The 56,612-nt window shown below is 67.5% G+C and carries 53 protein-coding genes and 1 pseudogene (1 of these 54 running past the window's edge); 27 read left to right on the top strand and 27 right to left on the bottom strand.

All coding sequences use genetic code 11. From position 1 onward, the window contains the following. Window positions 1–513: the 3' portion of an AAA family ATPase gene (locus U3653_RS23180; protein WP_195078852.1), read on the top strand. 297 nt of this gene lie to the left of the window's left edge; 513 of the gene's 810 nt are visible here — the last part of the coding sequence; its start codon lies off the left edge, out of view; its stop codon occupies window positions 511–513. A 106-nt stretch (window positions 514–619) separates the two neighbouring features. On the opposite strand, the gene U3653_RS23175 is transcribed toward U3653_RS23180, so the two are convergent. Then, the gene (locus U3653_RS23175; RefSeq protein WP_195078895.1) at window positions 620–796 is read right to left on the bottom strand and encodes a hypothetical protein; all 177 of its coding nucleotides are present in this window, start codon (window positions 794–796) and stop codon (window positions 620–622) included. A gap of 248 nt (window positions 797–1,044) precedes the next feature. Here U3653_RS23175 and U3653_RS23170 point away from each other — a divergent pair, with 248 nt between their 5' ends. Further along, the gene (locus tag U3653_RS23170) at window positions 1,045–1,533 is read left to right on the top strand and encodes a hypothetical protein (protein WP_195078894.1); all 489 of its coding nucleotides are present in this window, start codon (window positions 1,045–1,047) and stop codon (window positions 1,531–1,533) included. Between the two features lie 5 nt (window positions 1,534–1,538). On the opposite strand, the gene U3653_RS23165 is transcribed toward U3653_RS23170, so the two are convergent. From U3653_RS23165 to U3653_RS23155, 3 genes are all read right to left on the bottom strand, one after another. Continuing rightward, a complete protein-coding gene (locus U3653_RS23165; protein ID WP_323124752.1) occupies window positions 1,539–2,198 on the bottom strand; it encodes a hypothetical protein in 660 nt (219 codons plus the stop codon). A gap of 981 nt (window positions 2,199–3,179) precedes the next feature. Beyond that, window positions 3,180–3,353 (bottom strand): hypothetical protein, encoded by a 174-nt coding sequence (locus tag U3653_RS23160; protein WP_195078893.1) that lies wholly within the window; start codon window positions 3,351–3,353, stop codon window positions 3,180–3,182. A 351-nt stretch (window positions 3,354–3,704) separates the two neighbouring features. Beyond that, on the bottom strand, window positions 3,705–4,013 hold the full coding sequence (locus U3653_RS23155; RefSeq protein WP_323124751.1) for a recombinase family protein: 309 nt from the start codon (window positions 4,011–4,013) through the stop codon (window positions 3,705–3,707). A gap of 67 nt (window positions 4,014–4,080) precedes the next feature. Here U3653_RS23155 and U3653_RS23150 point away from each other — a divergent pair, with 67 nt between their 5' ends. Further along, window positions 4,081–5,331: a lycopene cyclase family protein gene (locus U3653_RS23150; protein ID WP_195078892.1), complete on the top strand. Its 1,251-nt coding sequence runs from the start codon at window positions 4,081–4,083 to the stop codon at window positions 5,329–5,331. A 45-nt stretch (window positions 5,332–5,376) separates the two neighbouring features. On the opposite strand, the pseudogene U3653_RS23145 reads toward U3653_RS23150, so the two are convergent. After that, window positions 5,377–5,747 (bottom strand): annotated as a pseudogene (locus U3653_RS23145) (Tn3 family transposase); the annotation flags it as partial. Window positions 5,748–5,827: 80 nt separating this feature from the next. Then, window positions 5,828–6,838: a tyrosine-type recombinase/integrase gene (locus tag U3653_RS23140; protein ID WP_195078891.1), complete on the bottom strand. Its 1,011-nt coding sequence runs from the start codon at window positions 6,836–6,838 to the stop codon at window positions 5,828–5,830. Window positions 6,839–7,217: 379 nt separating this feature from the next. Between U3653_RS23140 and U3653_RS23135 the strand changes: the two genes are divergently transcribed. Both U3653_RS23135 and U3653_RS23130 read left to right on the top strand, forming a co-directional pair. After that, window positions 7,218–7,985: a polyprenyl synthetase family protein gene (locus tag U3653_RS23135; RefSeq protein WP_195078890.1), complete on the top strand. Its 768-nt coding sequence runs from the start codon at window positions 7,218–7,220 to the stop codon at window positions 7,983–7,985. A gap of 9 nt (window positions 7,986–7,994) precedes the next feature. Beyond that, on the top strand, window positions 7,995–9,218 hold the full coding sequence (locus U3653_RS23130; RefSeq protein ID WP_323124750.1) for a lycopene cyclase family protein: 1,224 nt from the start codon (window positions 7,995–7,997) through the stop codon (window positions 9,216–9,218). 38 nt (window positions 9,219–9,256) lie between these two features. Here U3653_RS23130 and U3653_RS23125 read toward each other — a convergent pair whose 3' ends face one another. The 4 genes from U3653_RS23125 to U3653_RS23110 form a co-directional block, all read right to left on the bottom strand. Next, window positions 9,257–10,519 carry an IS110 family RNA-guided transposase gene (locus U3653_RS23125; protein WP_195078968.1) on the bottom strand — a complete coding sequence of 421 codons (1,263 nt, stop codon included), beginning with the start codon at window positions 10,517–10,519 and terminating at the stop codon, window positions 9,257–9,259. Between the two features lie 495 nt (window positions 10,520–11,014). Further along, window positions 11,015–14,032: a Tn3 family transposase gene (locus U3653_RS23120; protein ID WP_195078889.1), complete on the bottom strand. Its 3,018-nt coding sequence runs from the start codon at window positions 14,030–14,032 to the stop codon at window positions 11,015–11,017. 371 nt (window positions 14,033–14,403) lie between these two features. Then, on the bottom strand, window positions 14,404–14,607 hold the full coding sequence (locus tag U3653_RS23115; RefSeq protein ID WP_195078888.1) for a hypothetical protein: 204 nt from the start codon (window positions 14,605–14,607) through the stop codon (window positions 14,404–14,406). A 58-nt stretch (window positions 14,608–14,665) separates the two neighbouring features. Next, window positions 14,666–14,977 (bottom strand): hypothetical protein, encoded by a 312-nt coding sequence (locus U3653_RS23110; protein ID WP_195078887.1) that lies wholly within the window; start codon window positions 14,975–14,977, stop codon window positions 14,666–14,668. Between the two features lie 624 nt (window positions 14,978–15,601). Between U3653_RS23110 and U3653_RS23105 the strand changes: the two genes are divergently transcribed. The 3 genes from U3653_RS23105 to U3653_RS23095 all read left to right on the top strand — a co-directional run bounded on the left by U3653_RS23105 (window position 15,602) and on the right by U3653_RS23095 (window position 16,739). Then, on the top strand, window positions 15,602–15,793 hold the full coding sequence (locus U3653_RS23105; protein WP_195078886.1) for a DUF6011 domain-containing protein: 192 nt from the start codon (window positions 15,602–15,604) through the stop codon (window positions 15,791–15,793). A 110-nt stretch (window positions 15,794–15,903) separates the two neighbouring features. After that, window positions 15,904–16,410, top strand: a complete 507-nt coding sequence (locus tag U3653_RS23100; RefSeq protein WP_324722465.1) for a hypothetical protein — start codon at window positions 15,904–15,906, stop codon at window positions 16,408–16,410. A 173-nt stretch (window positions 16,411–16,583) separates the two neighbouring features. Next, entirely contained in the window at window positions 16,584–16,739 is a 156-nt protein-coding gene (locus tag U3653_RS23095) for a hypothetical protein (RefSeq protein WP_195078884.1), read from the top strand. An 84-nt stretch (window positions 16,740–16,823) separates the two neighbouring features. On the opposite strand, the gene U3653_RS23090 is transcribed toward U3653_RS23095, so the two are convergent. From U3653_RS23090 to U3653_RS23080, 3 genes are all read right to left on the bottom strand, one after another. Beyond that, a complete protein-coding gene (locus tag U3653_RS23090) occupies window positions 16,824–17,177 on the bottom strand; it encodes a hypothetical protein (protein WP_323124749.1) in 354 nt (117 codons plus the stop codon). Beyond that, window positions 17,165–18,022, bottom strand: a complete 858-nt coding sequence (locus U3653_RS23085; RefSeq protein WP_195078883.1) for a DUF5131 family protein — start codon at window positions 18,020–18,022, stop codon at window positions 17,165–17,167. Before U3653_RS23085 ends, U3653_RS23090 begins: the two co-directional genes overlap by 13 nt. 95 nt (window positions 18,023–18,117) lie before the next feature. After that, complete coding sequence (locus U3653_RS23080) at window positions 18,118–19,956, bottom strand: DNA cytosine methyltransferase (protein WP_195078882.1); 1,839 nt, start codon at window positions 19,954–19,956, stop codon at window positions 18,118–18,120. 141 nt (window positions 19,957–20,097) lie between these two features. On the opposite strand from U3653_RS23080, the gene U3653_RS23075 reads away from it, so the two are divergent. Continuing rightward, window positions 20,098–20,427, top strand: a complete 330-nt coding sequence (locus U3653_RS23075; RefSeq protein ID WP_195078881.1) for a hypothetical protein — start codon at window positions 20,098–20,100, stop codon at window positions 20,425–20,427. A 73-nt stretch (window positions 20,428–20,500) separates the two neighbouring features. Here U3653_RS23075 and U3653_RS23070 read toward each other — a convergent pair whose 3' ends face one another. After that, window positions 20,501–20,746 carry a hypothetical protein gene (locus U3653_RS23070; RefSeq protein WP_195078880.1) on the bottom strand — a complete coding sequence of 82 codons (246 nt, stop codon included), beginning with the start codon at window positions 20,744–20,746 and terminating at the stop codon, window positions 20,501–20,503. 232 nt (window positions 20,747–20,978) lie between these two features. Between U3653_RS23070 and mobF the strand changes: the two genes are divergently transcribed. Continuing rightward, window positions 20,979–25,769: a MobF family relaxase gene (mobF, locus tag U3653_RS23065; RefSeq protein WP_323124748.1), complete on the top strand. Its 4,791-nt coding sequence runs from the start codon at window positions 20,979–20,981 to the stop codon at window positions 25,767–25,769. Window positions 25,770–26,267: 498 nt separating this feature from the next. Here mobF and U3653_RS23060 read toward each other — a convergent pair whose 3' ends face one another. Further along, entirely contained in the window at window positions 26,268–28,115 is a 1,848-nt protein-coding gene (locus U3653_RS23060; RefSeq protein WP_195078878.1) for a relaxase/mobilization nuclease domain-containing protein, read from the bottom strand. A gap of 7 nt (window positions 28,116–28,122) precedes the next feature. Then, complete coding sequence (locus U3653_RS23055) at window positions 28,123–28,515, bottom strand: plasmid mobilization protein (RefSeq protein ID WP_323124747.1); 393 nt, start codon at window positions 28,513–28,515, stop codon at window positions 28,123–28,125. A gap of 289 nt (window positions 28,516–28,804) precedes the next feature. Here U3653_RS23055 and U3653_RS23050 point away from each other — a divergent pair, with 289 nt between their 5' ends. Continuing rightward, entirely contained in the window at window positions 28,805–29,038 is a 234-nt protein-coding gene (locus U3653_RS23050) for a hypothetical protein (RefSeq protein WP_195078876.1), read from the top strand. A 73-nt stretch (window positions 29,039–29,111) separates the two neighbouring features. Here U3653_RS23050 and U3653_RS23045 read toward each other — a convergent pair whose 3' ends face one another. Both U3653_RS23045 and U3653_RS23040 read right to left on the bottom strand, forming a co-directional pair. After that, window positions 29,112–31,046 (bottom strand): hypothetical protein, encoded by a 1,935-nt coding sequence (locus tag U3653_RS23045; protein WP_195078875.1) that lies wholly within the window; start codon window positions 31,044–31,046, stop codon window positions 29,112–29,114. A gap of 59 nt (window positions 31,047–31,105) precedes the next feature. Beyond that, window positions 31,106–32,182, bottom strand: a complete 1,077-nt coding sequence (locus U3653_RS23040; RefSeq protein ID WP_324722462.1) for a coiled-coil domain-containing protein — start codon at window positions 32,180–32,182, stop codon at window positions 31,106–31,108. A gap of 793 nt (window positions 32,183–32,975) precedes the next feature. Between U3653_RS23040 and U3653_RS23035 the strand changes: the two genes are divergently transcribed. Then, a complete protein-coding gene (locus U3653_RS23035) occupies window positions 32,976–33,695 on the top strand; it encodes a ParA family protein (RefSeq protein ID WP_195078873.1) in 720 nt (239 codons plus the stop codon). Next, the gene (locus tag U3653_RS23030) at window positions 33,695–34,666 is read left to right on the top strand and encodes a ParB/RepB/Spo0J family partition protein (protein ID WP_195078872.1); all 972 of its coding nucleotides are present in this window, start codon (window positions 33,695–33,697) and stop codon (window positions 34,664–34,666) included. Before U3653_RS23035 ends, U3653_RS23030 begins: the two co-directional genes overlap by 1 nt. Before the next feature lie 74 nt (window positions 34,667–34,740). On the opposite strand, the gene U3653_RS23025 is transcribed toward U3653_RS23030, so the two are convergent. The 5 genes from U3653_RS23025 to U3653_RS23005 all read right to left on the bottom strand — a co-directional run bounded on the left by U3653_RS23025 (window position 34,741) and on the right by U3653_RS23005 (window position 39,523). Further along, the gene (locus tag U3653_RS23025; RefSeq protein ID WP_195078871.1) at window positions 34,741–35,193 is read right to left on the bottom strand and encodes a hypothetical protein; all 453 of its coding nucleotides are present in this window, start codon (window positions 35,191–35,193) and stop codon (window positions 34,741–34,743) included. A gap of 24 nt (window positions 35,194–35,217) precedes the next feature. After that, window positions 35,218–37,002, bottom strand: a complete 1,785-nt coding sequence (locus U3653_RS23020) for a hypothetical protein (RefSeq protein ID WP_323124746.1) — start codon at window positions 37,000–37,002, stop codon at window positions 35,218–35,220. A gap of 313 nt (window positions 37,003–37,315) precedes the next feature. Beyond that, window positions 37,316–37,522: a hypothetical protein gene (locus tag U3653_RS23015; RefSeq protein WP_195078870.1), complete on the bottom strand. Its 207-nt coding sequence runs from the start codon at window positions 37,520–37,522 to the stop codon at window positions 37,316–37,318. Between the two features lie 182 nt (window positions 37,523–37,704). After that, window positions 37,705–38,664: a glycosyltransferase family 2 protein gene (locus U3653_RS23010; RefSeq protein ID WP_323124745.1), complete on the bottom strand. Its 960-nt coding sequence runs from the start codon at window positions 38,662–38,664 to the stop codon at window positions 37,705–37,707. Window positions 38,665–38,677: 13 nt separating this feature from the next. Further along, a complete protein-coding gene (locus U3653_RS23005) occupies window positions 38,678–39,523 on the bottom strand; it encodes a GntR family transcriptional regulator (RefSeq protein ID WP_195036217.1) in 846 nt (281 codons plus the stop codon). 137 nt (window positions 39,524–39,660) lie between these two features. Between U3653_RS23005 and U3653_RS23000 the strand changes: the two genes are divergently transcribed. The 9 genes from U3653_RS23000 to U3653_RS22960 all read left to right on the top strand — a co-directional run bounded on the left by U3653_RS23000 (window position 39,661) and on the right by U3653_RS22960 (window position 48,997). Further along, window positions 39,661–39,891 (top strand): helix-turn-helix domain-containing protein, encoded by a 231-nt coding sequence (locus U3653_RS23000; protein WP_195078868.1) that lies wholly within the window; start codon window positions 39,661–39,663, stop codon window positions 39,889–39,891. A 65-nt stretch (window positions 39,892–39,956) separates the two neighbouring features. Then, entirely contained in the window at window positions 39,957–40,199 is a 243-nt protein-coding gene (locus U3653_RS22995) for a hypothetical protein (protein ID WP_323124744.1), read from the top strand. Continuing rightward, on the top strand, window positions 40,199–40,456 hold the full coding sequence (locus tag U3653_RS22990; RefSeq protein WP_195078866.1) for a hypothetical protein: 258 nt from the start codon (window positions 40,199–40,201) through the stop codon (window positions 40,454–40,456). Before U3653_RS22995 ends, U3653_RS22990 begins: the two co-directional genes overlap by 1 nt. After that, on the top strand, window positions 40,453–40,779 hold the full coding sequence (locus U3653_RS22985) for a WhiB family transcriptional regulator (protein WP_195078865.1): 327 nt from the start codon (window positions 40,453–40,455) through the stop codon (window positions 40,777–40,779). The genes U3653_RS22990 and U3653_RS22985 overlap by 4 nt, the downstream gene beginning before the upstream one ends. A gap of 11 nt (window positions 40,780–40,790) precedes the next feature. Further along, on the top strand, window positions 40,791–42,632 hold the full coding sequence (locus tag U3653_RS22980; RefSeq protein WP_323124743.1) for a type IV secretory system conjugative DNA transfer family protein: 1,842 nt from the start codon (window positions 40,791–40,793) through the stop codon (window positions 42,630–42,632). Then, a complete protein-coding gene (locus tag U3653_RS22975; RefSeq protein ID WP_195078863.1) occupies window positions 42,629–43,408 on the top strand; it encodes a DUF4913 domain-containing protein in 780 nt (259 codons plus the stop codon). Before U3653_RS22980 ends, U3653_RS22975 begins: the two co-directional genes overlap by 4 nt. Continuing rightward, window positions 43,405–46,395, top strand: coding sequence for a toprim domain-containing protein (locus tag U3653_RS22970; RefSeq protein ID WP_195078862.1), 2,991 nt, complete (start codon window positions 43,405–43,407; stop codon window positions 46,393–46,395). Before U3653_RS22975 ends, U3653_RS22970 begins: the two co-directional genes overlap by 4 nt. 14 nt (window positions 46,396–46,409) lie before the next feature. Beyond that, window positions 46,410–48,695: an RRQRL motif-containing zinc-binding protein gene (locus U3653_RS22965; RefSeq protein ID WP_195078861.1), complete on the top strand. Its 2,286-nt coding sequence runs from the start codon at window positions 46,410–46,412 to the stop codon at window positions 48,693–48,695. Further along, window positions 48,692–48,997 (top strand): hypothetical protein, encoded by a 306-nt coding sequence (locus U3653_RS22960; protein ID WP_195078860.1) that lies wholly within the window; start codon window positions 48,692–48,694, stop codon window positions 48,995–48,997. Before U3653_RS22965 ends, U3653_RS22960 begins: the two co-directional genes overlap by 4 nt. Window positions 48,998–49,069: 72 nt before the next feature. Here U3653_RS22960 and U3653_RS22955 read toward each other — a convergent pair whose 3' ends face one another. Continuing rightward, the gene (locus U3653_RS22955; RefSeq protein ID WP_195078859.1) at window positions 49,070–49,249 is read right to left on the bottom strand and encodes a hypothetical protein; all 180 of its coding nucleotides are present in this window, start codon (window positions 49,247–49,249) and stop codon (window positions 49,070–49,072) included. 287 nt (window positions 49,250–49,536) lie between these two features. Here U3653_RS22955 and U3653_RS22950 point away from each other — a divergent pair, with 287 nt between their 5' ends. After that, complete coding sequence (locus U3653_RS22950; protein WP_195078858.1) at window positions 49,537–50,007, top strand: hypothetical protein; 471 nt, start codon at window positions 49,537–49,539, stop codon at window positions 50,005–50,007. Window positions 50,008–50,528: 521 nt separating this feature from the next. Here U3653_RS22950 and U3653_RS22945 read toward each other — a convergent pair. The 3 genes from U3653_RS22945 to U3653_RS22935 form a co-directional block, all read right to left on the bottom strand. Beyond that, window positions 50,529–50,717 carry a hypothetical protein gene (locus tag U3653_RS22945; protein ID WP_195078857.1) on the bottom strand — a complete coding sequence of 63 codons (189 nt, stop codon included), beginning with the start codon at window positions 50,715–50,717 and terminating at the stop codon, window positions 50,529–50,531. A 348-nt stretch (window positions 50,718–51,065) separates the two neighbouring features. Then, window positions 51,066–51,635 carry a recombinase family protein gene (locus U3653_RS22940; RefSeq protein WP_195078856.1) on the bottom strand — a complete coding sequence of 190 codons (570 nt, stop codon included), beginning with the start codon at window positions 51,633–51,635 and terminating at the stop codon, window positions 51,066–51,068. Window positions 51,636–51,845: 210 nt separating this feature from the next. Beyond that, entirely contained in the window at window positions 51,846–52,727 is an 882-nt protein-coding gene (locus U3653_RS22935) for an alpha/beta fold hydrolase (RefSeq protein ID WP_195078855.1), read from the bottom strand. 127 nt (window positions 52,728–52,854) lie between these two features. Between U3653_RS22935 and U3653_RS22930 the strand changes: the two genes are divergently transcribed. The 4 genes from U3653_RS22930 (at window position 52,855) to U3653_RS22915 (ending at window position 56,573) form a co-directional block, all read left to right on the top strand. Beyond that, a complete protein-coding gene (locus U3653_RS22930; protein ID WP_195078854.1) occupies window positions 52,855–53,493 on the top strand; it encodes a TetR/AcrR family transcriptional regulator in 639 nt (212 codons plus the stop codon). Between the two features lie 213 nt (window positions 53,494–53,706). Beyond that, window positions 53,707–54,291, top strand: a complete 585-nt coding sequence (locus U3653_RS22925; RefSeq protein WP_195078853.1) for a recombinase family protein — start codon at window positions 53,707–53,709, stop codon at window positions 54,289–54,291. A gap of 30 nt (window positions 54,292–54,321) precedes the next feature. Continuing rightward, the gene (locus U3653_RS22920; protein WP_323124764.1) at window positions 54,322–55,761 is read left to right on the top strand and encodes a TnsB C-terminal domain-containing protein; all 1,440 of its coding nucleotides are present in this window, start codon (window positions 54,322–54,324) and stop codon (window positions 55,759–55,761) included. 2 nt (window positions 55,762–55,763) lie between these two features. Then, the gene (locus tag U3653_RS22915) at window positions 55,764–56,573 is read left to right on the top strand and encodes an AAA family ATPase (protein ID WP_195078852.1); all 810 of its coding nucleotides are present in this window, start codon (window positions 55,764–55,766) and stop codon (window positions 56,571–56,573) included. The last annotated feature ends 39 nt before the right edge of the window (window positions 56,574–56,612 follow it).

Genomic DNA, 56,612 nt, shown 5'->3' with positions numbered 1-56,612 from the left:
AAGCTGCTGCACAACCGGGTCAACATCTGCATCGACCAGCACGTCTGCCCCACCCGGCGCGAACACCGGACCGTTGACTACGTCGAGCTGGTCGTCATCGACGAATCCGAACGCCTGTCCGCCACCGCGATCGAACACCTCCGTGACCAGTACGACCGCGGTGACCACGGGCTGCTGCTCATCGGCATGCCCGGCATCGAGAAAACCTTCTCCCGCTACCCGCAGCTCTACAGCCGCGTCGGCTTCGCCCACCACTACCGGCCCCTGACCGGCGAAGAACTCACCTTCGTCCTGACCCGACACTGGCACAGACTCGGCCTGCAACTGGACCCCGACGACTTCACCGACGCCCAAGCCGTCGCCGCCGTCGCCCGCATCACCAGCGGCAACTTCCGCCTCCTGCAACGACTGTTCGCCCAAATCCACCGGATCATGAAAATCAACGAACTCCACACCATCACCGCCGACGTCGTCGAAACCGCCCGCAGCACCCTCGTCATCGGCGCCACCTAACGGTGCGAGAACACCGCCATCTACCACCGCGAGTCACAGGTGTTGGGGTGTACCTCAACGTGACTATCGGTGAGCATCGGTCGATCTGGGCGTGGGCCCCCTCTCGTCAAGGACGTGCCCGGAACAACAACTGGCACGGCGGAGCATCACACCACCGGGCCGCGCCAACGTGATGATCGTCGTGGTACTTGCGCAGCGCGTCGGCTAGCGCCTCCAGATCCCCTCGCAGCCTGTTCCGCTCGGACAGCACCCGATGCCACTGCTGATCGACGTCCTCGCTCATCAACGACCTCCCGCAAACCTCTGCCGCCTTGGGCGAGGCGACGCTCTCGACCGCCCGATTGCTGGAGCGGTTGGCGTCCGTTGACACCACATACCAATGCTGACCTGCGGGTTTGAGTGGTATTCAATGAAAGACGACACGGCGTCTTGGCCGAATTACCGGTGGGCAAAGCCAGTCACAGAGTGGTCAATGGCAGTCAAAAGGTGGCATAAGTAGTCTTATCTGGCCGATGAAGAGGAGAACGCGCAATGCCGCCGCGCCTGTCCAGACCAACTGACGTGCCCGAGAATCACTGGCCGTTGATCGACATGCTGTGGCGGTTCTACATCGCCGCGGGCGACCCACCCATGAGAAAGATCGCCCGAGCCATTGAGGAACTGGACGACGATCAGCGGAAAGGCACGGCCAACCACGAGACGATCCGCCGCACGTTGGGTGCGATAACCCTCCCGCAGTGGGAGACCGTAGAGGTGATCTTCTTGGCCCTGTGTCAGATCGCCAACGTGGATCCGGATGACATCGAACCCGACGACGACGGCAACTCCAGCTTCGGTGGGTGGGAGCGCACCCGGTCCCATCGTGACGAGCTTCATTGGTGCTACCGCATGGCCAGATACGGATCGGTGACCGCACTGCCGCGGACGCGAGAGCAGAAGGCCAAACAGGAAGCAGCAGAAGCCGCGCGATCACGCCAGCTCGCCTCGATGAGCGGATCTGACGACGAACCGCCGTTCTAATCGGCTCAGGGGCGTTCGATGAGGATGGCGCTGGCGTCTTCCATCGCGAGGACCCAGTCGATGGTAGGAGTCGAGCGCAGTTCGATCAGCTCGAGGATCCGCATGAGGTCGTCGTTGAGGTTCCGAGCGAAGATGGGCTCGTGGTGAGCTATGCGGTTACGCAGCTTGCGGATCACTTCGAGGTCGGTATAGATCCGGCTGCGAAGTTGCCGGGCCGTCAGGCCTGAAGCGTTGGGGAACAAGGTCAGGATGTGGGGATCCCACACGCGCACATCGTGACGTGACGTGAACATACTCTGCCAGAACGCGAACTTGAGTTCCGCGACGACCTTCCCGGTTGTTCGGTGCTGGCTGCGTACGGCGAGCAGGTCTCGTTTCGGGCTGTACGTGGGCGCTGCCGGGGATGGCAGGCTTTGCGCGAACGTGGTGTTCCACGGCCACTGCGGGCCGTAGATGGCGGTGAGGGCCTCCGACGCGGCGTTGCGGGTCGCGACCTCGGCGAAGTGCGACGGCAGCATGAACGCGGCGGCTATGCGAGCGTTCCACCCATAGAGAGCCATGGCCTTCGCCTTGTCGCCCCCAACAGCAGTGATGTACGTCCGTGAGCGTGGCTCACTCAGCACGTCGCAAATCGCTGCTTCATCGGTTGGCTTGGCGCTCGGCACGCACAGAAAGTACACTCGATCTCACGAGTCGTGGGACTTGCGGGCTTCGGCCTCCCCCCGCGGACAAAAGAACATCAGAGAGGGGCCCCGCCTGAGCGGGGTCCCTCTCGCTTTGTCTGCCACATTGCGGCCCCTGCGGGCCGCTGAATCTGCCTACTTCGGATCCTGGCCGACGAAGGCGCCAGTGACGAAATGACGGATCCGCGAGCCGCTGGCTAAGCCGCCCCTCAGGGGCCGTTGAGCAGTTTCGGGTCAGTTCGGAACGGTTTCAGTTCCCCGGGAGGGCTGCGTCGGCGTCGTTTCGCAAGTTGTCGGTAACCCAACGAGCTTTCGTCGGCGATCGCACCTAAAATTCATCTCGATCGGTTGGCGTTAGTCAGGGCAACTTGATTCGGCCGGTCGCTCCTCTCTTCGGCGGCCCCGCAAGGGGATCCGTCCGGGTGGTTCGCCGGCGAGTGCGGCAGCTGGGATCTCTCCGAGTAGTTCGGGGTGGTCGCGGCCGTCGCGCCCGCGGCGGGCAACACCGAGCAAGAGAGGAGGGCGTGCGTGCAACCCACTGCGCCCGAAACGAACACCCCGTCCAGACCGCGCTGGAGACATCTCCAGCGTCTGCTCGACTCACTCACCTGGGTTCGAGCAGCGGCAAACGCCTACTGGCTGCTGAAGCACGGTGCGCAAAACGCAACCGCCGACTCAGCGATCAGAGCGACTGCTGAGTCGGCGGTCCATGCGCTGGCGATCCTGCTCGGCCTGCGAAACTGAGGGATCACCTAGCTGCTTGAGGCGCCCGGGGCTCTTCGGAGTTCCGGGCACTTCGCGCGGGTTTTGTCCTTAAGCGGACAAGAACTTACGTGCCGAATTGTACCCACCGTTTGCCAAATGGCACATGCGGTGGCCTGGGAAAACTCAACGACCAGGGCAACCTTGGGCCAAGCAGCGGGCAACCTTTTGCCAGATGGCCCGAGAGCCTTGCGGGCGTCCTTACGCCTCCGGGGCGGGCACCAGCGAGTCGGCGCGAACGCTGAACGGGTACCGGCCGGGACTGTCCTCGAGCACGGATTCCACGAGCGCGTAGCCCTCCTCGTCGAGCTCAAGGACCTCGAACACGGAGACGCCGTTCGCTACCAAGAGCACCTTGTCACCGACCTGAACCATAGCCGCGAGCCTATCCCGCCAGACCGACCGGTACGTGACATGATCGAAAACGTGTTCGAACCTCTGCGCTTGGTCTACCGGCTCAGCGACGGCCGGGTCGTCGAACCCGGCCGTCTGTACCGGGGTCGCCGTAGTATCGGCCGAATTTCGGGCGGATTTGGCGTAGCTGCTGGTCAGTGGGTGCGGGAAGTGCCGGGGCCGATGAGGCTGGTCAGTTCGCGCATCGCCTGCGGGGATCGTTTGAAGTAGCGGCGTAGGTTTTCGGCCTTGCGGGGGTCCCGGTAGTGATCGCGCGAAGAACAACACATATGGCTGGACCAGCAGCGATGGCGTATTTCGGTTCCGGTGGGTTTACGTGTGTGGTGTGGTGCCGCTGACGATGCGGTGGATGGTGGAGCGGCCGACGCTGTACTCGTCGGCCAGGTCCGCGAGGCTCGCGTCGTCGTTGGGGTCGTGGTAGCGCCGGTGTATCGTTTTGCGAGCTGCCAGAGGCAGTTTCGGCTGTTTGCCCTTGAGGCGGCCTTTCGCGCGGGCCTTGGCCATGCCCTCGCGCGTGCGCAGGTGGTTCAGGTTGGCCTCGAATTCGGCGACCATCGCGAGGGTTTGCAGGAAGAGCTTGCCGAACGGGGGCTTACGGAACACCGTCTGATGCCAGGTCATCGTATCCCGTGTGCGGCGCGGACGGACCCGTGGATGCGTTTGGGGCTGGAGCGGCGCCTGCCCTGGGATGGGCGTTTCCAGCAGTGGGGTTTCGGGGGGATGTGTGCATACTGCCTCGGTGGGCTTGGAAATAGAGGTTTGTGTGGTCGGCCTGGGTCCGACGGGTCGCGCCTTGGCGCATCGTGCGATGTGTGCCGGGTTGTATGTGACCGCGATCGATCCGCGACCGGAGCGGTTGTGGTCACCGACTTATGCTTGCTGGGTTGATGAGCTGCCGCGGTGGCTGCCTGCGAGCGTAATCGCCGCCCGTATGGAGGCCATGACGGCGTGGACCAGCACCGAGCACCGGATCGATCGACCGTACTGTGTGCTGTCCAAGCCGGGACTGCGCGATGCGTTGCCGCTGGACGACGCAACCGTGATTGCCGGTCGGGCTACTCGGGTGGACGCCCACGAAGTCGAACTCGCTGACGGCAGGATCATCCGCGCGGCGGTGGTGTTCGACGCCCGCGGGCTACCGTCGGTGAAACAACGGCGTGCGGTCAGCGCGCACGGCGTCTTCGTGTCCGCCGAAACGGCGGCGCCGATGCTTGCCGAGGGTGAGGGATTGCTGCTGGATTGGCGCCCTGACAACGGCGCGGGCCCGCACGAGCCGCCGTCGTTTCTGTACGCGGTACCGGTGGGTGATGGCACGGTGGTTTTCGAAGAGACCAGCCTCGGGCTGCGCGGCGGAATGCCCCAGCATGAACTTCGCAAGCGTTTGCGGAAACGGCTCGCCACTCATGGCATCCGGTTAACCGGTGACGAGCCGAGTGAGTCCCCGCACTACCCACTGGATCAACCGCCACCGAAGAGCGGGGTGGGCACGGTGATTCCGTTCGGCTCGGGCGGCGGCATGATGCACCCGACCACCAGTTACAGCGTGGCCGATTCACTGGCGCTGGTGGACACCGCCGTCGCCGCGGTGTGCGATGAGCGTGATCCGGTTGCCGAACTGTGGCCGTGGCAGGCTCGGCTGGTCTACTGGATGCGGATGCGCGGGCTGTGGGGCCTGGGCCGGCTGACCACCGACCAGTCGATCGCGATGTTCGAGTCCTTCTTCCAAGCCTCCCCGCGCAGGCAGCGGGCGTTGCTGTCCGCCCACGACGACTACACCGCGCTGGGCGCCGTACTGTTCAACACCGTCGCGCACCTGCGTCCGTTCCGCTGGCGCTACGACCTGGTCGGCTGGACCAACCGCAACCGGTGGGTGGGATACGACTTCGATCCCCCCGAACACGGCGGTCGGGGAAACAACGGTCAGGCCGGATCCCACTGACTCGAGGACACACTCCCGCACCTCGCATCGGTAGAGGGGGCGCGATCAGAACAACGTGTCGCGGACACGTAGCGGCCGGTAGCCGGTGGGTCCGAGTGCGGCGAGTTCGGCGTCGATGTCGACCTCGATGGCACCGAAGAAATTGATGTTCTCGCTGTGCGCGGGTGAGATGTGGGCCAGCACATCGTCGTCTATCCGGCGGCCCTGACGGCGCATCTGGTCCACCGCGAGCCCGTAATATACCCTGTCGTCCAGGCGATTACCGCGTTGGTGGCCAGGGTCAGGCACCAGGCTTGTTCGGCCTGGGCTTCCAGGTGACGGGCGCGGAACGCTCCTTCGTGGGCGTAGATGAGGCCGCGTTTGAGGGCATGGATGGATTCGCCCTTGTTGAGCTGGCGCGAGATCTTGCGCCGGTAGGGGTGCCGGTAAGAAACGTGTCACCAACGGCAAACGAGCGTCGGCAAGGATCGTGTCACCAGGTACATGAGGTGTGGCGTCATCGGCGGCGGTCGGCGTTCGGACCGATGAGGCTGGTCAGGTCGCGCATGGCCTGGGGTGAGGGTTTGAAGTAGCGGCGCAGGTTCTCGGGCTTGCGGTGGCGGGACTTGGCCATCAGCTCCAGAAGGCTCGCGCCGGCCTCGCCGAGTTGGGTGAGCCCGGAGTGCCGCAGTTCGTGCAGATCCCAGCCGGTTCCGGGTCCGTCGGTGGCGGTGGCGTCGTCGAGCAGGGCGCGGGCCTGTTCGTAGGACAGCCGCGCGTACCCGGTGTCCGGGCACACGTCGCGGTCGCCGAGGTACTTGCCGGGGCCGGGCTTGCGGTGGCCGACGAACAGCGGCCCGTGGGTGCGGTCCTTGATGAGCCGGGGCAGCAGCCGCGCGGTTCCGGCGTCCCAGTACACGGTTTCCAGGACGTGTTCGGCGTGGGTCGCGCCGCGGCGGCGGGTACGTGGCTTGGCACCCTTGGACTTCACTGGGGCGCAGCGACCCGCGAGGTCGAGGTCTTCGATGTTGACTCCGAGCAGTTCCTCTGCGCGGGCGCAGGTTTCGTACAGCATCCGCCACAATGTCTTCTCGCGGATATGGATGTCGCGGCGGGCGATGAGCCGGTCGATCGCGGCGCGGGACCGGACCGGGGTGTCGGAGTCGGGTGGGGTGCAGCGCTTGGCGCGGTCGGGGACCGCCGGCGCGGTCCTGCCGTTTTCGCGGCACCACGCCAGCCATGCCAGCACCGCGGCGCGGCGCGCGTTCCAGGTATTGACCGCCGCGTCGCCCCAGAGGGCTTCCAGCGCGTCGCCGATCTCGTCGTCGCCGATGTCGGCGAGCAGGCGGCCGAAGTTCGGCAGGCCCGTGGTGGGGTCGGTGCCCATGAGGTGGTTCGCGGTCTTCACCACGGCCGTGGTGTAGGAACGCCGGGTGTTGGGTGAGCGGATCGTGTCCAGGAAGTCATTGGCCGCGTCGATGACTTGCGGGCTGACGGACGTGCGGAGCCGGTGGACGGTGGCGGGCATGGCGGCGTCCTCCATCGGGCTTGCCACGGATAACGGGTCCGCTTCGCGCATCGAGCGGAAGGCGCAGCCCCAAGCCGATCCTCACGTTACCACGGATAACAGCCCGTTATCTGGGGGTGGACCTCTGCGGCCGGACATGTACCCCGGTTGGATGTTTCTCGTCGGCGGGAAGCGGCCGTCATCGTCGGTAGGTTCAGTGGTCGAGTTGTATGTGCTCGTGGTGCGAGCGTGAACAGACTGGATGGTGGGTCGGGAGCGTATGAACGGGTTGGTCAGCACGACGGCAGGGGGGAGTACCGGTAATCCTGCGAGTTCCTTGGATGCTGTAGCCGGTCTCGATGGCGGTGCTTTCGAACTTCCGGAGGGGGTGGATGCTGCCATGACGGAGGTCGAGAAAACACTGGCAGGCAAGTTCGCCGGACTCGACGACACCTTGCGTCGGCCCGCACCGGTGCCAGTAGCAGCCGATCGCGTGCGTCTTCGTCCGCTGTTCACCGTCCTTGCCGGCCAGGTTGGTCCCCGGCCTGATGACCCGGCATTGGTGACCGCGGCGACGGTTGTCGAACTCATTCATCTCGCCACGCTGTGTCACGGTCGGATACGTGATGAAGGCCCAGTGAGTCGGCCTTCTCCGGGTATGTCGGTTCGGCGCGGACATGACATCGACATCCTGACCGGTGATTATCTGTCCGCGCATGCATCGGTGCTGGTGTCGACGCTGGGCCCGGATGCGGCCCGCATCGTCGCGGAGACGTTCGCCACGGTGGTTACCGGGCAGATGCGCGCGAAATTCGTTACACAGCAGGTAGACTCGGTCGCAAACTACCTGCACGTCGCCCGGGAGAAGACCGCCACGTTGATCAGTGCGTGCTGCCGGTTCGGAGGCATGTTCTCCGGCGCGAGCGGCGACTATGTTGAACAGCTGGCCAGGTTCGGGGCCGTCGTCGGCACGGTTGTGCACATCTCCGACGACCTCGCTGGCGCCGTGCCGGCTTTCGCTGGCCCGGCGGGCATCGAGGAATCGGTCAGGCAACAGCTGCACCAGCATGCCGATCTCGCGGACACTGAATTGTCCGCTTTGCCCGACGGTGCTGGTGTCGAGGGCCTTCGGCGGCTCGTGCGCCATCTCGTGGAACGCGCGGTATAAGGGACCGCATTGATCGGCAGCATTGCTCGCAGGACACCAAAGGTCGACATCTGCGTAGTCGGGCTCGGCCCCGCAGGCCGAGCACTGGCACATCGCGCCATGAGGGCCGGGTTGACCGTGGCTGCGGTGGACCCGCGCCCGGACCGGTTGTGGCCACCTACCTTCGGCTGCTGGGTGGACGAACTCCCCTCATGGCTGCCCGCGACAGTGATCGCTACGCGCATCACGCAGCCCGTCGTCTGGACCACCAGGCGGCATCGCATCGATCGTGAGTACTGCGTACTGTCCAAACCTGGGCTCCGCTCGGCATTGCCGCTTGACGATGCCCACATCCTGGCTGCTCGTGCAACGCGGGTCGAGCCGCATCGAGTAGAGCTCTCTGACGGGTCCGCAATCACCGCGGCAACGGTTTTCGATACTCGCGGATCCACGTCGGTGGCTCGGCGCCGCGCGGCAAGCGCCCACGGCATCTTCGTCGACGCCGACACCGCGGCGCCGATGGTCGGCGATGGTGAGGGCCTGCTGATGGATTGGCGACCCGACAACGGCACCAGCTCGAAGGAACCACCCTCATTCCTGTATGCGATGCCACTGGGCGACGGAACAGTCGTTTTCGAGGAAACCAGCCTGGGCTTGCGTGGCGGCATGCCGCAACACGAACTGCGCAAGCGGACAGCGAATCGGCTCGCCGCCCACGGCATCCGACTCACGGGCAACGAGACGTGCGAGGCCGCCCACTATCCGCTGCATGAACCGCCGCCGAAAAGCCGTACCGGGCAGGTGGTCGGGTTCGGCGCCCGCGGCGGCATGATGAACCCGGCCACCGGATACAGCGTGGCCGATTCCCTGACGCTGGCAGACACCGTGGTCACTGCCCTGCAACAAGGAAAGGACCCGGTGGCCGCGCTGTGGCCCTGGCAAGCGCGACTGGTGTACTGGATGCGTGTCCGCGGACTTTGGGGACTGGGCAGGCTGACCACCGAACAGTCGGTCGCTGCGTTCGACTCGTTCTTCAGCGCCGCACCCCGTGGCCAGCGCGCCGTACTGTCCACCCGTGACGACTACATGACACTCGCCGCGCTGCTTGTCAACACGGTCGCCCACACATGGCCGTTCCATTGGCGGTTCGACTTCGTCGGCTGGACCAACCGCAACCGCTGGACGGACTACCCCTTCAGCGCCGCGCCAGACCACACGCAGCAATCACACCTCAGCACCTGGACCTCCCCCTGAGACAACCAGTCAGAACAGACCTCCGATGACGCTTAGAGTCAAGCGGAGACTCGATCTGGCGGTGTGTCGGCGATGTGGGCGAAGGCTTTGTGAGGGTCGAAGGTCTCGCGGAACTGTAGGCAATGGTGCAGTTGGCCGAGCATCTTGTTGAGTAGATGACGCAGCGCGGCGGCATGCCGGTCTCCGTTCGCTCGTCGGCGAAGGTAATGCTGTCGAGCCGGCCTGCACTTACTGGATGCAGTGAAGGCCCAGACCCATCCCGCAGCGATCAGCCGGTCGTTTTTGATCCTGCGATGGGTGATGGAGATCGTCTTGCCAGACGCCCGTGTCACCGGTGCAGATCCTGCGTAGGCTTTCAATGCCCGGGCATCAGCGAATCTGTTTCGATCGTCGCCAATTTCAGCGAGCACCCTCGCGCCGGTGAGATCGGCCAGGCCCGGGAAACTCGTGATGATCGCGTGGTCTGGATGTTTGCGGAATTCCTCAGCTGCGGCCTGTTCCAAGTCGTCGGCTCCGGTGCAGGCGGCGTTGAGAGTGGCCAGCAGAGCGAGGGCGTGTCGGCCCATCGCTTTCTCCACCAGCTCGGGTTGCCGCAGTTGCGGCTGCCTGAGTTGCTCGAGAATCTCGGCAGAGAGGTCATCGATGCCACGCTGGCGTCCCGCGCGCCGCAGTGCGGCGGCGATGCGGGCCTTTGTGAGCCTGGCCGCCTGGGCGGGGGTCGGCGCGATGGCGAGAACGGCACGTGCTTCGGGTTTAGCCAGGTTGGTTGCTGCTCCGTGAGCGAACGTCGCTAGAAAGGACGGGTAATACTCGCGCAGCAGGCTCCGCAGTTCGTTTCCGGCTTTGGTGCGGCGCCAGACCGAATCTTGTTGTGCACGAGCGAGAACCGCAATCGCTCGGGAGAGTTGACTGTCCTCGGGCAACTGGCGGTGCATGTGGGAATCGACGCGCAGAATGTTCGCGAGCGTCATCGCGTCGGCGTGATCAGACTTCGCTCGGGCGACGCTGTGGCGCTCACGATAGCGAGCTACCGCCATCGGATTGATCGCGAACACCGGGCGCCCCACCGCGCGTAGGGCGGCAACCATGAGCCCGCGCGGGGTCTCGATCGCGATCGGGATCGGATCGGCGGCGGTGTCGCCGACGTTGGCCAACAAATCGGTCAGTTCGGCAAATCCTGTTGGGTCGTCGGCGATCCGCTTCTTTGCGAGCAAGGTGCCGTCTTGGTCGACAATCGCGATGTCGTGATGCCCTTCAGCCCAGTCCACGCCGCAGAATCGGTTCAATCTTTCCTCCATCAGGTCAGGTGTTCCTGCTGGTCCAAGACCAGGCGAGAACGCGCGGCGTCCTACTTACGAGCCTCTGCGGGCTTGCCTCCGATGAGCCGTTCGCGATCCCAGCACACCCGCACGGCGCCAGTCCCTTCCAGAGCTCGAACGGCTCACGTTGAACGGGGCGTCCTGTCGTGCAAGCGGACTCGTACCACGAGCTATCTCAACCGCCGACGTCCACCGGACAAGGCCGCCACGCCGTTGCCCTCCTCGGCCGCTTCGCCTGCCGCTGAGCTCTCCAGACCTTTGGCCCATGGTGATGCACACGGATCGATAGCAGCGGCAGGCGAGCGGGCCTGGCCATAGTGCTGAGAAGCATTCTCCGAGAATTATTCCATCTCATGGAATGTGTGCTCAGCCTGGTCGGCCACCCAACGATCACAGGACCATTCCGCACCTCGCCTGTTCTGAGGCTTCGAAGAACCAAGGGTGTCACAAGGTGTCGAGCAACAGACCGAGTAACCGTTAGGAGATAAGTAGGGTGTCGCGCACCCGTAGCGGCCGATACCCGGTCGGGCCGAGTGCGGCGAGTTCGGCGTCGATGTCGACCTCGATCGCGCCGAAGAAGTTGATGTTCTCGCTGTGGGCCGGGCTGATATGGGCCAGCACATCGTCATCTATCCGGCACCCGGCCCGCCGCATCTGCTCGACCGCGAGCCCGTAGTACTCGGTGGTCCAGGCGATCACGGCGTTGGTGGCCAGAGTCAGGCACCACGCCTGCTCGGTCTGGTCTTCGAGCTGGCGGGCCCGGATCATGCCCTCATGGGCATACAACAGGTCCCGGCGCAGCGCGTGCAAGGACTCGCCCTTGTTGAGCTGGCGGGAGATCTCGCGCCGATAGTCGGAATCGGACAGGTAGCGGGCAGCGTAGACGGTGCGGCGCACCGCGCCGTACTCCTTGAGCGCGGTGGCCAGGGTGTTCTGCCGCCCGGACGCGGACAGCTTGCCGACCAGCAGCGAGGCGGTGGAGTGCCCGAACTTCAGCGACCCGGCCAACCGGAGTAGGTCGTCCCAGTGCTCGGCGATCAGCTCGAGGTTGGCCCGCCGTGTCATCAGCGGTCCGGCGTTGGGGAACCGGGCCTCGGTCTCACGGCGGGGTCCGGGCCGGTAGAGGGTGATCTTTCCCAGGTCCCGGATCCGGGGTGAGAGCTGCATCCCAAGCAGGTCGAACAGCCCGAAATTCACCAGGGTCACGCCGTGGGTATCGGTGGCGTGTTCGGTGATCGGCAGATCCGTGGCATTGCCGAGGATTTCATCGAGCACGTAGTGCGCTTCGCGTTTCGTGGCGACGATGATCTTCGTGCCGTAGGTGGCGTGCTGATCGGTGACATGGGTGTAGGTCGACAGCACCCGCCCGCCGTGGATGACCATCTCCCGCGCCGAGGTCGACTTACCACGCACCGGGAACCGCTGCCCGTCACTCGAGGACAGCGTGCCCGCACCGAACACCCTGGTCAGCGGCAATCGCTGGTGGTAATCGATGATCGCCAGATTCGCCGCGCGCAGGGTCTCCTCCCGCACATACCATTCCGACGTCCACGCCAAGATGTCATAGGAGATGCCGCACGCCTCCGCCATCCGGGTCAACCCCAGGTTCGTCGAGTGCGCCAGCAGCACCGCGATGAGGTTGCGCTTGAGCTCCGGGGTGCGGGTCTGTTTGCCCGAGGCGTGGGTGAAGCAGTCCAGGTAGCCGGTGCGTTTGTCCAGCTCGATCAGCAGTGACACGATCGGCGCGAACGGCAGCATCTCGGTCAGCTCCGCCTTCAACGACTTCGCCTCGTCGGGGACGTCTTCGGCGGTCAGCGGCGAGATCACCAGGTCCCCGCTCTCGTCCACGCGGACCGGGCCGTCCCCACCGGCCAGCACCGCCTCCAGCTCCCCGACCGCCTCGTGCAACTCGTCGGTCACTGCGGCCAGGGCTTCACCGGCGTCGGCGGGTTTGCCGACCAGTCGGCAGAACTCGGCGCGCTGCGGGGCCCATTGGTCGGTGGTGAGCAGGTAGGCGGCCGGGTCGGCGTAGCGGCGCGAGCCCGGCACGTACACATCCCCGCTACGCAGCCCGTCGCGCAGCCCCAGCAGCACGCACAGCTCCCAGTAGTGCCGGTACGCGGTGACGCTGCCCGATTTCCGGGCCTCGTCGAGGTAGCCGTGCCACTTGGTCGGGACGAACCTGGCCGGGGCCTCGTCGAACACCTTGCGGCGGCCGGTCGCGTTCATCTCACGCAGCATGTCCACGGCGATCAGTAGCTCGGTCGCCGCGGTCCCGCCGGCGAACCGCACCGCCGCCAGCACCGCCGGGGTGAACTGCCGCAGATAGTTGTAGGACAAATCCAGCGCGGCCAGATGCCCGTGATCACGCGGAAGACGCGGTTTGGCCTGCGCAATCGCCGCCCGCAACCGAGCCCACCCGATCGCATCGCCCCGGATCAGACCACCGATCTCCTCATCGCCGATCTGCGGATCGGTGACGATAGCCAGCAGCTCGTCCAACAGCGCTTGGCGATCCTCACCGGATTTTCCGCGCTCGGCCAACTGCTGCTGCATGCGCCTATCCGCCTGGCCGAACTTCGCCGAGATCGCCTGATCGAACAGCGCCACCACCTCATCGAGCACATCGGTGGCCGACTGCGCCAGCACCGTCAACAGAATTGGGTAGCGGCGCTGCGGGTCACGACGTTCGAGGGCCTGCGGGGTCAGGCGGCGGCCCATCGTGGCCAGGAACCGGCGTCGCTCGGCGGGCAGCACCGACATATCGAGGCGGTCCGCGCCCAGCCCGCGCAGGAAACCCAGCTTGTCGACCTCGGCCTTCACCGCCTGCGCGGACGCCTCCACCGGCGCCGTCGATAGCCACCGCAACCGCGAAACCCCGAGCGAGTCGTCGGTGACCAACAACGAGTCCAGCTCCGCACACCGCTCAGGCGTGAACTCATGCGCGAGGCGGTCGTAGGTCTCGGTCTGCGCCTGGTGGCGGGCGTGGGCGACTCGTTCCACCACCGTGACCGGGCCCGGCCGGATCACCCGTGCTGAGATCAGATACTCGCAAGCGAGTCGGAACAGCAGCGTTGGGGAATCGTGCTCCATCGCCCGCGCCAGCAGGAACTCGTCCAGTTCCTTCGACTCCAGCGGTCCGGCCGCCCGCCAGCCCAGATACTGAGCGGCCAGCCGCACATGCTCGGTACGGGTCTTGGCGCGCTTGCCGTACGAGCCGATCTCCACCGGATCCACCCGAAGCTGCTCGGCGAGCCGGGCCACCGCCACAGGCGGCGCCGTCGTCAACCGGTCCGGCACGAACCCCAGCCACGGCAGAGTGCACAACGCAATCGCCAGCCCCAACCGATCCGCCGCACCCCGGCCACGACCCGGATCCACAAACGCCAGATCAGCCGGGCCCAGCGTGAAATACCGGAACAACTCCTCGCGACTGATCTCCGGGAACCCCCGCAGACGCTCCAACTCCTCGTCCGCGAACACCCTCGTCGCCACGAACCCCGACCTCCAGCACGCCGACCAACCTCATCGGCAGCCAAGCCAAGCACCAACCACCCAGCCCCGCACCCCGAACACGAAACCCTGCCCTACCAAGCCGCTACGCCATATCCGCCCGAAATTCGGCAGATACTACGGCGACCCCGTACCGGCTGCGCAACGGCCGTTGGGCCGAGCCGTGGCCCGAGGCCTGCCCGTGCTGCGGGCAGCGGTTCGGCCCGAGGCGGATGCTGGTCGGGTCCCTGGCCTGCTTGCAGGTCGGCGGCGTCCATCGCCTCCACTGGTGCGTCCGGTGTGGTCACGTCGTCTACACCCCGCCGGTCGCTCCGGACTGCGAGCATCCGGCGACACGCTCGACCTGAGCGAGGTCAGCTGGCGAGATCCAGTAGGTAGCCGGGCGGGTCCTCGTCTTCGGCCGCGCCGCAGTAGCAGGTCTGGGTGCAGTCGGTGCACGTCGAGCAGCCCAGGCACCACGCCGACAGGTGATGGCCGCACTCGGCGTTCCATTCCGCGTCGAGGGTGACCGGGTGCGGGATGAGTGGACCGCCCTGGTCGTATGAGCGAAGCTGCATACCCCGAATGGTCACCCCGGGCACCGACAGGATGTCCGGACGTCGCCACCCGGATCCGTCACTGGTTTGGCTCGTCAGAGCCCGCCAGCTGAGGTGGAGGCGGCGGTGTGCGGCCGCGGGTAAGCCTGCGCGCCAGCGACCGCTGTCCACCGCGGCTCTGCCCATTGAGGCACTCGACCACCTGCAGGGCGGCCTTGCGGCGCTCCTTGTCCTTGGACAAGACCGCGACGAGCACGGCGACCACTCCGCTGGAACGGATCGGGTCGCGCAGCAGCAGCCACAGCGTGATCCCGGCCGGGGTCGCGGCGGCCAAGGAAGCGATCTCGTTCATGATCTGGCCTGGTTCGGGGAAGTTCTCCCGCTGCGGCACTCGCGAGTCTCCGCAGGTAGGGAACGCAGGCCAGTGGGGGTCAGGGCGTCAACGCGTCGAAGCCTAGGACGCCGAGAGGGCCTCGAATGTTCTGTGTTTGTTCTCTTTTGTTCCCCGACTAGCTGCCCGTCGGCACCGCCGCGCGGCCAGCAGGTTCGGGGTACGCCTTGCGTGGCCGTGCGGACGGCACCGGAGCGCGCGGCGAGTGTGGGAATGCCTGGGTGGCGGACGACGGTCATGGCCGGCCCTTCGGGGTCGATGACGACGCCCGGCCCGCGGCCAGCAGCGATGACTGCGGTCGAGAGTAGCCCACGGCCGCAGTCATCGCCGGTTCCGACAGGCCGTGTCCCTGGTGTGGATGCCGCGGCTGGTAGTCGGCAGGTTTGTGGATCCCTATCCATGGCGGCGCAACATAGGCGACGGGGGTGCAAGTCCTTGCGGACCGAACCCCAACCAGCGAATTCGAGGCTTGGAGCCCCTGTCTGTGTGGTCGGTAGAGAATCGGCCTTGTAAGCGAGAGGTCGTCAATTCAAGTCGAACTGATCAACGCTTGGCACGGCGCTCGATGTCGGCTCGTCATGCCACACTTCGCCAACAGAGCTGCCCCTGGCCGGAGGAGAACGAATGGCCGCCACGGATGACCGGCCCATGGTGAGGTTGGTCGCGCACTGCCGCCGCTGCGGCGGCTGGCTGCTGTCGCCGCAGTCGGTCGCCCGAGGGATCGGACCGACCTGCGCCACCCGCGAACGCGCCGAACAGCGCGCCGCAGCAGCACAGTATCCGCAGGAGCTGACCCTGTTCACCATCGCCGCATAGGTCACCAATCCGCCTTCGGTACAGGAGATTTGGGACTCGCATGTCGGAGTTGCTCCGTACCCTGAGTGGACCTGTCGTCGTAAAGGGCTGCGAGCAAGGGGGTTTCGGGGATGTTCAGTCGTCGTAGCGGGTCGGTTGTTCGAGCGTTCGCTGTTGCAGTCTCGGCCGGGATGTTGGCCCTGACCATCGGCTGCACGACGGACTCGCCGAAAGAGCAGGCCGATCGCGAACGTAAGGCGGCCACCGTACAAGTGTTCAAACTCCACATGACCAAGGACCTGTGGGCCCGGACCAAGAGCGATGAGAACTACGAGAAGCGTCGGGTTATCGATAAGCCGAGGAATCTGATCGAAGACCCGGACGGGATGGTGACCGTCGAGCTGACCGGCCCGCAGATGGTCGACTACCTGAAGATCCTCGACTACAACGCCCACGGCGGAGCCGCCGCGCATGACGAGACACTGGCCGGTGCGGTCTACAACGCGGTAGCGCCAGTGATCGACCGGATCGAGACCCCTCCCGCCCCCGGCGCCCCCGCCCCGGAGATCACCATCCACGCGGCGGTCGGATCCGAGGCCCCGAGCTCGACCGCACCCACATCCGCAGCGCCGAGATAGCTGCGTGCCGCTGCACCCCGGTGTGGTTCGCTGGCGAGTTTTGCCTGGTCAATAGATGTTTGGTGGAAGCGCCGGAATTTCCTACTGTCCGGCGTATGGATGACTCCCAGCCCGGGAACGGGATAAGCGCAGGTCAACCGCACCTGCACCCCCCTTCCCTACCTTCTCGCCGCATGAACACAGATCGAAACGAAAACACCCCCTCCAGCCCTGCCGATCGCGAACGACAGCAGCGGCCCAAGGAGGCGGCATGGATGGTGATCTCCGGCGCGCTACGAGGCTTGGGCGACAGGTTGGTCCACCTGCTGACCGACGACCTGGGGAACTGAATGCGGTAGCCCATCGAACAAGAAGGCCGCGCTGTCTCGGCCGGGGAGTCGAGACAGCGCGGCTCACAGCACGCGCGGCGGAAGTTACTCGGCGTCGTCGAGATACCGCCACCGGATCCGGGTGACGACCGTATCCGGGGTGCAACCCTTATGGCTGCCGCAGAAGAACTCCACGAACGCCGCCGGGGTCATGTCCGGGAAGCCCTCGGCCTCGACGTCGTCGGGACCGATGAGTGCCAGGCGCTCGCGGCGGACGTCGAGGACTACGACGTCGACGATACGGACCAGCGGCTCGTCGGGCTTGCGGCCCATGACCTTGCGGCACAGGGTGAGCCGGGTGCCGGGCGTCAGCGTGAGCCAGCCCATGCGGCGGGTGACGGTCTTTCTGCGGTCGCGGACCGCGTCCTCGGTCAGGGAGACCGACATCAGCCTCGGCACGATGCACTCCTATTCGTAGGGAATTCGTTCCAGATCCGGCCGTCGAGTTCGCGGCCGGCCGACTTCGGGGTGCGCCCGCCCCACTGCTTGAAGAAGAACGCCGTCCCGGCCTCCACGCACTGATCCCGCAGGTCGCGTACCCAGTCCGCGTGCATCAGGCGCGCGTTCGGTCCGGATTCTCCGCCGACGATGACCCAATCGATCGCGGGTTCGGGCCGCCATTCGGCGCATTCGCCGCCGCAGGCGCATTCGAACCGGTCCGCGTCATCCGGCCAGCGGCAACCGCAGCCCCCTGGGCACGTGCGGGTGAACAGGAACCGGTCCAGGTCGATCGGCCCCAGCAGCGGTTCGCACGACAGGAACCGCACCGCGGCCGGTGTGGCGAGCAGATCGGTGATGCGGTGGGTGACCGCGCCGTTCTCGACGCTGGTGCCCAGCCACAGGTTCGGCGGGAACACCAACCCTCGTTCGGCCAGCCGCCGCGCCCGCGACGGGCGCTTCGTCAGCACCTGGTAGGTGTGCTGCGGGGTGGCGGCGATGACGTCGATCACCGCCCGGACGAAATCCTCGCCGACTTTGGCGTGGAACAGATCCGACATGGAGTTCACGAAAACCATGCGCGGAGTACGCCAGCGGCGCGGGATATCGAGCGCGTCGGGGTGTTCGGTAACCCCGAACCCCGGCCCGGAAGTGCGCGCGTCGCCGTCACGCTGATACTTCGCCGAGCCCATCGCCTTGAGCCGTTTCGCCATGCCCATCGCGTAGCAGTTGTCGCACCCGGTGCTGATGCGGTCGCACCCGGTGACCGGGTTCCAGGTGACGTCGGTCCATTCGATCGCGGTCATTTCAGGTCCTGTCCTGTCTTCTGGTTGTAGACGGTCTGCTGAAGATCTGGTGCACGGGAATCCCGGCTGGCCCCCGGCAGTCGGCGCCGGGACGCTCATGCGATCGCCTCTGCGGTGTGCAGCACCGCACGCAGCCGTTGCCCGATCCAGGCACCGACCGCCGGGGAGACGGCGTTGCCGAAGCCGTCGACCTGGTCGCGTGCGGTCCCCCAGACGACGAACTCGCCGGTGTGGCCGGGGAAGTCGGTGTCGAATCCGCAGCCGCGGCCCACTTCGTGGGCGGCCATCATGCGGAAGTAGCAGTCCTCCAGCGCGAGATCGGCCAGCGCAGCTCGCCATCCGGCGGTGAGAAGGCCCGTGGTATCGCGGGAGGTCAAGGTCCCGAACGGGTCGATGACCGGGTGGGGTGCGGTCTCGGTCCCCGAGGGCCCGTTCTGCTTGTACCAGCCGCCGAACAGCAGGGCCTGCGACGCGGACGCGGTGATGGTGCCCAGTGGGTCCGCGACCGGGTGGGCGCGGTACTTCGCTTCGTCGATGGCGCCGTTGTTCTTGATCACCCCGGCGGCGGTGAGCACGCCGGGGATCTGCTCGGAAGTGACAGTCGGCATCGCTTCGGCGTAGGTGGTCGGCAGCGTGTTCTTCCGGAACGGCACCACTCCCGTCGAGAGCAGACTCAGCGTCTGCGAGCCGCCCTGGGTGGGCAGCGGGTCATCGGCCCCGCGCGGTGCGCCCTGGAAGTTGTTGACCGCGAGCAGCACCGCCTTCTCGTGGGTGGAGGTCACGGTGTCCATCGGGCGGCTCAAGTGCTGGCCGTCGCCGTTGTGGCGGTGTGCGGCGAACACGTGCCCGGTCGACAGCAGCGCGGTTTCCTGCTGGCTGGTCTGGGTGGCCAGGGGCTGGCTCAGGGTTCGTTCGGTGCCGTGCACGCTCTTGGCGGGCATGAGGATCGCCGGGAATTCGGCGAACTTCGCTCGGCAGCGTTCCGCGCGCGCCATCGTCGCGGGCCGCAACGGGCGCTTGCGGTCCCCGATCCGGGTGCCCAGGTTGGTGAGGTCCAGCGCGTGCAGTGACGGTGTCATCGTCGGCACGACCTCGCGGTGGCAGCGCGGGCAGCGGTAGTTGTACTGGGTGCCATAGCGGACCGCGCCGGTCGGCGGCACACCGGTCTTCCACGACCACACCGCTTCCACGACCTCGTCGCAGTGCCCGCACCGCGCCAACGGCCGATGATCCAGATCCGGCGCCGGGAGACGGCGATCCCAGAACACGATGTACAGCCGATCCCTGCTCTGCGGTACCCCGAAGAACATCGAGTTCAGATACAGAATCTTGTGCTCGTAGCCGAGGTTGCCGAACGCGCGCAGCCACCACCGGTACGTCGACCCGTCACCGACCTTGCGGCGGCCCGGAATCGCCGGACCCCACGAGGTGAGTTCGGTCGTGCACTCGACCAGGATCATGCGCGGATGATTCCGATCCGCGTAGTGCAGCACGCAATTGGCGGTCGCCCGGTCCCGCTCGGAGCGGGTCACGCGATCCTCGTAGTCGGGGTCGTCGAGGTCGAACAGGCTCACGCCCTGCTCGTAGGCCTTCTGCGTGTTCGCCTGACTGTGGTTCACACACGACACCCCCGCCACCAGCAGGTCCGCGGCGGGCAGGTCGCGGGCAGAGTGATAGTCCGCCGCATCCGGATCGACGAGGTCGGCGATCCAGTGCTGCGCGTGCGGGTGGTTCGCCTCGTGGACCTCGACTTTGTAGGTGTTGTGGTTGGCCGCCAGGATCGTGGTGAATCCGGCCATCTCGATTCCCCTGGTCAGGCCACCGAACCCCGAGAACAGATCCACCGCGACCAGATCGTCGTGGCGGAACCGGCGACGACGAGTCGCGGGCCGATGCGTAGCGGTGCGCGGCCTGGTCGAGTCACGTCGGGACATGAACCCCTCCTTGCAGTTCCAAAACTGTGCAGTAATAAAACTGTACAGTGCGACTCGGGGGGCTGCTACAGTTTTGACACTGCAAACCTGTCCTAGACTCGTCGGCGACGCCGTGAAGCCCTGACAGAAAGCGACTTCCGAATGCCGCCCGACCCCACCCGAACCCGGCCGGTCGAAGACCTCGACCTGGCGGACCGATCCGCGCAGATCCGCCAGGCCCGCGCCGACGGCGAGCAGCTCCCCGCCGGCCGCCTCCTCGGCCTGCCGGAACTGCCGAACGGGGACATGTGGGTCGACATCGCCGGGGTCGAGGCGATCACCGAAATCCCCTCGCGCACCGTCACCGGCTGGTTGGCGCGCGGCGGGCCGAAGAAGGCCCCCTTCCCCGCCCCCCACCGCATCCTGTATCGCCTCTACTGGCCGCTGTCGGTCCTCGAGACCTGGCACGAGGACTACTCGCGCGGAGCCTGACCGGCCACGCGCCACGACATAAGAACAGACGGAAGAGGTCCCACGCTGGTATGCGGGCCTCTTCTCGCCCCGGTCAGATCAGGATCACCAGCACGACGAACACGAGCAACACCAGGAGCGCTCGCGGTACCCACCAGAACGTGCTGCGGCGGAACGGGGTCAGGTCGATCACGCCCTCCCGTTCCAGCTGGAGAAGTCGCCCCGCCGCGGCCATCCTCTCCGGGGTGATCGCAGGCGGCTGTGGCCGCCGGTACGGGCAGTAGGGCGTCTCGTGCCATCCGAGCATGCAGTGCGTGCACTCGAACCGGTATTGAGTCATCCCGCCGCACCTCCCCTTCCCTCCGGCGCGCGCCCGCTCGCGGTCGAGCACCGTCTCGGTGTGGTGTGAGCGTAACGGTGAAGCTCCGGAGCTGTCGGTAACTCACACCTCCAGTGCTCATACCCAAACCCTCTACCCCCGCGACCCTCATCGCGTTTCCTCCCCCAAACCCACTCCAACCAGCGCACTTCCACCCATCTGCGCTAGGCTCTACCTACCACCCTTCGAACACATGTTCACACCTTTTGCATTCTTGGGCACACCGGCTGTGTGTGGTCTGACCTGCAACGACTGGTTCGTCCGTACCGTCGGTTATGTGATGTCTCCGCACAGGCTCAGCGCGGACGCTGGTGTCGACTACTACACGAGATGCGTTGCGGTGCATGACGGCCACGAGCGGGGCCGCGCGAGCCTGTCGGACTACTACTCCGATCGCGGTGAAGCGCCAGGGATCTGGCTGGGTTCGGGGCTGATCGCGTTCGACGACATCACCGCCGGAGACACAGTCGACGAAAAGCAAATGGCCGCCCTCTACCGGGAGGGTCGACATCCGAACGCGGAGGCGATCATCGCCGCCCGCCTCGCGGCTGGCGACTCCCCAGCCGCCGCCCGCAAGGCCACACAGCTGGGACGTCCGTTCTACCAATTCAAAGTGCCCGAAGGCAGCTTCCGCCACGTCGTCGCTCAGCAACTGGAGGCGTGGAACGTCGCGGCGGGCCAGGCCGAGGACGCGCCCGTGCCCAAGGAGGTGCGCGAGGAGATCCGCACCCGGGTGGGCCGGGAGATGTTCACCCAGGAGCACGGCCGCGCACCTCACGAGGGGCCGGAGCTGACCGACTGGATGGCGCGGCATTCTCGTCCGGAGCGCCGGGCCGTCGCCGGTTTCGATCTCACGTTCTCAGCGGCCAAGTCGGTGTCGGCGGTGTGGGCGTTGGCGCCACGCGAGATCGCCGAGAAGATCGAGGCCGCGCACGCCGCCGCCATCGCCGACGCGTTGGCCTACCTCGAAAGACACGGCTGCTACACGAGGTTGGGCACCGACGGGGTGCGTCAGGTCGATACCGAGGGCATGATCGCGACCGCGTTCCTGCACCGCGATTCCCGCGCCGGTGACCCGAACCTGCACACCCACGTCGTGGTGTCCAACAAGGTCCGCACCCTGGACGGGCGCTGGCGGGCACTGGATGGCCGGATGGTCTACCAGCACGCGGTCACGGCCAGCGAGATCTACAACGCCCGCCTCGAGCAGCACCTGGGCGACGCGATCGGCGTCCGGTTCACCGACCGGCCCGCCCGCGACGCCAGCAAGCGCCCGGTCCGCGAGATCGCCGGTGTCGCTACCGAACTGATCGAGCTGTGGTCGCAGCGCTCGACCAGCATCCGCGCCGAACTCGCCACGTTGACCAGGCAGTTCCAGGCCAAGCACGGCCGCGCGCCGATCCCGGCCGAGGTGTGGAAACTCGCCCAAGTCGCCACGCTCTCTACCCGCGCCCGCAAGCACGAACCCCGCGCCCTGGCCGAGCAGCGCGCCACCTGGGAGCAGGAAGCGATCGAGCTGCTCGGTTCCCGCGCCGCGGTCGACGAGCTGCTCACCGACACCCTCGCACCCGGCAGTCTCCAGCTGCCGGAGGTGGATGAGGCGTGGATCGAGCAGACCGCGCGCCGCGTCGTGGACACCGTCGCCGCACACCGCGCCACCTGGAAGCTCAACCACATTCGCGCCGAGACCGAACGCCAGCTACGCGGCCAGGTCAGCACCCGGCAGTGGGCGCAGGTGGCGGAGCGGGTCGTCGCGGTCGCGTTGGCCGAGCCGTGTTCGATCCCGCGCGGTGTGCCGGATCCGGTGCCCGCGGTCGGTGTGCTGTGCCGCCGTGACGGCACCAGCGTCTACACCACCGCCGACTCCACCCTCTACACCGCCCGCGCGATCGTCGACGCCGAACAGCGGCTCATCGCCGCCGCCCACCTCGACGGCGGCCGCACCATCCCGGCCGCGGCGGTGCAGCTGGCGCTGGTCGAGTTCGCCGCCAACAACCACGGCCGCACCCTCAACCCCGGACAACGCGCCCTCGTCGAGGGATTCGCCACCTCCGGCGCGCGGCTGCAGGTCGCGATCGCCCCCGCCGGAACCGGCAAGACCACCGCCATGCAGGTACTCACCCGTGCCTGGACCAGCGAGGGCGGCATCGTGCTCGGTCTGGCGCCGACCGCTGCGGCCGCGGCGGTGCTGGGTGAGGAGATCAACGCCCCGACCGCGACGATCGACATGCTCACCGCCCTTATCGACGACCCCATCACGATCTTCGACCCCGATAGCCCCGTCTGGCTGCGGCGGATTGATCACCGCACGTTGGTGATCATCGACGAGGCCGCGAAAGCCTCCACCCGCCAACTCGACACCGCCATACGGTTCCTGCTCGCTCGTGGCGCCAGCGTCCGCGCGATCGGCGACGACCAGCAGCTGGCGGCCGTGGCCGCCGGTGGAGTGATCCGCGACATCGCCCACGCCACCGGCGCTCTCACCCTGACTCAGGTCATGCGGTTCACCGACGCTGGTGAGCGCGCCGCCAGTCTCGCGCTGCGCGAGGGTGATCCGGCCGCGATCGCCCACTACGTCGACCACGACCGCGTCCACGTCGGCACCATCGGCGCCGTCGTCGAGGACGCCTTCCAGGCGTGGGCCGCCGACACCGCCGCCGGCCGCGACTCGGTGCTGCTGGCACCCACCCGCGACCTGGTCACCGAGCTGAACACCCGGGCCCGCGACGCCCGCCTGGCCCGAGACCCTGCCGCCCACGTCCGGAGGGAGGTCACTCTCGGTGACGGGCTGGCCGCCAGCGTCGGTGACATCATCACCACCCGCAAGAACGCCTACCGGATGCGGATCTCCGCCACCGACCACGTCCGCAACGGCTACCGCTGGAGGGTGCGAGCCGTCCACCCCGACGGACGGATCACCGCCGCGCACATCGGATCCGGGCGGCTGATCACCCTGCCCGAGGACTACGTCGCCGACTACACCACCCTCGGCTACGCCACCACCATCGACGCCGCCCAAGGCCTCACCGTCGACACCGCGCACACCGTGCTGGTCGGCGGCGAGTCCCGCCAGCAGGCATACGTCGCGCTCACCCGCGGCCGCCACGAAAACCACCTGTACGTCGCGACCGCCCACGACGGCGAGGACACCGCACCCGAAGCCCTCGACGCGATCCACCCACCGACCGCGCTCGACGTGCTCACCGGCATCCTCGGCCGTGACGGCGCCCAGGTCTCCGCCACCACCGCCCAACGCCACGCTGAAGATCCCCGCGCCCAGCTCGCCCACGCCGCCCGCGCCTACACCGACGCGATCAGTGTGGTCACCCAACAGCGCACCGACCCCACCGTGCTGGAGCGCATCGACGCCGCGGCCGAACAGCTCGCGCCGGGACTCACCAGCGAGCCCGCCTACCTGACACTGCGCCAGCAGCTCTCCACCCTCGCGGTGGCCGGACACGACCCCGTCGCGGTCCTCACCGACGCGGGCGCGCGCCACCAACTCGACACCGCCGCCGACCGCGCCGCTGTCCTGAGCTGGCGCATCGACCTGACCAGCAGCCGCGACGGCGCCGCCCCGTTGTCGTGGCTGCCCACCGTGCCCGCCGGCCTGCTGGCTGACCCGGAATACGGCGAGCACCTGCGCGCCAGGGCGCAGCAGATCACCGACCTGGTCGCCGAGATCGACACCGCCGCACGGGCCTGGACCACCAGCACTGCGCCGATGTGGGCCAAACCCCTCGTCGACACCAACCCGGCCCTGCGGTCCTCGCTCGCCATCTGGCGCGCCGTCCACGACATCCCCGACAACGATCGCCGCCTCACCGGCCCCGAACAACGACCTGGCACCCTCGCGCATCAATCCCAAGCGGGGTTCCACTACGAGATCGCCCGCGTCCTGGGCGACCGCGACGCCGACGTGCGGCGCTGGCACGCGACCGCGACCGCGCTGGACTCACGGCTGACCGACGACCCGTACTGGCCGGTGCTGGCCGCCGAGCTGACCCGCGCCGCCGCAACCGGTCTCGACGTCCCCGCCACCCTGCGCACCGCGCACGACCAACGACCGCTGCCTCTCGAGCAGCCCGCGGCCGCGCTGCGCTGGCGCATGGCCGAGCACCTCGACGAGGGCCACGACCGCGAATTCGTCGACCTCATCGCCGAACTCCGCAGCCAGGAACTGCGGGCACTGCGTGATGCCGCCCTCGCCCGTGAGGTCACCAGGCGCCACAACCACCTGCGGTACACCAACGTGCGGTTCGGGCCCGACCGGCTCACCCTTGCCCTCCGAGCTCGCGAGCAGCTGATCGAGGACCACCGCCGCCGCGACGACCAAGCCGCCGACATCCGCACCGCCCAAGCCCTCGAACCTCAGAACACCGAAGACACTCGCGACGTAGCCGCCGCGCGTGCCGCCTGGCGCGCAGCATGCGCCGATGTCGCGGCCCTGCGGTGGTGGCACAGCCGCCAAACCCGTCTCGATCGCGAACAGGCCGTCGCCGCCGCTGAAGAAGCGCTCAACCAGGCCGCCGACCGCCGCGACGCCACCCGCGCGCAACTCAGCGAGCTGCGCGCCCGCATCGGTGCGCACGAATCCCTCTGGCCTCGCCTGCTCACCGAAGCCACCGACACCGCCGCACGCGACCAGGCCCTCGCCGACGCCGACCGCGAGATCGCCGCCGGACAACACGACCGCGACCGCGCCGACGCATACCGCGCGCAACAACGCGCCTGGGCTCAAGCCCCCGTCGACGAGCAGCGGCGCCGCGCCGAGCTTCCACCCGACCAGCTCGAACGGGAAAACCGCGCCCGCGCCGAGATCCACGCCCAGGACCACCCTCTGCCTTCCCGCGAGGAAATCGCCCAGCAGCGCGCCGAACAACGACGCCAGCAGCGTGAGGCCGAGCGGGAACGCCAGCGCGAGCGATGGGATACCCCGATTTTCGACAACAGCCCTTCCCGCGACACCGGTTACAGCCTGTAAGTCGTCGGTCGCCCCGCCTAGGCTGCCGCGCCCTCCCTCGCGGGAGGGCTTGCCACACAACCCCAACCGCGACGTAGGTCAGAACGGGATGCTCCGGGAGCAAGTTATAGAGATCGATTATCTAAGTGGTGACGACGGTGCGTTGCCCCGCCTCTGGTGGCAAGCGAGCGAAGCTCGTGCGGCAGCACCTTCCGAGGCGACCAGCACGCCCAACCGCAGCGTCCGTACCCGCCCGGCGGCCGCCGCCATTCCTCCCCCACTCCTCCCCGAATGCGATGCCAATGTTCGGTGTGTCCGTCCCGGCCCGAACCGGTTTCTCGACCACCCTTGAACCAGGTACGCAGATCGAGGGTGGTCGGGAAATCGGGAGCCTGCGGACGAAGGTGCGGGCCGGGACGCAAACACCGCAGCTCACAGAGCTGCCCAGGGGTGGATTAGCCCCTGGATTACCCCCTGGACCCAAACCCTGCGCTAATCCAGGGGGTAATCCACCCCCGTCTACCGCTCGAACCCGCGGTCGCGGTGAGGCGCTGGCGGCGGCTTGCGGCGGTTGTTCGACTGTCCCGGGTTGGGTGGTGTCGGTGTCTGCGTTTGCCCGGTCGCACGCCGGACCGCCTGCGGGGTCGGTGCGGCCACTCGGCGGGGCTTGACTTCCTGCACGATCTGCCCGCGCTCGTCGTAGCTCACGCGCCCGGTCGCCGACAGCGCGATCCGGCGCGCGTTCCAGCCGTCGTAGGCGTCTCTGATCTCGGCTTCGGTCGCGTCGCGATCACCACCGGCCAGGACCCGCTCAGCGCGTTGGGTCGCCGCCCACGCTGGTGACCCGTAGTTGCCGATGTGGGGCTTGCTCGGATCCAGACCGGCCGCGCGCATGTGGATCTCGGTCAACGCCTGCTTGGCTTCCACGAGCATCGACGCCGCGGTGCGGGCGCGGTCGGTGGCCTCCAGCATCTGCCCCACCGCCAGCAGGCAGTCCACCATCGCCTCGACCAACGCGACGTTGCTCGCCTGCGGAGACTTCGCCGCCCACACCATCCGCGCCACATGACGCAGGCCGGACCCGTGAACACCCCACGGGCGCCTCTGATTCGCAGGCTGCTGCCCCGCTCGCGCGAGCTGGCGTGACAGCGTGTGCAGCGGTCCAGGGCGTTTCTCGGTCTGCACCGACAGCGCCGCGAAAAGGCCGGCCGATTGCGACGCCAGCTTCGCCCACGCGTCGCGATCTTCGGACGGGATCTCGCGCGCGTACTTCCCGAACCGCGCCAGCTCCACAATGGCCTGCTGCTCGCTCATCCGCGAATCGATCCCGGTGGCGGCGCGACGGCCCTGCTGGCTGGAGGTGGTGATCTCGCGCCACACCGCCAGCGCTTCCTCACCAGCTTCGAAGCTGCGGTCCCAGCTCGCCCACGTCCGGATCGCAGGCAAGGTCATGTCTGTCGCCAGCCGCCCGCCGCCGTACTCGATCGACTTCTCGCGCTTGCCGTCCCGGTTCGTGCGCGGCGGCAACGCCACCTTGTACCCGATGACCTCGTCCATCCCACCCGCAGCGAAGCGTGGGCTGATGATGATGCCCGCGGCTTGAACCTCCCGGATCCACTCCGCCTCACTCGACGAGGCCACCGCAAGGGCACGCACCCTGCGCTCCAGCGCTTCCCGATCGGTTTCCGGAGCGCCGAGACGTTCGGCGCGGGCCCGCTCAGCAGGGTTGGTGGCCCGCTCCGCGCCGCCCTCCTCCCGCGAGGCCAGCACCCGCAGCCCGTACTTGTGCTCCAGCTTGTTGCACGCGTCCTGCGCCCGCAGGAAATCCAGATACCGGTCCGCGAGGCTGCCGTCCGGCAGCACCACGCCCATCGCCACATGAATGTGGTCACCACCGGACTCGTTGAGCCCGTGATGCATCGCCGCCCACCGCGCGTCCGGCACACCATCGCTGCGGCCGGTGAACCCCATCAACCGCATGAAGTCGTTCGCGATCCCGCGCCACGTCTCATCCGAGAGTTGCCCCTCGCTCGCATCCAGCGTCAGCGAGCAATGCCAGGTGTTGTGGTCGCTGGTGGCCTGCTCGTAGGCAGCCTTGCGATCCATGCCCTGAGCGATCAACGCCTTCGCCTGCTTGTGGTCGGTCACCAGCACCGGCGCCCCACGCAACAACGTCTGACGCGGACTATCCAGCAGCCGCGCCAACTCCACCGCCTGCGCCTGGGTGATCCGACCGGCGAAAACCGCCATCGTCACCACATCACCGGCCAGCACCCGCTGATCACGGTGTTCGTTCTTGCGCCCCGGACCCGCGAGGTACCACAGCAGCTGCCGCATATACGAGCCCTTGCGGATGTTCGGGATCACGACGGCATCACCCGTCCAAATCGGCAGCGGCCCACTCGTTGTCCACGTCCAGGTCCTCCTCGGCGATCGACACCGACGACACCGCCGGCGCCAACCCCATCACCCACCGCGCCAACGCATCCAACTGCAACGACGCCCGCGTCGCCGCCACCACCGCCACCGCGATCCCCTCCGCCAGCTCACGGTTCTGATGGGAATAGCGCACCAGCTGATTCAGGTTGTTCATCGCCCCCCGCACCTGATCATCAAGTTCCAGCACCCGCAGCGCCGCATGCGCCCGCCCGACCTCCGTGCTCTGCCCGCCCAGCGTGGTCTCCACCAACAGCCGCGGCACGCTCATCCCCGCCGCCTCCGCCCGTGCGGTCAACTCCGCCTGCTCGGCATCCGACAGCTTCACCACCTGTCGGTGTGGTCTGCCCCCAGGCACATTCGCCGCGCGCACGCGCCTCGCCTGCGCCCGCCGATTCGGCGACTCCCCTGCCATCCGCAGCCCTCCTCCAGCCCAGCGCAGCGACCACCCGAAACCGGGTGGGGTGCACGATTAGTGCACCTAAAACTTAGCTCGCTGCCGCGAGTTCTGTTCCAGGATAACCCGATCCGCTCGGAATCCGGGTCGACCGAAAACGGGACCGCACCGCGCTGTCGAATCCGGCGCGGCGGAACCGGTCTCGCGGCTACCGTTTGCGGGCATGACTGCATCGCATGGGGAGCGCGCCGACGAGCTGGCGGCGCAGGCGAATCGAGAACTCGAAAAGGCACTCGCCTCCAGCGCGGACCTGTTGGACGGTGGGTGGGCCAACTACGCCGGCACCGGCCGGGAGGCCGCCGACCGGGTCATGTGGGAGCGGGTGCGAGCGCTACAGGCCCAGGCGCAGATCCACGCGACCCTGGCCCTCAACGACACCGCCTACCTGCGCGGGTAGTGTTCTGACACGACGAGACCCCGGCAGCCAGCTACTGCCGGGGTCTCGTCGTCGGTGTAGGGGGTGCGGCGCGCTATTTCCGCAGTTCGATCACGCGGGCGCCTGTGCGTGCGTTGGAGATCCGTGTGTCGGCTTCCAGCCAGTTCTTCACCGAGGCGAATCCCACGTGCAGGTCGCGAGCGATGCGGCTCGCTCCGTGCTCGGGGTTCTCCTCCTGGCGGGTCAGCACCTGGGCGATCTGCTCGACCGAGGAGCGTGCTGAGGTTGCCTTCTTCACCTCGTGCGCCCGCGCCCATACCGACGCGGTGATACCGGCCGGTGGTGCTCCATGCGCCGCGGCGGCGGAGTGCTCCGTAGCGCTGGTCCGGGTGCTACGCGGGGTGCTCCGTTCGGCGCGAGCGTGCTCCGCAGCAACCCTGCGGTGCTCCGTGGGCTGCTCCGCACGACGCTCCGCCAGAACCGAAGTGCTCCGCAGGGTGCTCCGCACAGCGGGCTTGGTGCTCCGCTGAGTGCTCCGTACGACGGGCGGACTGCTCGGTTCGTGCTCCGCAGACTGCTCCGTAGCAGTCGCCGAGTGCTCCGTAGCAGGGTGCTCCGCAGGGGTGCTCTGCTGCTCGGTTGCCCGCGCCGCAGGGTGCTCCACAACCTGCTCGGCAGGCTCGGTCTCCTCGGTGTCCGGCTGGTCCACGACCGGCTCTACCAGCGCTTCGATGGGTGCGGGCGCGGCTTGCTCGACGTCCGGCTCTACCACACGAGGCGAGGATTCGGTCTCGGGTGCCGTGGTGCTCCGCTGCTGCGCAAGGTGCTCCGTAGCGGGCGGGGTGCTCCGCAGACTGCTCAGTTCGTGCTCCGCAGAGTGCTTCACAACGTGCTCCGCAGAGTGCTTCGTAGCAGTGCTCCGCTCGTCCGGCTGCTCCGCAGGGTGCTCCGTAGCGGGGTGCTCCACAACGGTGCTCTGCTCGACGGGCGTGCTGCTTGGTTTGTGCTCCGCAGCAGCAACCATCGGGCGCTGCGTAGCAGGTGCTCCGTTCGGGTGCTCCGTAGCGGTGCTCCGCTCCTCCGGCTGCTCCGCAAGATGCTCGGTGGCCGGCATCTCGATGTCGTCGGCCGCGGCCTCGTGCCGGACGGGTTCGGGGCGCGCGGTGAGGATGTCGGGCAGGATCTGGTTCCCGGCGTCACCGACCTGAGTGAGGGCCACCAGGCGGGCGTGCAGGTCCTCGTGATCGGGGACTTCGGCGGTGGCTCGTTCGATGGCGTGGCCGTAGCGTTCGGCGACCAGGCGGTGGGTGACCAGGGCGACGCCGATCATGATCGGCGCGACCACGTGCACACCGAAACCGGTCACATCTCCCTCCCGGAGGTAGGGGAAGGTGTTGAGCGCGATGCTCGCGGTCAGCAGGACGCCCTCGACGGTGTAGACCTGCCACAGCTTGTCGATGACACCCCACTCGGCGGTGTCGGCGGTCGAGAGCATCAACGCGACCAGCACCACACTGATCAGCGCTTCCAGGCCGTAGGACAGCCAGAACATCGGATTGGTGGCGCCGCCGGTCGGGGCGATGTTCTGCTGCACCGTGACCGCGGAGAACAGCATCGAGAACGCGACCACACCGGCCAGAAGCCCCAGTACCCGTGGTTTGCGCTGGTGCAGGCGCGCGACTTTGGCGTGGGGACTGCTGCTGTGGCGCTGCTCCCCGATCGCTTGCGCGGCCCGCAGCAGGTCCGCGGCTTCCCGCTCGGCCAGCTGCGCGGCGGTGCGCCGTACCCGTTCGGCGGCGTCGGCGGCGGCCTGAATCCGCGCCCGCTTCTCGTTGCGTTCGTGGTCACGCACCAGCTCGGCCAACTCGCGGGAGGCGACGAGCTCACGCTCCGAGAGTGCTTCCAGCAGTGCCGGGTCGTCCTGGTGGGCCAGACGCTCATGGGCGATCTGCACCCGGTCGGGCAGCGCACCCTCGATCAGGGCGTCCCCATCGGGAGGGGCGGTTCGGGGTTTCGAACGGGAGGACATCAGGGAGAACCTTTCTCGGCGGTGTCGCGGATCGCGGGGTTGGTCGGTGCTGTGGGCCGTCATTTCTGGCCCGGGCGTTTCTGTGTGAGTTCGGATTCCAGGCGGGAGATGGTGTTCTGGGCGGCGGCCAGGGCGCGCTCGAGCGCGTCGGCGCGGGCGTCGGCAGCGGACTGGATCCGGGTGATCTCGGCGGCGTGGTCGCTGCGCAGCTGTTCGCGGTCGGCGCGAGCTTCCGACCGCACCGTAGCCAGATCGGCTCGCACTTCGCTGATTTCGGCCCGAAGTCGCTGCGCATCGGCGTCGGCGTCGGCGGCCGCGCGCTGGGCGGAGGTCGCATCCGCGCGGGCGGCGGCAAGCTCGCCCCGCAGATCCGTGGCCTCGGTGCGGGCGCCGGCCAGCTGGGTGCGCAGATCGGTGAGCTCACCGCGGAGCCGGTCGGCCTCGGTCCGAGCATCGGCGGCGGCCTGCTCGGAGGCGGCCTGGGCGGATTCAGCGCGGTGCCGCGCCGCGATCGCGGCGTCACGGGCATCGTGAGCCTCGGTGATCTGGACAGCGGCGTCGTGCTCGACCTGATCGACGCGAGCAGCTGCGGCCTGCTCGGCGGCCGCGATCTGCTCCCGTGATTGTGCCTCAACCGCCGCGATGCGCTCGGCAGTCTCCGTGCGGACTGTGTTGAGTTCGGCGATAGCAGCGTCGCGCTCCGACCGAGCTTGCGCTGCCTCACCGCGTGCCTGGGTGGCGTCTGCCTCGGCGGTAGCGACCTGCTCATCGGCTTCCGCACGGGCAGCGGCGACCTGCTCGGCAGCCTCGGTGCGGGCGGCCTCGATCTGCGCTACAGCCTCAGCGCGCACAATCTCGACCTGCTCGGCAGCGGAAGCCTCGGCGGCCGCGATGCGCTCCTCCGCATCAGCGCGCGCCGCGTCCCGGGCGGCGATCGCGTCTTCGGCCGCGCCCTCGGCCAGCGCCTTATCTTCGAGCGCGCGGTCACGCTCGCGGCGAGCGCTGATCGCATCGGCCTCGGCTTCGTCCGCACGGGTATTCGCCACCGCCAGCTCGGCCTCGTGCTCACGACGGATCTGCGTGACCTCCGCGACCGCCGCATCCGGATCGATCGCGGTCGCCACGATCTCGTGCACCCGGCCGACCAACTCCCCCAGCTGCTCGCGGTGCGCGGTCGTCACCATCTCCACCTGCGCCAGCAGCTCCGACAGCGACGCCCGCGACGACGTCACCGGCCGGGGCGCGTTCGACCGCTCCCGGCGCGGCGCGACCTGACCGGCCGCCGCCAGTTGCAGCTCCCGCCGCCGCTGAAACGCCGTGGTCCGGTCATGGGTGCGGCGCTGACCATCCGGATCCGTATGCGGCTCACCGCAATAGCTCGCCTGGCGGCCCGGACGCGCCGCCAGCGACACCGCCCGACCACACACCTGGAAATCGCCGGTCTCCGCATCGAAACCGACCGGGAACTTGCACACGCGCTGCTCACCCGCCGCCGACTCACCGGCTGGGGTCTCTGACTGCTCGCTCATACCTCGATTCTACCGCATATTCCGTTTCGTATTGTCGTTATTTACGAATCATACTGTTTCAGTAAAACGTTTTGATGAAACATAACAGGTAAGATCGCGGTCGAATCGACGGGCTATCGAGCAGCTGCTGCGGCCACCCCCGGCCGGGTCGGCGAGCGGTGCGAGCTTGGCGACCAGGGGTTTCGTCGAGAGCCGGGGATGCAGACGTGGGAGAAGCGGCTCATACGCCGGTGTGGTCGTTCTCTTCGCCGACTACTGCGCGGTATCGTCTCGGCTGAATCGAGCCAGGTAGCGGCCCCTGCCCTAGGGCGGCAGGGCGAACTCCGCTTCCTATTCGCCGCACCCGCCCCCGTGGAAAGACTCTTTCCACGGGGCGGGGCTTAGCTAGGAGTCACAGCCCATGACGACGGCAGATACCCGCCGAGTCCTGCGAGTCCTGTTCTCGACGTTGAAGGGCGGCCCCGGCAAGACGACCAGCGCGATCCTCACGGCTGTCGCGTTGACGCGCCGGGGCCTGAAGGTGGTCGTCATTTGCGCCGACACCCGCACGCGCGGCGCGACCGACTGGGTCCAAGAGGCGGAGCGGGTCGGTGACAAGGTCCCGTTCCAGCTCGCAATCTGGCACGAGAGCGACGGGCCACTGTCGCAATACGCCCGGACGGTCGAGCGTTCGACCGGCGCCGATGTGGTGATCATCGATACCGGTGGTGAGCAGCCGGAGAACTTCACCCACGGCTGCCTGTACGCGGACTGGCTGATCTGCCCGGTCGGCCCGTTCCGCGCCGAGCTGCGGCGACTGGTGCCGACCTATCAGAGCGCGGTCGCGGTCAACGACTCCGGATCCCCGCTCGAGGTCAGCGTCCTGCTGACCCGCTGCCCCGCCGCGCACAAGGGCAAGGCCAAGGAGGCGCGCGAAGCGCTCACCTCGAACCTGGTCAGCGACACCGGCGAGCTGGATCCCGACACCCCGTACGCGCTGGGCTTGGATGTGCTGAACACCGAAATCTCGCGCGGCGTCGCCTACGACGAGTTCTACGGCCTCATCCCCGAAGACGTCGGCGAGTACGACGACCTGGCGGAGGAGATCCTGGCCCGCCAGCGCGCGGACGAGGCGGCCTGATGCCCGCCCCGCAGCGACCGAAGAAGAGCCGCAGCGGATCCAGTGGTCTACCGTCCACGGCGCACAGCGACACCGCGGCGATCGTCTCGGCAGTGCTGACCACCACGCGAGCCGAGGTTTCGACTGATGGCGTCTCCGCCGCTCCCCCGCCGGCCTCCCAGATAGACGCGCCACTGGCGGAGTTCGCGCACCGGCCGGACAACCCGCGGTGGGCGCGTGAGTACGACCCGGAAGCCGATCCGGAGCTGGCGGCCTTCGCCGCGACGGTCGACGAGTTCGGCATCCTTCAAGCGGTGACGGTGTGCTCGCGTGAGGCGTGGCTGGAACACCATCCCCACGACAAGTTCGCCGACGAGGTCCGCTACGTCGTCATCATGGGCAACCGCAGGCTCGCCACTGCCCGGCACAAAAAGGTCGACAGGCTGCCGCTGCACCGCAATGACCGGCTCGCCGATCCGAGGCTGAGCAAGGAAAGCGGGATCATCGAGAACTACCACCGCAAGCCCTACGACCCGATCCGCGAGGGCGGCGAGATGGCCGCAGTGCTCGCGATGACCGGCGAGAGCAAGCGGGCCTTCGCCGAACGGATGGGAATCTCCCACACCCAGGTAAACCAGCGCCTCCAACTGCTCGAGCTGATCCCCGAGTTCCAGGGCATGGTGTCGGACCTGGCGATGCCAGTGCAGAAGGCCCTCAAAATCGCCGTACTTCCCGCCGAACACCAGCGTGCGCTGCTGGACCTCGGCCAGCCTTACGACCCGGATCGGCTCATCACCGAGCCAGACTCCGAGAGCGGCACTGACGATGGAAAGAGTCTTTCCACGACTGCGGCGGTGAAGATTCCCAAGAGCAGCACACCTGACGACGTCGCCAAGGTGCTGCGCGACAAGCTCGACCCAGCTCTACTCAATGCAGTCCTGAACATCCTTACCGGGGATGCTTCACTGCGCGACCCACACCGCGCACGCTGACTGGCTGCTGTCCCAGGACATCAGCCAGGCGGTCAGGGACCGCAGGCTGAGCAGCATGCCAAGCCGAGGCGAAGCTACGACTTTTCGAGGGCAGAGGCAGCTCGGCGATGACTTGTGTACCACTCAAGCACGCTCTGCTCAGTTGTTCCGAGCACGGCCGCAATGTCAGTCCAGCTCTTGCCGTCATTGAGTGCGTCATTGACGGCGACCCATCGGAAGTCGAGGAGCAGATCGACCAGGCGGGCGTTAGCGGTCAGTGCTTGTATGGCGGTAACCGGAGCGTACTCGGCGTTCTTCTCAGCCAGGCGGCGCTGGAATTCGCCTTCAGTGACGGTGATTTCCGGGCTCACCTGTAGCGGCTCGTCACTGTTGGGGTCAAGTCCAAGCGCTGCGGCGTGGGCGTGGTAGGTGCGCCAGACGGCGGTTAGGTCCCGTTCCCAACCCTCGGCGATAACTTCATCGACGTCGACGCCGCGAGGAATGCAGTCGTCGGCAGTGAGTTCCAGTTCCTCGGGTTCGTAGGCCATCTGGTGAGACTACTTGCGGCAGAGTCATTCTGGCGGCCCAGCGGCCATCTGGGCGGCCCAAATCGCCTCGTCCAGGCCAGAGTCCAGGTCCCACGGCGCGAGCTGCACGGGCGGCTCAGCGCCGCCATCGTGGTCAGCGGGGATCCGGTGGCGCAGCTCGAGCCAGGCGTGCCACTGGGCACGCTGGCGCTGGATCCGGGCGAGGAATTCGGCGCGCACCTCGTGCAGGCCGTGGGCGGCGGCGATGTCGTCGAGCGAGACGGGACCGGGGGAGACGGTGCCGCGGCCGCGCGTGATGAGCCCGGCCTGAGCGAGGACAGCCAGTGTGTCGTAGCCGGTGCTGCGCCCGACGCCCGCGGCCGCCAATACGTCGGCGACGTTGATGAGTCCGGTGTCGACGATCAGCTGGTAGACCGCGCGGTGGTGCAGCCCGAGGACCTTCCAGGCGTCATGGACCGGACGCAGCTGCACGCGGTCGGCCGGCACCGGCGCCACGGCCTGGTCCAGTTCCGGTCCGCTGTAGGCAGTGACCAAGCTGTAGCAGTCGGCCTCCCGGTGCACCGCGCGGCGGATCCGCAGGATCGGGCTGCCTGGCCGCTCCCGCAGATCCGCCAGCACATCAGCGACCGTCCCGACCGACAGCAGTCCCGCAAAACCCGCCAGCGCGCGCACACCGACTGCGACCAGGGGTGTGCCGTCCCGGCCCGTCTTGCCCGCCACCAGCGCGGCGTAGGCCAGTGCGTCGAGCACCGCGATCACCGTCCACCGATGCTGCTGACCAGGCCACATCTGGTGGACCCACGCATGAGCTGTGGCAAGCCAGCGGGAGTGGGTATCGCTGTGCAGCAGAGCAGATTTCGAGCCGTAGGCCCCTTCAGGGGGTGTGAGGTTTCTATTCCTGTGTTCGGGAGACCGGACTAACGAGCTGGCTGTGATCCAACGGGTACAGATGCGCTCCCAGTCAGCCGCCAGCGCCTCGTCAGGACGGCTGTAGTGCGAATACGCGGCCGCCAGTCCACGCCAGCTGTCGTCACGGCGCGCGCGCACGTCATCCAGGCTCCAGCCACGTTTCGCGCACGCGGCCAGGACGCTGGCGCGGGCCTCCGATCGGGAGGGCCATCGGCCATCGGCGGGCATAGCGCCGGTGACCGCGAACGCCTCCACGGCGCCCGGGAGAGGGCTTCTCCAGCACCAGGGGGCGCGCAGCCGCGCCGAGCTGCTCACGCCCTCCCACAGGTCCGCAGACAGCTCGACAGGGGCCGTAGAGGTCTGCTCGGGGGTGGTCCGGTCGGGGCCGACACCCAGGTACTCCCGCAAACGCGCGAGAAGACCAGGCTCCGCACCCTGGCGCAGCGCGGCCGCCGCCTCGTCGACGGCGCCGTCCAGCTCACGGACCGCCCCATCGCGGGTCGCCGACCCGGGCGGGGTGATCGCACCCGTGCGCGGGTTGAGCATCAGGCCGATATCCAGCGTCGGCAACCGCGAGGCCAGCAGCCGCATCACCGGCTCGATCTCGTCGCGACTGTGCGTCTCACCGGCAGCGAAGGCCGCGAGGACGTGGCGGCCGCGGTTGGCCGGGTTGAGGTCGGACACCGGCAGCGCACCGCACGCACGCAGCCACGCTTTCGCGTAGGCCACGTCCTGGGCCACCTGCACCGGCCCGCCGCGCTTGGAGTCGAAATCCAGCGCCAGCAGCCGCGTGCGGTGGGCAGCGTCGTAGACCGGCACCGCGGCCGGGTCCGCCGGCGGCCGCCGCGTCAGCCGCCGTGTTCCCTTCGTGGCGTTCGTATCGGGGTCGATCAGCCGCATCGACGGACGCGCCGCGATGAGCGGGGCAAGAGTCGCCCAAGCCAGCTCACGAGCCGTGTCGGCAGGAGCTGGAACGTCACTGTCAGTGGCGAGTAGCAGAGAGAGCTCGGGCAGCAAATCGTGACCTACTGCTCCGGCCGCAACGCTTGGTCGGGTGTCAGCGCTCTTGCTACCCTCATAGACGCTTTCCACAAGCGTTGGGTCCTCTGAGGGTATTGAGTGGGATCCGAGCGAAGGTCTCCAGTTGGCGCTGGGGACCTTCACCCATTTCTGGGGTGAGTCATGCCCATAACGGGCATGTTCTCCAGGCGGGTCAGGCCGGGAGTCTCAGATCCTCCTTGTATGCCGAGGGAAGTCCGGGGTAGTCCGGGAGCCCGAGTTCGCGTCGCAACGCGACCTCGTACAGAGCCCGGATGTTGATTCCTCGCGCGGCCGCCTCGTCAGCGATCGCAGCGACGACTTCGCGCGAGAGGTCGATGCCGACCTTCTTCGTTGGGGGCAGTTTCGCGGGTCTAGCCATGGCTGTAATTCCTAGAGGAAACGAGGCTATGGGTGCGGGAGGCGCGCCGAAAGGTACTCCACACAAAGCGTGTGGAATGAGTCTGGCCCGCGGGCTTGGCGTCCTACCCGTTGTGTCGAACGAGGTAGATGCGTGTTGCGACTGCGCCTCTGGATCTCCTGTCCTTGGGTCAGCCGGTTGCCTCACTGCTTTCGCGTGATCTCAGCTTGTGCCCAGAACGGGCGTACAGAACGCCAGGAGTCGATCCCGCCCTGGATGGCTTCAGGCGGAACGACTGCGCGGATGAGTCCCCAGGTCGCGAGCAGCCGCGGAATGACCAGTCGGCGGTCACGGTCCCGCTGTGGTCGGATGGCGTCTTGTAACCAGCGGTACGACTGCGCGATCTGGCATTGCAAGGTCTCGAACCGGGTGAGCCACTTCCGGTCGTATGCCCGTCGGGAGTTGAGGCGGAGTACTTCGCGCCACAGGGTGGCTTTGTCGCTCCGGTCGTGCTGGTAGTGGAATTTGTTGACGTAGTAGGTCGGTCGGTCGATGCGTGCCAGACGCTGTTGGAGGTCGATCTCTTCGTAGAACAGGAAGAACTGCTCATCGAACCCCTCCACAAGTTCGAATGCTGGACGTGGGATGAGCAGGAACGCCCCCATGTTCCAGTCGACGCGCCGATCGTCGGTATAGCCTGCCGGAGAGCGCTGCAACAGTGGCATCTTCCTGGCCTTTCGCCATTCCAGCGGCACGGTGGGGAACTCGTCCCAGGACCAAACGAGGTCACCACTGAATGACTGCTGCTGGATGCCGACGCATCCGAATTCGCCGAACTGCGTGACGTATTCGAGCAGATCGGCCATGTTGCAATCGATCGCGGTGTCCGGGTTCAGGAACAGGACCATCTGCACGGCGGGTCCAAGGCTGCTCACCGCTTCGTTGCAGGCCGCTCCGAATCCCACGTTGGTCCCGGCGATCACCCTGTTCACTGCTGGGTGACGCTCGGCGATCGCGACAGACTGATCCGATGAGCCGCAGTCCCGCACGACCACCCATGCCCCGCTGGCGTTGGACTGAAGCGCATCCAGACACTGAGGCAGATCGGTCGCGTTGTTGTAGGTCACGATCACTACACCGAGTGCGGCGTTAGGCGTCGACATAGCTCTCTCGTTTCTACGGCTGGAGGTCGCGGCCGATTTTCCAGACGCTCTCGTACCAGCGCTGGCATTGGTCGATGAACTGGGATTTGAATGACTCCTTGTCGGCCTGGTCGGTCTCGAGGTGGAACAGGGTCGCGTTCTTGCCCGCCAGGTCGAGCATCACCGTGTCTTCGCCATCCAGCGGTAGCTGGTGTTCCTCGATGGGGTAGAAGCCGAAGAAGGCATCGAGTCCATTGATGATGTAGAGCTTGAACAGCGGCGCAGCTGGGTAGACGCGGATCTGCACAGACGCGGACTCGATCAGCCCGATCCGCTTCAGTTCCAGTACTTCGTCGTGGATGCCGAATGCGTGGCGCTCCATGATTCGTTGCATTCGGCGGCGGAACGCAGGACTGTCTGCGAGGTCCGACGCCCGCGCGGGTAGCGCCCACGGCGTCCCAGGGTCCGGAACGAGGATTCGGACGTCGATCGACTCGGGACGGAATCGTCCGTCTCGGATCTTGTCCAGCGGCTCGGAGATAGCGCCGTGCAGTGTCTCCGCGGCGAATCCCGCGAAATCCACTGTCACCTTCGGCTCTACGAAGGCGCGCTCGAGGTGAGGTCGCAGCCCCACCGGTTTGCTCGTGCGCTCCTTCACGAACACTCCGGATCCAGCACGGCTGTAGACCAATCCCTCTGTGCGGAGTTCGCCAACCGCCTGCTGCGCAGTCACTTTCGACACGCCGTACCGCTGAGCGAGTTCAGGCCCGCTCGGCAGCTTCTCCCCTGGCTTCAGCTTTCCAGTGAGGATCGCGGCTCGTAGCAGGTCAGCGAGCTGCCGCCGAGGCGGGCGGGGGTCGTCAGGGTCAATCGCGCTCATGCCCATCAGCTTAGAACCTGCCTACCACCTGCATAAGTGGCCTATCCATCTATTGACCTGCATATGCAGGTTGGTGCACCATCTACCTGCATAGGCATCACGGAAGAAAGTTCCGGAATTCCCGCAGGAGGCCCTTCATGACTGTCGCTCTCTCAGCCGCTTCGAGCCCCGAGGATCTGGTCCCAGATGACCTGATCCCGGCAAGTACGGCGGCTTCCCTCATCCATGTGGACGCCAAGACCATCAAGAACTGGATCAAGACGGGCGACCTGCGCGGATGGCTCGTCAACGGGCGCCACTACCGCGTACGACGTAGCGAGGTTCTGAGTCTCGTTCAGCCCGTCGCGCCCTTCGGCGGTGACCGCTGATGAACATCCCGGCTGTTTGGACGCGCGAGACATGGCGGCGTGCGGCTGCGCCGACGATTCCGGCGGTGCTCGAAGTCCGCGGGCACATGGTCAGCGAGGCAACCGCCCACCAGGCGGACTACGTGGGCCAGGACCGGTGGGTGGTCTCGTACTTGCCGGGCCGCCAGTTGACGCGGGAGCAGGCGCGGGCGGCGATGCGGATTGCGGTGGCTCCGGACCGGATCGAGGTCGAGCGGTGGGCGGGTCTGCTGGGCCTGACTGCTGCGGAGGCTCGCGGTTTCGCGGCGCTGCCTGTGGGGGTGGCGTGATGGTGCGCGAGCGTGTGGTTGACGTGGTGATCCCGGTCGTGCCGGACTCCGGCGGCAACGGCAACGGCAACGGCATCGGTGTGGTCGCGGCGATGGCCGCGATGTTCGCCGCGGTCGTGGTCTTCGCCGCCGTCGTGTGTGTGGTCGTGGCCTGCACCGATTTCGGGCCGGGCAGCACGATCCCGACCGGGGGCGGTTGCGCGCCGTTCTGCACCGCGACCGTGACCGCGACTCCGGGTGCGGGGGTGGCGCGATGACCAGCATCGACCTGCTTGGTCCGGTGGTCTACCGCGATCGTGCGTGCAACGGGATCGACCAGGACGTGTTCTTCCCGCATGCGTCGCGGCCGAAGGAGATTCGGCGCGCTCAGGAGATTTGCGGGCGCTGCCCGCGGTTGGCCGAGTGCGCGGAGTGGGCGGCTCCGCTGGTGCGCTCGGGTGCTCTGTCCGACTGCGTGATCGCGGCGGTGAAGGTACCGGCCGCCCACTCCAACTCCAACAGACGCCGCCGCCGCGACGCGGCCGCCGACCAGCTGGAGGCCGTCGCCGCCAGCATCACCGAGATTGAGGGGGCAGCCTGATGGACCGCAGCGTGAAACAGCCTGGTGGGGGCGATTCTTCGGAGTGGAAAGAGCTGAAGTTGGTCTCGGCGGCCATCGGTGTCGGCGAGGCGGTCGGCATGTCGATGCGCGTCGGCGAGGCCCTCTACGCCGACGTCGCGCAGGACATCCCGTGGAACCCGCTGTCGCTGGCGCTGAATCTGGCGACGGGGCATCTGGAGTGGACCGGCGCGGACACCGGTGGCGCGGTCACGCTCGTGGCCGGTGCGGCCATCGGTGTGGCCGGGTCGGTGTGGGGCTACCGCAAGGTGTGCGCGAAGTGCCGTGCGCTGGCCTGGCGCCGCAAGCAGACCAAAGAGCGGATCGATTCGCAGGCCCGGTGGATGGCGCGTGGGCGGGAGCTGGCCGACATGCGCCGCGAGGCGATCCTCAAGGACGCCACGACCAAGCTGAAAGTCCAGCTTGGCGAGGGTGATTCCCCGGGCGTGACAATCGGGCGTGGGGTGGCCGACAAGGCGATGCTCTACGCCTCCTACGAGGATCTGCACCTGGACATCTGGGGTCCACGCTCGGGCAAGACCACCAGCCGCGTGATCCCGGCGGTCATGGAAGCCATCGGCGCGGTGGTCGCCACCAGCAACAAGCGCGATGTCGTCGACGCCACCCGCGCGGCCCGCTCCACCGGCGGCCGCCAGGTGCACGTGTTCGACCCGCAGGGTGTGGCTGATGAACCCTGCACCTGGTTCTGGGATCCGATCGCATGGGTGCTGGGCGACGACGACGGCGCGGGCGCGCAGGAACGCGCGGCGGAGCTGGCCGGCCATTTCGCCGCCGGTGCCAGTGACAGCGACCGCCGCGATGCGTTCTTCGAGCCCGAAGGCGAAGACCTGCTGGCGGGGCTGTTCCTGGCCGCCGCGTTGGCCAAGCAGCCGATCACCCAGGCGTTCGAGTGGGTGACCGCAGAGGACGACAAGACGCCGATCGACATCTGCAAGAAGGGCGGCTTCCGGCTGGTCGCGGCATCGCTGTCGGCGCAGTACTACGCGCCGGAGAAGCAGCGCGCGGGCGTGTTCGGCACGGCCAAGAAGATGGCGTCCTGCTTGAAGTACTCGCGCATCCACCCGTGGGTGACCCCGCCGCAGCAGGGCGAGCGCCCACGGATCGAGTTCGACGCCGCGGAGTTCGTGAAGTCCAAGGACACGCTGTATCCGCTGTCGAAGGAGGGCAAGGGCTCTGCGGGGCCGTTGGTCACTGCCTTGTGCGCGGCGGTCGCGGCGGCGGCGGAGCGGGAGGGCACCCGCCACGGCGGCCGGTTGCCGGTGCCGTTGCTGATCGTGCTGGACGAGGCCGCCAACATCGTGCGCTGGGCTGACCTGCCCAAGCAGTACTCCCACTTCGGTTCTCGCGGTGTGGTCGTCATGACGATCCTGCAGTCGTGGGCCCAGGGCGTGCGCTGCTGGGGGCATGAGGGCATGACCGCGCTGTGGTCGGCGGCCAACATCAAGACCCTCGGCGCGGGCCTGGACGACGCCTCTTTCCTGCGGGATCGCGCGGAGCTGATCGGTTCTCATCACGAGCTGACCACTTCGGTGTCCAAGGGCCAGGGCGGGCGCTCGACTTCCACCAGCCGCACCACCGAGCCCACCTTGTACGCCAGCGAGATCGCGGCCATGCCCAAGGGGCGGCTGCTGGTGTTCGCCTCCGGGCACCGCCCGACGCTCGCGGCGACTGTCCCGTGGTGGGACCGCCCGTACGCGGCCGAGATCCAGGCCGCGCTCGACGAACTCGAACACTCCCACACCACTTCCAAGGCCGAGCGTCCGCGTCTGCGCATCGTGCCTGCTCACACCGACGACGAAGGGAAGACGGCATGACCGCCACCGTGAACGACACCCAGACCCCCACCACCGAGACCGAGACCGTCGAGGCGGCCGAGCAGGTGGTGCCGCAGATGGATCTCGGGCAGTTGCCCAACGCGGCGGTCCGCAAAGCGGTTCAGGCGCAGATCAACGCGCAGGCCAAGGACATCGCCGACGGTGTGGTCGCCGAGCTGCTGACCCCGGAAGTCATCGCCGGGATGCGGGAGACCGCGATCCTCGAAGCGCAGGCCGCACTCGAACCGGCCCCCGAACCCGAACCGGAGCCGGAACCCGAACCGGAGCCCGAGCCGGAACCGGTGGAGGAGAAGCCGCAGCGGAAGTTGCATTTCCGCACGTTGGACGCGTTCGTCACCGGCTACATCGCGCACGTGTTCCGCCGCGAGGTCACCGCGACCGGCAGCGAGAAGAAGACGCGGTGGTGCCCGCGCTGGTGGGACCACGGCGAGGCCGTCGCGGTGTTCGACGCGCTGTGGAGCGCGTTCGAGCACCTGCGGCTGGGTGAGACCGACGAGATGTCCACGTTCCTGCTCACCCACGCCTACCCCGCGCTGGACCGGATCTTCGCCCTCGACGGTCCTTTCCAGTTCTGCTCGGTGGAACGCGGCCACTCGACGAAGCTGGTGGCGCTGCCGACGATCGCGGCGCCGGAAGGCATGTTCGAAGACGGCCACGCCCACGATGAACCGGCCGGGACGACGACCACTTCGGGGCTGATCGTGCCCGCACCGCCGATCGGGCGGCGCGAATTCGTCGTGAGCTTCCCCGAATGAGCGCCCCGGCACGCCACGACGCCGCGATCGCGGCGTCGTGGGAGCGGGTCAACACCGCCCTGGAGCAGGCGGTCGGGCCGGGTCGGCCGTCTGGGTCGTGGATGAAGTACTGCTGCCCGGTGCACGAGGCCGGGCCCGGCCGCCACGACCCGTCGCTGATCGTGAAGTACCTGGCTGACGCCGGTCGCACCAAGGTTCAGTGCCAGACCGGCTGCGATGACCGCGACGTCCTCGACACGATCGGGCTCAAGGTCCGCGACCTGTATGACCGGCCGATCCAGCGGGGCCAGGGCCGTTCCCGCGGCCGCCAGCCCAGCCGCCCGCGGCCGCGTCAGGTGTCGCGGGCGGATCGGGCGATCGACGCGGCCGGGCTGCCGTTGACCAAGCCGCCCAGGGATCTCGGCCGCCAGCTCTCGCCGGAGCGTCCGACCGCGACCTACCCGTACGCGCGGGAAGACGGCACGGTCGCCGGTGAGGTCATCCGCAAGGAAGCCCGCTACGAGCACGGCACCGGCAAGAGCTTCTACCAGCGGCGCTGGACCGAGAACGGTATGCAGCCCGGCGGTTTCGAGCCGATCCCGTTCCAGCTGCCCCGGGTCCTGGCGGCGGTCGAGGCCGGGGAGCCGATCTTCATCTGCGAGGGCGAGAAGGACGTCCTGGCCGCCGAACAGGCCGGTCTGACCGCGACCTGCAACGCCGCGGGCGCGGGCAAGTGGCGGCCCGAGCACGCCGCCTGGCTGCGTGGCGCCCGCACGGTCGTGATCGTCGCCGACCGCGATGCGCCCGGCTACCGGCACGCCGAAAAGGTCGCCGCCAGCCTGGCCGGCCTCGTCGAGCGCGTCCGGATCGTGCAGGCCGCCACGGGCAAGGACCTCGCCGACCACCTGGCGTGTGGTCACGAAGTCCGCGAGCTGGAACCGGTAGCGGGCCTGGACCCGCACACCCCCATCACCGACCGGCCGACTGACTCGGGCCGGTCGGCTTCTACTCCCGCAGCCGAGGCCCGACCGGTTCCGGCTGCTGCTTTGAAAACCCACCCACCCACCCCAGGAGGAAACACCGTGGGAGAGCAGTTCCTCGCGCCGCAGTTGCACGACGCACCGGCCGACACCACCCCCGACATCGACCACGCCGGTGCGCAGCTGGCGATGCTGTGGCAGACCATGCTGCGGCACCTGATCATGCTGGCCCAGCGCCAGGCCGAGCAGCGCCGCCGCGACATGGAAACCCTCGCCGCCCGCGCCCGGGAGGAACAGGAGCAGATCCAGGCGCAGTACGCCGCCGAGCGCAAGGCGGTCGAGACCCGGCTGAAGGCGTTGAAGGACAAGGGGTTGGACAAGGCCAGCCGCGAAGAGATCGCCGACGCCGTGGCGCAGTCGCGGGCGTGGGCGCCGGATTCCGAACTGGCCGAACAGGTGTGGTACGACCTGCGGCTGCACGTGTTCCGCCACTACGACATCTACATCGACGACAACGACGAGCCCAAACTGGAGCAGCACCCTGATGGGCTGGCCTCCCAGATCCAGGCGCTGGAGGCCGACCGCGCCTTCCGTGACCGCGCTTCCCGCGCCCAGGACCGGATGGTCGCGGCCATCGCCGCCGAGGCCGGGCTGGACGAGTCGACCCGCCAGGCCCTCTACGCCGACATCGCCCGCTGGCAGAACCACCCCACCCCGGCCACGCTCGACGAGCTGACCAAGAAGCTCTCCGACGCCAAGGTCTGCGAGCAGACCCGCACCCGGATCCGGTTCACCGCGGTGTATCTGACCCAGGGCGGCAGCGTCGAGACCCCGTACCTCCGGGACAACCACGCCCCCGCGCTGGAGGCCACCCACCTGTTGCGGCGGATGGATCAGCCGCTGGTCGACCCGGGTGAGGAGGCCAAGCCGCGGGTGGATCGGCTGCTGGTGGCCTACCGCGACCAGCTGCGGCTGGGTGCGCCGACCGAGCACGTGCGCGAGCGTCTCGGCCAGGCTGTGGCCCTGCTGACCGCCGAGGACCAGAAGGCGGCGCGGGATCGGGGTGTGGAGATCCGCAAGGACCCCACCGGCAAGTTCGCGCCGTTGTGGCCCGATCACGTGGACCGTGAGGCGCTGGCGGAGTCGGTGCAGATGTACGCGGCGTTGCAGCCGCACGCCGACCGGGCAGCCGTGGCCGCGGGCGACTACGACGGCGCCGCCGCCGTGCAGCTGCGCGAGCAGGCCGCCCGCCACCGCCGCCGCATCCAGACCGCGATCAAGCAAGGCCAGGGCCTGCACGATCTGGAGCGCGACCAGCTCGCGGCGGTGCTGCGGGATGTCGACGCCGGTCAGCCCGCACCGCAGATGTTGTGGGCCGATGACCGCACCGCCGCGGCTGTCGATGCCGAGCGCGCCGCGCAGATCGCCCACGACACCACCCGGGTGCACCGCCGCCAGCTGGAGGAGATCCTGGCCTCCAGTGCGGTCGACCCGGCTGCGGTGCGCCGCACCCGCGACGACGTGACCCGGGTGATGGACGAACAGACCCATCTCGCCGCAGGCCGGATCACGTTGGGCGACTACGGCGAGCACGGCAGCCAAGAACGCCTCGCCGTCGCGCTGGCCGCCGCCGGTGTCCCTGACGCGGTCCGCAACCGGGCCATCAACCACGTCGACCGGGCCGCTGGTGAGGCCGCGATCACCGGCAAGCAGGCCAACCGGATCCGCGACCGGTGGGCCGAGCGGACCGAAGCCGTCGTCGCGGCGCGGGCGGCGGCGAAGCCGGACTACGACAGCCCCGAGCGCCGCGCCGAGAAGGAACAGACCCTGAAGGCCGCCGGGCTGGATGACGACCAGGTCGCCCAGCACATGGCCGCCGCCGCCGGCCGCGCGAACCCGCCGTCGGCGGCGGTGCGCTACGCGCCGGGGGACAAGCCCCGCCGTGCCCGCAGCACCCAGCAGGGCGCGGGTGTGCGGCGCACCCATCACCGTGGCCGTGGTCGCGGCGAGCAGGGCCTGGGGCGCTGACCAGCAGGTGAGTTGTGACCAAGGGGGACACCAGCACTGAGGGCGGCGACATCCCGGAATACCCGTGGATGCTCGCCCCCGCCCACTTCCGGACCCGCCGCCAGCTTCGGGCGGCGGGCCTGGGCCCCAACCGTCAGGGCGTCGCCGCGCTGATGGTCGGCAAACGGCGCGGCCGCCGTCTGGTCGCGCACCTGTTCGACGTCCGCAAAGCCGCCCCGAAACGGGTCCCGTCGCCCGCGCAACTGGCGGCCATCACCAAAGCGACCGCAGAACACCAGATCAAAGCGGCTGAGCGCCACGGCATCTCCCGCGCCGAGCTGCATGCACAAGTAGATCCCGGCCCAGGGTGGGCCGATTCAACCCAGGAAGGAACACCGATGTCCGACAACTCATCCGTCGAGCTGGCGGGAATCTCCGCCGAGGTCCGCGCCTTGCACGCGGCCGGGCAGCTCGACGACGGCGTCGCCGACTACATCAGCGACGTCATGGCCGAGGCTGACGATGATCAGCTCCAACTCGGTGTGCCCGCCGGCCACGGCCAGCGCGTCGCGTACCTGCTGGCCACCGTCGCCGCCAACCAAGCCCGCGAGCGGTCGGCCAAGGTCGATGCCGCGATCGGGCGGGCCGAACGCGGTGAGGAGGCCGATTGGGATCTGGAACCGAAGATCCGCGAAGCGATGTCCCAGGCCGAGACCCGGCTCGAGAGCATCCCGTGGCAGAACCGGACCGCGATGGTCGCCTCGCTGGCTGATGCCCTGGTGTGGTCGTTCGATTCGGAGCTGGCCCAGCAGCGCCTCAACGAGCTGACCAACTCCTTCGCCCTGAGCTGGGGTGTGCTCATCGACCCCTACAACCTCACCGTCAGCATCGACCTGGACTTCGAAGCCGAGCACTACCAGCGCTACGCCGAAGCGGCCAGCGTGTGGGATCGCGAGTCCGCCGCGATCGACATCGTGGCCGCGCTGCCGATGCCCGACGCCGCGAAAGACGCCGCGACCCGGGCCGTGATGGCGTGGCGCGGCGCCGAGGTCGACCCGTTGGATCCGGATGAGCACCGCTTGAGTCAGCAGGCTCGACGCGAGCAGCTCGACGTCGACCTGGCCGCCGCACCGCTGACCGCCGAGGACCGCGCCCTCGTCGCCTTCGTCGTCGACTACGTGCGCGGGGAAACCTCGCAGGTGGATCTGCTCACCAGTCCGGTGGTCGTGGACCCGGGCGAGGAAACCCGCGGCCGGGTGGCGGCGCTGCTGGAGCAGTTCGCGCACAACCCGAAAGCCGCGCGGGAGGTCGGCAAGCAGATCACGGTGCTGACCGCCGACGACCAGGAACGTGTCCGTGACGTCGGCCGCGCCATCCAGGCGGGCCAGGCAGTCGATTTCGCGGTGTGGCCCGGCTACGTCAACCGCGACGAGTTCCGGGAAGCGTTGGTGGAGTATGCCGACGACGCGGCCGAGCTGCGCAGCATGGCCGACTACCTCGCCGAAGGCCAACTCACCGAGGAGGAACAGGCTCGGCTCGGTGCGGTCGTCGGCGCGCTCACCGATGACACCAACCTGCAGATCACCCGCCTGGCCGCCCAGCGTGAACAGCTGCTCGACCAGGCCCGCCACGGCAAGGGCCTCACCTCGATGGAGCGCGCGCAGATCGTGTGCACGATCGAGGACATCGACGCCGGAGTCATCGGCGGGCACAAGGAGCTGCCGGAGCTGCTGTTCGCTGATGAACGCACCAAGGCCAGCATCGATTTCCTGCGCACCGCCCGACCGGCCAGCGAGCTGTCCAACGCGACCCGCCATGAGATCACCGAGCTGATCAACGCCACCGGCGCGGTCACCCCGCGCAGCCGCGAGGACGAGCGGCTGCGGTTGGAAGTGTCCTCGATCAGCGACTCCGTCTTCAGTGTGGCCGTCGGATCACCGGCAACCAGCGTGGAGCTGGATCGCCAGCAGTACACCATCAGGCGCACCGAGCTGGGCAAGGCGCTGGCCCGCGCGAGCGTCGCCCCGGAAGTACGCCAGCAGATCCGGACCCTCGTCGACGACCGTGCCCGCCAGGCCGGGGAGCTCGGCCGCCCGGCGGCCGCGCGCCGCCAGCAGTGGAGAGACAAGTCTGCCGCCGCTGTCGCTGCCCGTGACGACGCGATCGCTCAGCGTCAGGCCGCCGCCGCCGGCCGCGAACCGAACCCCGGGACACGGGCCTGCACCACCCGCCCCGACCGCACTGCCGGACATGGCCAGTCCCGGCCCACACCCGCTGTCGGCGGCCGCCGCCAGCTCCAGCGTGAGGAGATCGGACGATGACCGATACCGAAGCCGTCGACCTGCACGTCATCGCCCGCCTCGACGACCCCGCCGGTGCGGTCGCCGACCTCTACTCTTGCGAGCTGTTCTACAACGACGACGGCAGCATCCACGGCCGCCACGTCAGCTGCCGGTGGGAGTCCATCACCGCCGAACCCAGCACCTCGCCAAGCCTCGACGGTCTCGACGCCGCGCTCGCCGCCGCCGGGTACACCCGCACCGGCGAGTGGCGGCGCAAGACCACCAGCTCCGGCGCGGTGCGGTACTTCACCGTCGCCACCATCCGAATCGAGGACATCTGACCGACACCTGAACCCAGTACGCAGGGCAGCCCTGGAACACCCAACGTTCCAGGGCTGCCCTGCGTACTGGGCCTACTTCTTCCCGCCGCTCTTACCGCTGCCAGCCTTCGCCGCGCTCGACTGAGCACGCGAAGCGAAGCCGGACTTCGCCGAGCTGCTGCCCGGGTTCTTCGCCGCAGCGGACTGGATCCGGGACGCGGCCGCGGTGGTCATCTTGCCGCCGCCGTGGCCCTTCCCACCAGACTTCGACATGACGCACTCCTTTCCGTACCTCGTGCCCCTCCTCCGGGATACGCCCGCCGGGCCCAGCGCGCACCGATTGTCACTCATGCTGAATACGCACGGATCTCGCGAGCAAGTTATGGACTTGGACGGTCTAAGTGAGGGACACCCGCATCGGTACGCCAGGGCCGGAGGCAAGCTCTCCCGCTGAGGGAGAGCGCGGCAGCACCTCGAAACCCAACCTGACCGACATCGTCCGTGGGCAGAGCGTGGCGGTTCCCGGTTGGTCGAGCAGCACACCCGTACCCTCCCGCAATATGACCGCCATCGTGATCTCGATCATTGCCATGCTGTTCGCCGGGGTCAGTGCCGCAGCCGCCGTCATCAGTGCAATCAGTGCCCGCAAGTCCGCCAGGAACGTCGCTGCCCAGGTGCACCAAGCGCGCACCCCTACTTGGAAGGCGAGTTTCGACTCTGGTGTGCTGAGCCTTCGCCTCCACTCCAACCACCCGCTTGAGGCCGTCACTGCCACAATCGTCGATCGCGACGCCGGGATCAGCTTCTACCCCAGTCAAACGGGCGTTGATCCGGCTGCAAGCTCACCGATACTGCAAGCCACAGCAGGACCGCTTCAACCGGCCGAGACCGCCAAATGGCGTCTACTGCTGAATGAGCGACGAGAACGAGTACTGCACCTCCGCGTCCGTGGAACTGCCAGCAAGGGCGGAACCTGGGATGTACCCATCGAGGTCGACATTCCCTATGGCCCCTGGGTAGTTCTGGGATGAACCGCAGGCGGTGAAGCGGAAGCCATCCCTCTTCACCGCCTGCGGCAGGTTCGTTCCTGAGATCCGTTCTACTCAGGGCTTCTACAAGTCGATGCCGAGTTCGAGTGGTCGACCGGATACGTGGACTCGGCTCGGGTGGGTTTCCCTATCAAGACGTATTCGGTAGCTGCGCTGCTTACACGCGTTGCTGCAGTACCGCCGCGGTCGGCCCCGCTTGCAGCGGTGGGGAGGCAGTACGGCTGCACACATCCAGCAGCGTCGAGTCGCCCTGCTGTCGTCCTCGTAGATGTAGGCCGCAAGCTGGGGCCAGTGCTCGGAATTTCGAAACTGCACAATGCCGTAGTGCAACGCCCAGCGCACGGTGTCGATACTCAATGACGTCGTCTTGGCGATGGCTTCAACGGAGCCGAGCCTGAGGTAATCCTCAAGTATCGAATCGCTAGCCGCGTTGCGGAGGTCGCTTTCGAGGAAACCGTCGACCACATGCTCCTCCAGGGCGTCGTGGTGCCTCAAGCGACGACTCATTCGATTCCATCCTCGGCTTCCTGCGGTTCCTGCACTGCTCGACGCCGCGTCCGCCCGGTACTGCGGCCGAACGCGGCAGCGAACGCTTCGAACACTTTCGGCACATCCTCCGGGCGAGCTCGCCGCAACGCGGTGGTCGCCACAATGATGATCGCAACGGCGAGGAGCAGTACCGGCAGCTGCATCCAGAACACTGTCCACCCGCTGCCCTCGACCGCGGCGGCGATGGAATTGATCGACATGAAAACCCTTCCGGAGACGACAAAAGGCCCCCGGTGAACTACCGGAGGCCTGGATCTGATGAAACGAAAAAAGCCCCAGCCGCCTGGCTGGAGCTTCGGTGGGCACATCTATGCCCGATGGATCAGAAGGTTAGCGCGACAGTCCGGCACCGTCAAACCGCTGGTCATGAAGCTGAAAGAGCCAGCCCCACAGGTGATCCGTCGCGATCTATTTTCGTAACGCATTTCGTGTTTCGGGGGTCATGTAGGTATCTCACTGGAGATTTCCTACTCACCCAACGCGTGCACGACTCAGCCTGACACCGTGCGGTCAGCGCCCGACCGCAGGTAGCTATAGACGGTTTCGCGGCTGACGCCGAACTCCTTGGCCAGCGCCGCTTTCGACTCCCCGCCGTCGGCGCGTGCGCGCAGCTGGGTGGCCTGCTCAGTGGTGAGGGCGGGTTTGCGGCCGGTGTAGGCGCCGCGGGCCTTGGCCGCGGCGATGCCCTCGCGCTGGCGTTCGAGGATGAGGGCGCGTTCGAACTCGGCGAAGGCACCCATCACGCTCAGCAGCAGGTTCGCCATCGGCGAGTCCTCGCCGGTGAAGGTCAGTGACTCCTTGACGAACTCCACCCGTACGCCCTTGCCGGTCAGGGTGCGTACCAGCCGGCGTAGGTCGTCGAGGTTGCGGGCGAGGCGGTCCATGGAGTGCACGATGACGGTGTCGCCGTCGCGGACGAACGCGATCAGCTCGTCCAGCTGCGGGCGTGCGGTGTCCTTGCCGGAGGCCTTGTCGACGAAGGTGCGCTCGACGTCGATCCCGTCGAGCTGGCGGACGGTGTTCTGGTCGACCGTACTCACCCTGATATAGCCAACACGCATAACTAACCTTTCCGCCACTTGAAATGTCAAGTTGAAGTCTAAGAATCCAGCGGACACATGTCAAGAAATGGAGAACTGGACTCTATTCTGACGCTTTTCAGTCCGGTCACGGCTGTGGTGTTGGGTGTGAATCGCAGCGATGAGTGGCGGTGTTCTCGCGCTGCCAGGTGACGCGAGTGGCGAGGACCGCGTAGTCCGGGTGGGTATGGGTCAGGCGTGGATCTGGTCGTGGTTGCCGACGAAGGTGAGGTAGCGGGGAATGATCTGCTCGGGGTTGGCCCACAGCAGGTCGTGTCCGACTCCGGGGTAGATTTCGACCTCGGCCGACCGGATCTGTCGGCGGGCGCGGTCTGCCGTGTGTTCGAGGTCGTTCACTACCGTTTCGGCTCCGAAGAGCACGAGAGTCGGGACGGTGATGAGTGCCAGTTGCTCGTCGGTGAACGGGCGGTCCCATGGCATGCCGGGCCGGAATTTGGTCGTGGCGAGCGCCAGGGCGAATTCTTCGTCGTCGAGTTCGAAGCCGGGCATCAGCCAATTGTTGAACTTCCGCATCCGTTCGGGCGTCGGCCGCATCCCGGCCATCAAGAATTTGAACAGCAGGCTAGGGCGCGGTTTGGCGAAGGTCGACGCGCTGGGCTCGAGCATGGTCAGAGTTGCCAGTCGATCGCTGCGATGTACCGCGATGGCGGTCGCAAGCCATGCTCCGAGAGAGTTTCCGGCCAGATGGACACGATCGACGCCGAGTCCATCGAGCGTCTCGGCCATCCACGTCGCGATGTCTTCGGTATCGCGCAGGGGGGCGGTTTGTGTGCAATGGCCTGCCCAGCCGATGACGTCCGGTGTGTAGACGACGCGACCGCGGGACAGCTCCGCGATGAACCGCCACCACACCTGACCGTTTCCCCCGATACCCGGCAGTAGCACGATCGGCGCACCCGCACCGTTTCCCGATTTGCGCACTCGGGTCGTCCCGAACGATGTCTCGACGTCGATCTGAGTCGAAGGCACCGGCCACTTTACGGCGACCGCATCGTAGGCGCGCAGGAAGCTCACTTTCGCTTCCTCGCTGGTGAATTTCCCGAGTTTCGGCATTGGACGACCCTTTCATCCGCTTGATGGCATGAACATATCATCTAGATGATATGTACGTACCACTTATGCGGTATGGGCATACCATCTAGTGCTGAGAACGCCACAAGACGATGAAGACGAGGTTCCCGTGCCACGATTGGTCGACCATGAAGTGCGGCGCCGCCAGATCACCGATGCCGTGCGCCGAGTCATCGTCACCGGCGGCCTGGAAGCGGTGACCTTCCAATCGGTCGCCGCCGAGGCCGGGATCTCGATACGGCTGGTGCAGTACTACTTCGGGACCAAGAACGAGTTCCTGCTGGCGACCCACCGATCGGTCATGCAAGACGCCGGAGCCCGATTCCACCAACGGTGGACCGCACTGGGGCCCGAGGCCACACCCCGAGCGGCGATTCACGCGGTCCTCACCGAACTGCTGCCCTTGGACGAGCAGCGCCGGGAAGAAGTCATCGTGCTCAACGTGTTCGCGACCGCGGCGATCGCCAGCCGAGGCATCACCGCCGAAGAAACCTTCGCCGCGCCCCACGCCCTCGTCTCGATCGTCACCGACCAACTCCGGCGCACCCGAAGCTCCGGCCGGTCGGGCACGAACGTCCCCGAACGCGACGCCGAACTCATCACCATGACGATCGGCGGACTGGCCCAGGCCATGCTCCAGAACTTCATCACCCCACAATCCGCGCTCGAACTCATCGACCATCTGCTCGATCGCGTGCTGGAGACAAACACCGCAGACACCGACTCGACCCGGTCGGCATCGAACTGAGCGCCACCGGACAGCAGTCCGATACCGCCTCATCGACCAAAGGGCAACCGCGAGCTTGCTGCAAGCCAGCTTTGCGTCACTTATAGCTTTGTCTCACGAACGATCGTTCACGAGACACTTTGTGCCGCAGAGCGTTTCCGCAGGCCGAGCGTGTAAAGGATGCCGTGTACGCGGCAACGTCAACCTGTCGGGGGTTACCGATACATTCCGTGCATGAGAATCGGCTACGGGCGGGTCTCCACCCGCGATCAGCATCCCGAGGCCCAGCACGACGCGCTCACCGCGGCCGGGTGTGAGCAGATCTTCCTCGACAAGGTGTCCGGCAAGCTCGCCTCCCGTCCGGAACTCGACAAGGCGCTGCTGGTGGCCAACCGGGAAGGCGATCAACTGGTGGTCACCAAACTCGACCGGCTCGGCCGCTCTCTCGAGCACCTGATCGAGCTGTCGAAGACGCTGCAGGACCGCGGCGTGGACCTGGTGGTTCTGGACCAGGGCATCGACACCTCCACCGCGGTCGGGCGCATGTTCTTCCAGATCCTGGGCGCCATCGCCGAATTCGAGCACGCCTTGATGTCCGAACGCACCCGCGACGGCTTGGCCGCCGCGCGCGCCCGCGGACGCACCGGCGGCCAGAAGCCGAAACTCGGCCCCCGACAGGTGCAGCTGGCGCGGGCGATGTACGACGAGCTCGACGAGACCGGCAAGCGCCGCTACACCGTCGCGCAGATCGCCGCCGAATTCGGCGTCACCCGCCCCACGATCTACCGCCACCTGGTTGCGGCGGGCGCGACAATGTGACCAGCGGGCAGCGCGGAAGCGGGGTGAGCCATGACAAGCGGCGGACTGACCGAATTGAGCGAGGCCGACCGGCGGCAGGCGATGAACCGGCTCGAGGTGCTACGGCCGTACCTGGAAGACGACGTCCCCCTCACCCGCGCCGCGGCTGCGTCGGGCACGCCGCTGCGGACCGCGCAACGATGGCTGCACCGTTACCGCAGCGCGGGACTGACCGGACTCGCTCCGACCCACCGCCGGCGCTCCAGCCGACGGACGCATCCGGAGCTGGTGCGGCTGATCGAAGCAATGGCGTTGCGCCGCCCGCGCCCGTCGCTGGCGGCGATCACCCGCCGCGCCGCTCGCGTCGCCGCCGAGCAGGGATGGACGCCGGTGTCCTACAGCACTGTTCGGGCGATCGTCACCGACCTCGACCCGGCCATGCTCACCCTCGCCCACGACGGCGCCGCCGCCTTCCGTGACACCTACGAGCTGGTCTACCGCCGCCGCGCCGAGCACCCGAACCAGATGTGGCAGGCCGACCACACCCAGCTCGACATCCTCGTGGTCGAGGCCGGCCGCAACCGGCGGCCCTGGTTGACCGTGGTGCTCGACGACTGCTCGCGCGCGGTGCCCGGCTACACCGTCAACCTGGGCGCACCGTCGGCGCTGAACACCTCGCTGGCGCTGCGGCAGGCGATCTGGACCAAACCCGACCCGGGCTGGCCGATGTGCGGGATCCCCGAGACCCTCTACGTCGACCACGGCAGCGACTTCACCAGCCAACACCTCGCCCAGGTCGCCGCCGATCTGAAGTTCCAGATCGTGCACTCCACCGTCGCCCGACCCCAAGGCCGCGGCAAAATCGAGCGCTTCTTCGGCAGTATCAACACCGAACTACTCACCGAGCTGCCCGGCCACCTCGTGGCTGGCAAGCCGGTCACTGCACCGGCACTGTCGCTGCGCCAGCTCGACGAGGCGATCAACCGGTTCGTCACCGCCACCTACCACCAGCGCACCCACTCCGAAATCGGCGCCTCGCCGCAGCAGGCGTGGGTTGCTGACGGCTGGCTGCCGCGCATGCCCGACAGTCTCGAACAGCTCGACCTGCTGCTGGTCACCGCCGCCACCCCGCGCGTCGTGCACCGCGACGGCATCCACTTCCAAGGCCTGCGCTACCTACACCCCACCCTGGCCGCCTACGTCCGCGAAACCGTCACCATCCGCTACGACCCACGCGACATCACAGCCCTCCGCGTCTTCCACCGCAATCGGTTCCTGTGCACGGCAATCGACCCGAACCACAGCGGTGACACCATCGGCCTCAAAGACATCCAAGCCGCCCGCCGCGCCTACCGCCACAGGATCCGCCAGCAGATCAACGAACGCATCACCGTCGTCACCGACTACCTCCCCGCACCCGCCCCACCGGTGCGCCCGGAACCCGCGTCACCGCCGCCCGGACCGCGGCTGCGCGCCTACTCCGAGGAGTGATCGTGCCCACGCCGCGGAACTGGCCGTTCATCGCCACCAAGGAACACCGCCGGTTCATCGAGTTCGCCGACACCGTCAAACGCGACCGAACCATCGGCATCTGCTACGGCGCAGCGGGAATCGGGAAGACACTCTCGGCATCCCGCTACGCGCGCTGGGACAAGGCCGACCACCTGCTGAGCACCTGGGGCCCGCGCGAAGAATCCGACAAAGACGTCTACGCCGCACTGGCCCGCTCGCGCACCGTGTACTACACCCCCACCGTGGCCGCGCCGCTACGGCAACTCCGCGACGAGCTCAAGCTGCTGCACAACCGGGTCAACATCTGCATCGACCAGCACGTCTGCCCCACCCGGCGCGAACACCGGACCGTTGACTACGTCGAGCTGGTCGTCATCGACGAATCCGAACGCCTGTCCGCCACCGCGATCGAACACCTCCGTGACCAGTACGACCGCGGTGACCACGGGCTGCTGCTCATCGGCATGCCCGGCATCGAGAAAACCTTCTCCCGCTACCCGCAGCTCTACAGCCGCGTCGGCTTCGCCCACCACTACCGGCCCCTGACCGGCGAAGAACTCACCTTCGTCCTGACCCGACACTGGCACAGACTCGGCCTGCAACTGGACCCCGACGACTTCACCGACGCCCAAGCCGTCGCCGCCGTCGCCCGCATCACCAGCGGCAACTTCCGCCTCCTGCAACGACTGTTCGCCCAAATCCACCGGATCATGAAAATCAACGAACTCCACACCATCACCGCCGACGTCGTCGAAACCGCCCGCAGCACCCTCGTCATCGGCGCCACCTAACGGTGCGAGAACACCGCCATCTACCACCGCGAGTCACAG

The organism is Nocardia implantans (assembly GCF_035544775.1).
GTDB lineage: Bacteria > Actinomycetota > Actinomycetes > Mycobacteriales > Mycobacteriaceae > Nocardia > Nocardia implantans.
This window is presented reverse-complemented; position numbering and strand designations above follow the sequence as displayed.

What these genes read in the sequence shown, in the direction of transcription:
- U3653_RS23075 (WP_195078881.1), top strand. Translation starts at nt 20,098, where the DNA reads ATGCCGCCCGACCCCACCCGAACCCGGCCGGTCGAAGACCTCGACCTG.
- U3653_RS23010 (WP_323124745.1), bottom strand. Translation starts at nt 38,664, where the DNA reads ATGTCGACGCCTAACGCCGCACTCGGTGTAGTGATCGTGACCTACAAC.
- U3653_RS23020 (WP_323124746.1), bottom strand. Translation starts at nt 37,002, where the DNA reads ATGCGGCTGATCGACCCCGATACGAACGCCACGAAGGGAACACGGCGG.
- U3653_RS23175 (WP_195078895.1), bottom strand. Translation starts at nt 796, where the DNA reads ATGAGCGAGGACGTCGATCAGCAGTGGCATCGGGTGCTGTCCGAGCGG.
- mobF (WP_323124748.1), top strand. Translation starts at nt 20,979, where the DNA reads ATGTTCACACCTTTTGCATTCTTGGGCACACCGGCTGTGTGTGGTCTG.
- U3653_RS22950 (WP_195078858.1), top strand. Translation starts at nt 49,537, where the DNA reads ATGACCGCCATCGTGATCTCGATCATTGCCATGCTGTTCGCCGGGGTC.
- U3653_RS23155 (WP_323124751.1), bottom strand. Translation starts at nt 4,013, where the DNA reads ATGACCTGGCATCAGACGGTGTTCCGTAAGCCCCCGTTCGGCAAGCTC.
- U3653_RS22985 (WP_195078865.1), top strand. Translation starts at nt 40,453, where the DNA reads ATGACCAGCATCGACCTGCTTGGTCCGGTGGTCTACCGCGATCGTGCG.
- U3653_RS23085 (WP_195078883.1), bottom strand. Translation starts at nt 18,022, where the DNA reads ATGACCGCGATCGAATGGACCGACGTCACCTGGAACCCGGTCACCGGG.
- U3653_RS22960 (WP_195078860.1), top strand. Translation starts at nt 48,692, where the DNA reads ATGACCGATACCGAAGCCGTCGACCTGCACGTCATCGCCCGCCTCGAC.
- U3653_RS23025 (WP_195078871.1), bottom strand. Translation starts at nt 35,193, where the DNA reads ATGGCCTACGAACCCGAGGAACTGGAACTCACTGCCGACGACTGCATT.
- U3653_RS23160 (WP_195078893.1), bottom strand. Translation starts at nt 3,353, where the DNA reads ATGGTTCAGGTCGGTGACAAGGTGCTCTTGGTAGCGAACGGCGTCTCC.
- U3653_RS22925 (WP_195078853.1), top strand. Translation starts at nt 53,707, where the DNA reads ATGAGAATCGGCTACGGGCGGGTCTCCACCCGCGATCAGCATCCCGAG.
- U3653_RS22920 (WP_323124764.1), top strand. Translation starts at nt 54,322, where the DNA reads ATGACAAGCGGCGGACTGACCGAATTGAGCGAGGCCGACCGGCGGCAG.
- U3653_RS23140 (WP_195078891.1), bottom strand. Translation starts at nt 6,838, where the DNA reads ATGCCCGCCACCGTCCACCGGCTCCGCACGTCCGTCAGCCCGCAAGTC.
- U3653_RS22990 (WP_195078866.1), top strand. Translation starts at nt 40,199, where the DNA reads ATGGTGCGCGAGCGTGTGGTTGACGTGGTGATCCCGGTCGTGCCGGAC.
- U3653_RS23095 (WP_195078884.1), top strand. Translation starts at nt 16,584, where the DNA reads ATGAACACAGATCGAAACGAAAACACCCCCTCCAGCCCTGCCGATCGC.
- U3653_RS23115 (WP_195078888.1), bottom strand. Translation starts at nt 14,607, where the DNA reads ATGCAGCTTCGCTCATACGACCAGGGCGGTCCACTCATCCCGCACCCG.
- U3653_RS23100 (WP_324722465.1), top strand. Translation starts at nt 15,904, where the DNA reads ATGTTCAGTCGTCGTAGCGGGTCGGTTGTTCGAGCGTTCGCTGTTGCA.
- U3653_RS22955 (WP_195078859.1), bottom strand. Translation starts at nt 49,249, where the DNA reads ATGTCGAAGTCTGGTGGGAAGGGCCACGGCGGCGGCAAGATGACCACC.
- U3653_RS22935 (WP_195078855.1), bottom strand. Translation starts at nt 52,727, where the DNA reads ATGCCGAAACTCGGGAAATTCACCAGCGAGGAAGCGAAAGTGAGCTTC.
- U3653_RS23070 (WP_195078880.1), bottom strand. Translation starts at nt 20,746, where the DNA reads ATGACTCAATACCGGTTCGAGTGCACGCACTGCATGCTCGGATGGCAC.
- U3653_RS23050 (WP_195078876.1), top strand. Translation starts at nt 28,805, where the DNA reads ATGACTGCATCGCATGGGGAGCGCGCCGACGAGCTGGCGGCGCAGGCG.
- U3653_RS23170 (WP_195078894.1), top strand. Translation starts at nt 1,045, where the DNA reads ATGCCGCCGCGCCTGTCCAGACCAACTGACGTGCCCGAGAATCACTGG.
- U3653_RS23045 (WP_195078875.1), bottom strand. Translation starts at nt 31,046, where the DNA reads ATGTCCTCCCGTTCGAAACCCCGAACCGCCCCTCCCGATGGGGACGCC.
- U3653_RS23005 (WP_195036217.1), bottom strand. Translation starts at nt 39,523, where the DNA reads ATGAGCGCGATTGACCCTGACGACCCCCGCCCGCCTCGGCGGCAGCTC.
- U3653_RS23105 (WP_195078886.1), top strand. Translation starts at nt 15,602, where the DNA reads ATGGCCGCCACGGATGACCGGCCCATGGTGAGGTTGGTCGCGCACTGC.
- U3653_RS23150 (WP_195078892.1), top strand. Translation starts at nt 4,081, where the DNA reads ATGGGCGTTTCCAGCAGTGGGGTTTCGGGGGGATGTGTGCATACTGCC.
- U3653_RS22945 (WP_195078857.1), bottom strand. Translation starts at nt 50,717, where the DNA reads ATGCAGCTGCCGGTACTGCTCCTCGCCGTTGCGATCATCATTGTGGCG.
- U3653_RS23000 (WP_195078868.1), top strand. Translation starts at nt 39,661, where the DNA reads ATGACTGTCGCTCTCTCAGCCGCTTCGAGCCCCGAGGATCTGGTCCCA.
- U3653_RS23030 (WP_195078872.1), top strand. Translation starts at nt 33,695, where the DNA reads ATGCCCGCCCCGCAGCGACCGAAGAAGAGCCGCAGCGGATCCAGTGGT.
- U3653_RS23135 (WP_195078890.1), top strand. Translation starts at nt 7,218, where the DNA reads ATGACGGAGGTCGAGAAAACACTGGCAGGCAAGTTCGCCGGACTCGAC.
- U3653_RS22940 (WP_195078856.1), bottom strand. Translation starts at nt 51,635, where the DNA reads ATGCGTGTTGGCTATATCAGGGTGAGTACGGTCGACCAGAACACCGTC.
- U3653_RS22970 (WP_195078862.1), top strand. Translation starts at nt 43,405, where the DNA reads ATGAGCGCCCCGGCACGCCACGACGCCGCGATCGCGGCGTCGTGGGAG.
- U3653_RS23035 (WP_195078873.1), top strand. Translation starts at nt 32,976, where the DNA reads ATGACGACGGCAGATACCCGCCGAGTCCTGCGAGTCCTGTTCTCGACG.
- U3653_RS23015 (WP_195078870.1), bottom strand. Translation starts at nt 37,522, where the DNA reads ATGGCTAGACCCGCGAAACTGCCCCCAACGAAGAAGGTCGGCATCGAC.
- U3653_RS23080 (WP_195078882.1), bottom strand. Translation starts at nt 19,956, where the DNA reads ATGTCCCGACGTGACTCGACCAGGCCGCGCACCGCTACGCATCGGCCC.
- U3653_RS22975 (WP_195078863.1), top strand. Translation starts at nt 42,629, where the DNA reads ATGACCGCCACCGTGAACGACACCCAGACCCCCACCACCGAGACCGAG.